The organism is Alkalibacterium psychrotolerans, assembly GCF_054784355.1.
This window is the reverse complement of sequence record NZ_BAAGPH010000035.1, coordinates 1-57,257: the sequence shown is the minus strand read 5'-3', so window position 1 is coordinate 57,257 and position 57,257 is coordinate 1. Positions and strand designations below refer to the sequence as shown.

The following is a 57,257-nucleotide window of genomic DNA, read 5'->3' as shown; positions in this document are numbered from 1 at the left end:
AGTGACATGACACTGCCGATAATAATCATATCCACATTATCCCCCAGACCTAAGCCAGTCAGTAAAACTGCAATCAGGCCGATAAAGAAAGAGGCAACCATCTCCGCGAAAAAGCTGACATTGGTCAGGAGGTTGACTTTTTGGAATAGGACATGACCCAATCCTCCAGCTATGAAGGCGGGAAGCATATCGTAATACGAGCCACCAAAGAGCAGTGGAAAGCCGCCACAGGCAACAGCAATGGCAAAATTGGCCTGCCATTCTGAAAAGTTGCGGGGAGTATTTCGTATGTTATTCAGCTTCTGTTTCACTTTTGCAGGAGGCAGGGCACGCTGAGCGAGCAGCCTGGATAGATCATTGACCATCGATACTTTTTCGAGATTCGTCTGACGGTCTGTCATGCGCAACAGTTCCGTATGGTCGAGACCATCTTCTCCTTGCACAGTCAAAATCAGAGCGGTCGGTACAACAAAGACATTAATGTAAATTAAATGATAGCTTTTGGCAATACGGTAGACTGTATCTTCCACCCGGTAAGTTTCTGCCCCGTTTTCCAGCATAACCTGACCGGCTTCAATGCAGACATCTAAAATATCTGCAACAGGGTATTTCTGCATCCAGGCACCTCCTTTTTAAGTTCATTAAGCTTAGTATAACGGCTTTTTGAGTATTATGCGAATAGATTTTACTTCATGCTAGGGAATGGTGTGCCATTTACTGTCATTTTTCCAATCGGTCGTCTCTATTATTGACTCATTTGGTGTGATAAACTGTATCAGACTAATTATATAATAGAAGCAAGTAGTAGGAGAGATAGAGTGAGTACGTTAACCAATACATTAACCCGTTACTACGGGTATAGCGCCTTCAGACCGGGGCAGGAAAAGATTATAGAAGCCATCATCAGCGGACGGGATGCACTGGGCATCATGCCGACCGGTGGAGGGAAATCTTTGTGTTACCAGATTCCTGCCCTGGAAATGGAGGGGGTCACACTAGTCATCAGTCCGCTGATTTCTTTGATGAAAGATCAGGTTGACGGCCTTTTGTCCATGGGCGTCACGGCCGGCTTTCTGACCAGTCAACTGTCTCTGGATGAGCAGAATCAGACCATTAGAGACGCCATTTCCGGGAAGCTGAACCTTCTGTATGTCTCACCTGAGCGCCTTGAAAATGACTATTTTTTGAGTCGGTTGAAACGAATGAATGTCAATTTAATCGCGGTCGATGAAGCGCACTGTATTTCTCAGTGGGGGCATGATTTCAGACCAAGTTATCAGGCGATACCCGCTGTCAGAAACCACTGTTCGACGTTTCCTCCATTTGCAGCGTTTACTGCGACCGCCACTCAAAAAGTTCAGGAAGATATCATAGCTAAGCTTCAGTTGGAAGAACCCTACCATTATACAGCCAGTTTTGATCGACCGAACTTGACTTTTTCCATCGTGCATCCTAAAAAGAAAAATGAAAAACTGACTGAACTGCTCAAAGACCAGGAATCGAGTATTATTTACTGCAATACGCGGCGCAATGTTGAACGGGTTCACACCCATTTAAATAAAAAAGGCTTTAAAGCAGCTTACTATCATGCTGGACTGACGGCAGAAGAACGGAATCAGAATCAGGAAGACTTTCTTTATGACAAGTCTCCAATCATAGTAGCCACCAATGCGTTCGGGATGGGGATCGACAAATCCAATGTGAGACGAGTCATACATTATAATATGCCTTTGGATATGGAAAGTTATTATCAGGAAGCCGGACGGGCAGGTCGGGATGGTGCACCTTCTGAAGCGATTCTGTTTTATTCCAGTCAGGATATCATTACCAATAATCTTCTGATTGAACAGGGTAATCGGCCGCATGCGAAAGACAATTTAAATACCATCATATCCTATTGTAAAACGGGACGCTGTTTGAGAAAAACAATCCTGGAATACTTTGATGAATACCCGTCTTATGAGTCCTGTGACAACTGCTCCAACTGTAATGGTGAAGCGGAACTGGTGGACGTGACGGAATCCTGTCAGAAAATTCTGCCCTGCATTTATCGCATGAACCAGCAGTACGGTATGGGGCTGGTCGCTGATGTCCTGAGAGGAAAAGAGACCGCCCGCATCAAGAGTCTGTCTTTTGATGATTTGTCGACTCACGGGATCATGAAAGAAGTATCTGAAACGGAAATCAAGGATATTATTGCCTTGATGGTCAGTGAGCAGTTTCTTCAAGTTGGAGGCGATCAGTACCCGATTTTAACCTTCACGGACAAATCAGTGGAACTCCTTCACGCGAAGCAAAAGCTGTATATGATTAAGCAGCAGAAAGAAACGGTAAAAGCCAAATCAACTTTCTCGGAAAATTATGATGAAGACTTGTTTGAAGAGTTGCGATCGCTACGTAAAGAAATCGCCTCAGATATCGGTAAACCGCCGTTTGTGGTCTTTACGGATAAAGCGCTGATGAGCATAGCTGCGCAAATGCCTCAGACACCGGAAGATTTTCTCACTGTTCATGGTGTGGGGGAAGCGAAACTGGAAAAATACGGCGACGCGTTTCTCGATTTAATTTCTTCTTATGTGAAAAAAGCAGACTAATTGTGAGTTAATTAGTATAATAAAGTCTATAAAAGAAAATTGATTTTGACCATATACTTTTTTCGAGAGGGGATGAGTTGAATGTATAAAGCTAAAACTAAGGAAACAGACAGAAGTGTCATTGCGTTCATCGAAAGTGTAGAAAAAGAGTCCAAGAAGCAGGATGCCTACAGACTGCTGGCACTTTTTAAAGAAGCCAGCGGTCTAGAAGCGAAGATGTGGGGCGACAGTATCATCGGTTTTGGGAAGTATCACTATAAATACGCCTCAGGTCATGAAGGTGACGCCATGCTGGTGGGCTTTTCGCCACGTAAAGCCAAAATCAGTCTGTACATGGCTACCGGCTTTCCTGAGCGCGAGCATTACTTGTCCCGAATCGGAAAGCACACATCGGGTAAAGGCTGTGTCTACATTAATAAAGTAGAGGACATTGATACAGAGGTTTTGAAAGAATTTATTCAGGCCTCGATTGTCTTTTTAAAGGAATTATACGGGGATTCCTGACTGAACACTTACTTTGTTAACAGAATGTTAAAAGGTTTCTTATCTTATGATGAGAAGCCTATTCTTATGCTTTAGTACGCCAAATTAGTATGCTACAATGTACGAGTTGAAATGACCACAAGACTTTGAATTAGTGAAAGGACGGCTTACATCATGACAGATAAATTAACTGAATTAATTGAAAAAACACCTCTTTTAAATGATATAAAAAACGGAAAAGAAGTATTCTGGGAAAATACCAGCTATCTTCCGACCGAACAGGCAACAAAAGAAACAAAGTATTCCCTGGCAGACATTGAAGATGCAGAAGCACGCCTGCAGCGCTTTTCTTCCTTTATCCAAGCAGCTTATCCCGAAACGTCAGTAACGGGCGGTATTATTGAATCGCCTTTATCGGAAATCAGCGCGATGCAGGGGCATTTAAATGAAACCCTGGGAACAAAAGTGGATGGCAAATTATGGCTAAAACGCGATGATTTACTGCCTATTTCTGGAACCATCAAAGCGCGCGGAGCGATTTACGAAGTGCTGAAGCATGCAGAAACTTTGGCCTTGAAAGAAGGCATGCTCAAGAGTATTGAAGAAGACTATGCAATTTTTGCCTCAGAAGAATTCCGCAATTTCTTTTCCGGCTATAACATTACCGTTGGGACAACTGGAAACCTGGGAATCAGCGTCGGAACCATGGGACGCAAACTTGGTTTCGATGTGACGGTTCATATGTCGGTTGAAGCGAAACTTTGGAAAAAAGAATACTTGAGAAATATCGGCGTTGAAGTCATCGAACATGATACCGACTTTTCTAGAGCGGTAGAAAACGGCCGTGCAGCATCAGACAGCGATCCGAAGAGCTACTTTGTAGATGACGAACACTCTGAAGAACTATTCTTCGGTTACACCGTCGGCGGTTTCCGTATGAAGAAACAGCTGGAAGAGCAAGGTATTACAGTTGATGCGGATCATCCATTGTTCGTCTACCTGCCTTGTGGAATCGGCGGATCACCAGGAGGCATTACTTTTGGTTTGAAGCAGGCATTCGGTGAAAATGTTCACTGTTTCTTCGCAGAGCCGACAAAAATGCCAAGCATGCTGGTCGGACTGATGACAGAGAAATTTGATGAAGTATCCGTCTTTGACTTCCAGCTTGGCGGCTTGACGATTGCAGACGGCCTGGCTGTACCGCGTACATCCGGTCTGGTTGCAAAACTGATGCGTACATTCTTCAGCGGCGGCTATTCCATTGATGACGATGTCTTCAAGGCACTTCAGACTACCATCTATGAAAAAGAAGCTATTTTCCTTGAGCCTGCAGCGGTTGCCGGCTTGATTGGACCGTATAATCTAATGGCGTCCCAAGAAGGTCAGGCGTATATGACTAATAAAGAGCTGACGGATAAAATTGCAAATGCCACGCATATTGCCTGGGGTACGGGCGGCTCAATGGTTCCTGAAAAGGACCGTGCCATCTTTCTGGAAGAAAGCAGCCACTTTACAATGTAAGAACTGAATAATATTAGGAAGGCCCTCATGCTGTGAGGGCCTTTTTTGGTTGAATCAGCAGTTTCCAGATGGCTGGCAGAAAATTCAAGGGCTTCAAGAGGGAACAGACACGTCTGAGACGTGTCTGAACAGCATTAGACAGATGAATTGTTTGAATTTTTGATTGAGGTTATCCTTTCGATATGTTGACCGGTTACTCGTCGGAAGTTTCCAGCTGAGAAGAGGGGGAAATACATTTTGCCCAGGAACTCAAACGATTATTGCAAGCGAGCAAGGGGTTAAAGAGAAGTTGCCCCGGAACCCAGTTGACATTGTCTCCTGAGTTCAGGCGCAAAGCCTTGTTGCCCCTGAACTGGCGTGACTGAAATCATTGGGCGAGGGGGCAAACGGTGTTTCCCCAAGAACTGAAAAGGAAAAGAGAGTTGGGTTCGGGGGGAACGTTTCGTTGACCAGTAACTCAAAGAAGACTCAGGCTCTGGGTCCCGGGGAACAATATTGAGATGAGAAAATATTCCGGAATTTACATTACTGTGATGCCGACAAATGAAAAAACGCTCAAATCAGTTGTAGCTGATTTGAGCGTAGATCTATATATTAAATAATTTGGAGCATTAAAGACTCATATCTAAGACCATGCGTCCGGTGAACTTGCCTTCCTGCATTTCCTCAAAAATATCATTAATATCTTCAATTGGTCGTTTTTCTACTTTAGGGACAACCAATCCTTCTGCAGCAAATTCAAAGGCTTCCCGCAAATCTTCACGCGTTCCGACTAATGAACCAACGACTTCGATGCCGTTAAGCACGAGACGAGGGATACTTAAATCCATCGATTCTGGAGGCAGTCCAACAGCTACCACTACACCGCCTGCTCGAACACAGTCTATTGCTGAATTAAAGGCAGACTTGGCTACGGCTGTGACGACTGCTGCGTGGGCACCGCCGACCTTATCCTGCATTATGTCTTCTGCATTCTCATTAAGAGGATTGATGACTAAGTCAGCACCCATTTCTTTTGCCAGCTCCAGTTGCGAATCATTGATGTCAACCGCAACGACTTTGGCATTAAAGACATTTTTCGCGTACTGTAAAGCCAGATTGCCTAATCCTCCTAGACCATAGATGGCAATCCACTGGCCGGGTTTGATCTTGGCTTCTTTAATAGCTTTGTAAGTTGTTACTCCGGCACAGCTCACACTACTGGCAGCAGCTGGATCCAGGCCTTCAGGCACTTTAACCGCATAATCAGCCGTAACGATGCATTCTTCCGCCATCGCTCCGTCCACAGTGTAGCCTGCATTTTTCACTTCACGGCAGAGTGTTTCACGGCCGTTTACACAGTATTCACAATGGCCGCAGCCTTCAAAAAACCAGGCAATACTTACGCGGTCGCCGATTTTTAAACTGGTTACATCTTCTGCCACTTCTCTGACCACTCCAATGCCTTCGTGGCCCAACGTTACTCCGGTTTTATCCCCGTAATCGGCATTTTTGACATGCAAATCGGTATGGCAGACACCACAGAATTCGACATCTACTAATGCTTCACCTGAACGGATAGGACGAATCTCTTTTTCACGGACTTCCACTTTCTGATCACTTGTTACAACTGCTGCTTTCATGTTTGACACCCTCTCTTAATAAAGTATACCCACATTATAAAGCGGTTACAATACTCAGTCAATCACATTTTACTTTTTTAACTTGTTTTGCTTTCTTGAGGGTATTTGACTGCAAATGAAAAAAATGTTATTTTCTCTCTAGTCATTTTTAGAGTAGTCAACAACTTCTGGATATTTTTTTAAATAAAACTGTTCTCTTAGTTGATGAACGGTATTGAAAAACGGTATGATGGTAATAAGCATTTTATCCAGTTAAGTTGGAGTGTTGTGAAAAACTTTTGAGGGAGACTACTATATATTATGAAAAAGTACAAGCGTATGCCTAAACATATCGGTGTGATTCCAGACGGTAACAGAAGATGGGCCGTTACGAAAGGATTGGGTAAGCAAGATGGGTACAATCACGGAATTGGTCCAGGATTGAAACTCTATGAAGCCTGCCTGGAACTTGGAGTGGAAGAGATGACATTCTACGGTTTTACAACGGATAATGTCAAACGTCCATCGCTTCAGACAAAAGCCTTTCAGAAAGCGACTGTTGATTCCGTAAATGAACTGAAAAATAGAGATGCTGATTTGCTGGTTATCGGAAACACAGACTCTAAATTGTTTCCAAAAGAACTGCTGCCGTATGCAAACAAGCGTACAAAATTTGGAAAAGGGACGATGAAAGTCAATTTCCTTGTCAATTATGGCTGGAACTGGGATTTGAATCACGCATTAGAGAACCAGGACGCGATAGATTCAAAGAACTTAATCGACCATATCGCCTCAAATGATATTTCCCGTATGGATCTGATTTTAAGATGGGGTGGAAGAAGACGTCTAAGCGGCTTCCTGCCTATACAGTCCGTTTACTCTGACATCTACGTTATTGAAGACTACTGGCCTGATTATAAGGACAGTCATCTGCATGAAGCACTGGAATGGTATCAGGAAACAGACGTAACTTTAGGCGGATAATACCGGTCACAGAGAATAAGCAGCAGCTGTTGCTTATTCTTTTTCTTTAAAAAAGGAGAAAGAGGGAAATCAGGTGAGCAATAAACGCATAATCGTTTTAGTGGGACCAAGCGGAAGCGGCAAGACAACAATTGGGGAAGAATTGACCAGAAGAGGCATTCCCAAGCTGATTACGACCACTACACGGAGTCCACGGTCAGGGGAAGAAGACGGAGTAGATTATTACTTCAGAAGTGCTGGGGATTTTAACCCTGACGACTTTGTTGAACAGACGCTGTATAACAATAAAGTTTACGGTTTAACGAAAAGTGAAGTCACCGAAGCCTTGAATAAAGCGGACTGCGTGCATGTTTCTCTAGACAAAAACGGTGCAAAAGCAGTGAAAGAGGCGTATCCAAACGAAGCGCTACTGGTTTTCGTGTATGTCCCTCTTGATGAAATGAAAAAGAGAATGCAGGCACGCGGGGACAGTGAACAGAAAATAGAGGAGCGCCTCCAGTTCAGCAAAGAAACGGATGAACTACAGCCAGTTGAAGGAGCGGACCTCATACTGGAAAACAGGTCTGTGTCCGAGACAGTCTCACGGATTATAGAAGAAGTATCAACTGACAATCCTGCACCCCAAACAAAAGAGGTGTAAAAGATGGATATCGATCCTAAAACTATTGTGACGTATCCGTTATTTACTTTGATTTTATATTTAGTGCTGAACCAATTGTTTGATTTACCGCTGTGGACACTTTTTATTGCACTCTTTTTATCTTTTTTATATATTATAGTCGTGATTATTATTGAGTTAAATAAATAAAAGACAGTGTCAGACTATGAGGTCTGATACTGTCTTCTTAAATTTGATAGGTTATGAAGTGAAATTGCTTGAAGCATAGCTGTCTGGGACATCAATACCGCTTGCGTTGTAGGTCTCACCATTCATGATTGAATTTTTTACAATGACATAATCGACTCTACGCAAGGCATCAATGTCATTACCACCGGCATAGGAAATGGAAGACTGCAGATCCTGCTTCATTTCCAGCAGTGTATCGGCAATATCGCCTTTATAGGCTGTCAGCATTTTCTTGCCTTCGACATTTTTGCGTTCGCCTTTTTGATGAGCAGACGCACTGCCGAAATATTCTTTATAAACTTTTCCATTAATCTCAACGCGTTTTCCTGGAGACTGATTGTGACCGGCAAATAATGAACCAATCATCACCATAGTCGCTCCAAATCGAATAGACTTGGCAATGTCACCATGTGTACGGATGCCGCCGTCAGCAATCAACGGTTTGCGGGCCGCTTTAGAGCAGTGGGACAATGCCGCCAGTTGCCAGCCGCCTGTACCAAAACCTGTTTTCAGTTTGGTTGTACATACTTTTCCGGGTCCGATGCCTACTTTCGTCGCATCCGCTCCAGCATTTTCCAATTCGCGAACAGCTTCAGGTGTGCCGACGTTTCCGGCAATCAGGAATGTTTCGGGCATGTGTATTTTGACGTGCTTAATCATGTCTATGACCAGGTCGGAATGGCCATGTGCAACGTCAATCGTAATAAAGTCTGGAGTTAAATCATTAGAGGCCAGCTCTTCTACAAAGCCGTATTCGTCATCCTTAACGCCTAAACTGATGGAAGAGAATAATCCACGGTTTTTCATATCTTCAACAAAGTCACGACGCGTTTCTTCTTCGAAACGGTGCATCACATAAAAATAGTTGTTTTCTGCAAGCCAGATAGACAGCTCTTCATCTACAACTGTCTGCATATTAGCCGGCACCACAGGCATGGCAAAGGTGTGCTTACCTAGGGTCACAGATGTTTCACATTCTGAACGGCTGCGGACAGTTGATTTGGCGGGAATTAACTGGATATCTTCATAATCAAAAACTTTCATTATATACTCCTCTTTTTAGGGATCTTCAGCAGATCGATTTTGGGGAGAATGCTTAAATGGTATCAAAGTTTCCCTTATCTACTTTACCGAAACCGTTCATAGATGTCAAAGCTATCTGAGCAGAAGTTATGGACACTTTTCGAACAAATGCTACAAGTTGAAATTAAGGTGAAAAGTATGTAAAATGGTCAATTGTTAACAATTAATCTGATTGAAAGGTTTTGAACATGGAAAACGTATTGGAATACATTGAAAATAAATTCAGCAAGCCTAAAAACCTTTTTGTTCTGGCAATGGTTCTGACCATCCCATTCCTGCTTCTGGTCTGGGCGAGTTTTTATGACTGGGGCCTGATTGGTGTGCTTGATGAAGTCATCGGCAGCGAGTTTCATGAAGAAAGAGGAGACGTCCTGACCTGGTTTTTCATTCTAATTACACGAATGGGAGATGCCTGGTTCGTAGCGCTGTTCACTACCCTGTTTTCTGCGTGGATATGGAAGTCAAGAAATAACAAGCGCTTAGCTATCTGGTATTTTCTTACTGTCAGTGTCGGAGCCGGAGGGGTGAATCAGCTGGTCAAGTTTTTCTTCAGACGTCCGAGACCCACTCATGTGGAGCACCTCATTACTCAAGGCGGCTATTCTTTTCCGAGTGGTCATGCAATGGGGTCGATTGTAACTTACGGCGCCTTGCTGTTTCTGATTATCCGGGCAACTCGGGCATGGCTGCCGGCTATAGTCAGTTCAATGGTGCTGCTTCCCCTGATTGCGCTCATTGGCATCAGCCGGATCTATCTGGGTGTTCACTATCCGTCTGACATTATTGGCGGCTATTCATTGGGTCTGGCCGTATTGTCTTTAAGTATCGGTCTGTACAGTGCCTCATTAAAAGATAAGGGCTATAAAAAAGGACAGCTCTAGTCAAATGACTAGGCTGTCTTTTCGTCTTTACAGTTATATTATTCCAATAATCATAGCAATGGCCCCAAAGGCAATTGCCGTCCAGTTCAAGCCTTTTTCAGGACTTGAAAGCCCGATGGCACCTAGTATAATAGCAGCGATTCCCAGCGGAATATTCCACAGGAAAAAACCAATCAGGGCTAACGCCATAGCTGTCCATCCAATTAACTTACCAATCTTATCTGATTTAATCATCTTATTCCTTGTCTCCCCATTAAGCTTATTGTAAAAGTATACATTAATTTATTCAGCTTAACAATTCTCACTGCTTTTCTTTTTTACATACTGCCAGATGGGGTAGTCCGCCTCGTTTAATGTGGACGCTTGTCCCATCACCCTTTCGGCCAGGCATTTACCGACTAAGGGTCCAGCAGTCAGGCCAGTTGATCCGAACCCGCTTGCAGCGAAAACGTGAGGGAGGTCAGGGACTTCGCCGAAGAAAGGCGCATAGTCCGATGTGTAAGCCCGTGTCCCGGAGCGGTACTGTACTATAGGCGCTGAACGCAGCTCATCGGCAAAGAAGGTCGTGCCTTTGGCAATCATATCGTCCAGCATCGGTTGATCGATGGAGAGATTGAAGCCTTTATCGTCTTCGTGTGTTGCTCCAATGATGACTCGGCCATCTGCAAATGGAATGATGTCCGATTCACCCTCCGGCATCATGACGGGCCAGTTATGCGTGTCAAAATCAGTTAACTGCACTTCAGCCAGTTGTCCTTTTTGTGGTCGGACGTCTACGTCGTAGTCCATTGGAGCCAATAAATCCGGCAGCCAGGCGGAAGCAGCCAGGATGACAGAGTCAAAGTGGTCAGTTGAGCGGTCGGTGGTTAAAACATATCGTCCGTTTTCGTCATCTCTACTTAACCTTGCTTCTTGTCGGATGACTTGAGCGCCGTTCTCCTGAGCCTTGGTGAGCAGAAGGTCCACTAGTTTTCCACCATCCACGCGCGCGCCTCCTGAGGCCCAGACCGCAGAGTTTTCACCGGTATACAGAGGGACTTTTTCTCTGATTTGGTCAGGGGATAAAATAGCCAATTCACCTATCTCAGGGGCATCAACTTTTCTCTTTTCCCCGATGGCGAACATTTCGTCGATATACGCTTCTTTCTTTTTGAAAAGGAGGGTACCTACTTGCTTGTAAACGGAAGAAGGAATAGCTGCACCATCCATCACATCAGACAAGAAGAGCGGGTAGTAAGCTGCGCCTTCCTTAACCATGTGATACCATTTTTTATTGCGGCGTCTGGATAGCCAGGGACTGATAATGCCGGCAGCGGCAGAGGTGCCTTGTCCCGTTCCTTCATCGTAGATAGTCAAGTCGATTGTATTTTCTTTACTTAATAGATAGGCTGCAGAAGCACCGACAACGCCTGCGCCTACAATGGCAACTTTTTTAGTCATGTGGAGTCAAACCTTTCCTAACATAGTCCTTGTCTAGTGTACCACGCAAAAGAGGGCCAGGGAACCGTCTCGTAAAAGAGACGTTAGCTAATGTCATTAGCTATAAAAATAGTCATTAAAAAGAAAGTGAAAAATAATCCTTGACGAACGAAAATCAGAGGTGTAATATGAGAATCACATTAAAAACAAGAAGGAGAGCTCAGCATGATTAAACGATTTGCACAAGTCAACCAACTGAATACTGCTTGGAACAGCTGGCGTATATCGTTGTATTGATGGAGACTTTCTCTCATGGATACAACGTTTAGGACAAACTAAACTTTGTATCTATGCCGGCTTGTTTTAACGAGACCATTTAAGTTGAGGCCACATAGATGATACTGACATCTATGTGGTTTTTGCTGTTATAAAGGCAACATCCACGAAAGTAATTTTTTGTGGACGTTGCCTTTTTGTTTACCCAGAGTGTTTAATCAAAGGGGATAAATAAGGCGAAGGCAACTTGAAAGGGACTGTGACTTACATAAAATAAAGGGAGTGATGACAGATGACATCTGACTGGGACTGGCAAATAGATCAACTGAAACACACACATTATTCAAAATCAGAGAGGAAAATTAACCATGAAAAGAAAAGGTATGTTCATCACAGTAGGCGCATTATTAATCGTTTTAATCGGAGTGTTCGTCTCATCACTAACGAGCGCAGACAATTCGGCATCGGATAATAATTTGGAAGAGACAGAAGAGGTTGGTGAAGAAGGCACACTCAAAGTAGGTATTTTACAGACGACCAGTCACCCGTCCCTTGACGAAATCACCGCCGGCTCGATTGAAGGCTTGGCGGAACACGGCTACGTTGACGGTGAAAACATCGAAGTCGTTTTCCAGAATGCCCAGGGCGATCAGAACTTGATGAATACGATGGCTCAATCCTTAGTGGACGAAGGTGCTGATTTGCTGATTGGAATTGGAACACCAGCGAGTCAGGCATTCGCCAACGCAACCAGTGACATTCCGATTATTATGGGCGCTGTTTCGGATCCCGTCGGTGCGGGTCTCGTTGAATCAGAAGACGTTCCCGGAACCAATGTAACGGGCGTCAAAAATCAGGCACCGGTAGAAGCGCAGCTGGAGTTGATGGCGGATATTTTACCAGACGCTCAGACAGTCGGCCTGCTGTACAGCTCGGGAGAAGATAATTCCAGAGCAGAAGGCGAGCGCGTTACCCAAGTGCTTGAGGAGATGGGACTTGAAGCTGTAACTTACACTGTTTCCAGTACAAACGAAATTCAGCAGATGGTCGCGACCTTGTCTCAGGAAGTCGATGTCATTTACCTTCCAACAGACAACACGATTGCCAGTGCCTTTGATACAGTAGTTAGTGAAGCTGACCGTTACGATACCCCACTTATCCCTACTGTGGATTTGATGATTTCTCAAGGCGGCCTGGCTACTGTCGGTATTAACCAGACTGAAATGGGAAAAGAAGCTGGACGGATGGCCGCTGAAGTTCTGGGTGGTCAAGACCCAAGTGACTTCCCAGTTTTCGTCTTAAGTGAAGGGGACGTCCTGGTCAACCAGGAAAAAGCGGATAGACTCGGAATCGCCATCCCACAATCTATTCTCGATGACGCTACAATTATAGAGGGTAATGAATAAGAAAGGAAAGTGAATCATGCTGGTATCCGCAATTGCACAAGGCTTTTTATGGGCTGTATTAGGTATAGGGATTTTTACCACTTACCGCATTTTAAAGTTTCCGGATTTAACTGCCGAAGGCTCCTTTCCCCTCGGCTCTGCAGTCGCAGTCACGGCGATTGTTAACGGCCTGCATCCACTGCTGGCAATGCTGCTCGCTTTCCTGGCCGGTATGGGGGCGGGACTGGTCACGGGTCTTCTGTACACGAAAGGAAAGGTGCCCGTTATTTTATCCGGCATCCTGGTTATGACTGGTCTGCATTCGGTCATGCTGTATGTAATGCAGCGGCCCAACTTGAGCCTACTGAATTTCCCGCGTGTGTATGATGTCTTTCATTTCCTGCCCAACTATTTTGATGCAGTTGTGGTTGGCCTGATTGTGCTGGCTGTCGTGATTGGCCTGCTGCTGTTCTTCTTTTATACCAGTTTAGGTCAGGCATATATTGCAACGGGAGACAACGAGCATATGGCTCGCTCGTTTGGTATACAGACGGACCGCATGAAAATCATCGGACTCGTTTTCTCCAACGGCATTATTGCATTGGGCGGGGCACTGATTGCGCAGAACAATGGGTATGCTGATGTCAACGGCGGTTCGGGAGTTATCGTCATTGGACTGGCATCTCTTATTATTGGAGAGGTGCTGTTCAAGGAAGTGACCCTAGGAGAACGTCTCATTTCCATAGTGGTCGGCAGTATTTTCTACCAGCTGCTGCTTCTTGGAGTGATACGCTTAGGCTTTGACACGACATACATTCGAATCTACAGCGCATCGATTCTAGCTCTGTGCTTGATGATTCCACAACTGAGAAAAGCATTGAACTTGGACACACTGATGGGAAGAGAGGCTTAAAATGAAAAAGTTACTGGAACTGAAACAGGCGACGAAAACCATTCAGAATGAATCCGATAGGGATAACACTATATTGGACCACGTGGATTTGACCATTCACCAAGGTGATTTTGTCACAGTCTTGGGAGGAAATGGTGCCGGAAAATCAACGTTATTCAACAGTGTGACAGGCTCTTCCCTTTTGACCAGCGGGGAAGTCAGCTTAGGCGGACAGGCGGTCACCACTATGCCGGAGGAGAAAAGAGCACGCTATATCTCCCGTGTGTTCCAGGATCCTAAAATGGGAACGGCTCCGCGTATGACGGTCGCTGAAAATTTACTGCTGGCACTCAAGCGAGGGAAGAAGCGGCTTTTTCTTCCCAGAAAATTAAAGGAACGGAAGGAAGAATTTCAAAAACTATGCGCATCGATAGGAAATGGGCTGGAAAATCATCTGGACACACCTGCCGGGCACCTATCTGGAGGTCAGAGGCAGTCTTTAAGCTTGCTGATGGCAACCTTGACGCAACCGGATCTGCTTCTTCTCGATGAGCATACAGCTGCACTGGATCCGAAAACCTCCAAAAAACTGATGGCACTGACCGACCAGATTATACATGAAAATAATTTGACCTGTCTGATGATTACGCACCGCATGGAAGACGCACTCATGTACGGCAATCGGCTCATTGTCTTGGAAAATGGAAAGATCAAGCTCGATCTGGATAAAGAAAAGAAAGCTCAACTGACTTTAGAAGATTTATATGTACTGTTTGAAGAAGAAAATGTAGAAGCGGCTGTTTAGGAAAGACAGCCGTAAAAGCAAAAGCAGCACACTCAGTTTACATTGAAATGTTTTCCCTGCACTTGTTTAGGAGAGCATTTCTTTTTGTGTATAATCAAGAGAGTAGAGTTAGTTAATATCATAAAGGGGGAGAAGCGTAATGGAATTTAACAGTCAGGAATACATCAATGGACAGATTGACAAGCAATACATACACCCAAAGGAGTCACGGTTCAAGACGCCTTTTGACTACAGCAGCTATCCGGTTGACGAAGATACTATGGAAAAAGTAATCGGGAGAAACTGCGATGAGCTGCGGAATATGGTCGGTGAAGGGGAACTGACCTATGCGGAAATCGTGAAGTGTTTCTGGAATCAGGCTATTAAAACGAAAGACTACAATGCTGTCATTTCCCTGAATGAGGAAGCCGTCAAGCAGGCTGAGGCACTGACCTATGATGCCTCTCATGATGTGCTTTATGGGATGCCGGTGCTGATTAAAGACAATATTAACGCGGTTGGGTTGCCGACAACTGCCGGTGCAGCTGTACTCAAAGATAATCAGGCGGATGAGGACGCTGAATTAGTCAGACTGTTGAAAGAAAAGGGCGCCATCATTTTAGGCAAAGCGAATTTATCCGAGTGGGCTAATTTCATGTCCACAGACAGTTCCAACGGCTATTCGACCATCGGAGGACAGACTAAAAATCTATTCGGGCAGTTTGACGTTGGCGGATCCAGTTCAGGGAGTGCAGCGGCTGTTGCCTTGAATATTACCCCGGTGGCGATTGGAACAGAAACCGCCGGCTCGATTATTTACCCTGCCAGTCAAAACGGCATTGTGGGACTGAAACCAACTCTCGGTCTGGTGTCTCAAGAAGGGATCATTCCTGTATCCAAAACGCATGATACGGCCGGGCCGATGGCAAATACGGTGAAGGATACCTATGACCTGTTTAAAGCAATCAGTCAGACCGATGCAGTGGCTGAGTGGGCAGTTGAAGCGGCTGATTTGAAGATAGGCATCATTGAAAATGATTCAGTCAAACGTGTTTACCGTGGCGAAGATGCCCAAGTGCTGGAGGTTCTGTCAAAGAGACTAAAGCAGGCCGGTGCTGCGTGTGAGGCGGTCACCCTTTTAGAAGATGCGTTTGAAGTGGATTATGTACCGATTTTAAAATTTGAATTTGATGAAGGTGTCCGCGACTTTTTCAAGGGAAGCGATAAAGGGCTCACATTATCAGATGTTATAGCCTTTAACGAAAGAGACCTGGAAAATACGGCGCCGTATAATCAGGAACTTCTGGTGCAGTCAGCTGAAACTGATGTGACGCGTCAGAGTATTGAAGAACATATCCAGTCAAATCAGAAGAAGACACGAGCAGCGCTGGAGACTGCCTTTGAAGAAGTGGATGTTCTGGTCACATTGAGTAATTATGCCACAGTTCTTTACGCCGCCTCAGGCTATCCGGCTGTTACACTCCCTGGTTTCAAACGAACCACGGGAGAACCGGTCGGAATCACACTTATTGGCAAAAGTGGTGAGGATGTCCACTTGCTTGAAATAGCTCATGCGCTGGAGAGTTTTGTTTATTAAAATAATGCCATGTTTTTTTAATCTAATTATAGTATTATCAGTTGTCTTCCGTTACAATAGTAGATACATTTAAGTTTAGGGGAGATACGATGGTAAAAACAATCATAAAAAATGGTCGCATCATTGATGGACTAGGTACTGAACCGATTGAAAAGGGCACAGTTGTCTATGACGGAAACAAGCTAGTGTTTGTTGGACAGGAAGAAGACTACGAAGCAACAGGTGATGAGCAGGCCATTGATGCTCAAGGTGGGACAATCCTGCCGGGATTCATAGATACTCATGTCCATGTGATGATGGAATATGATTCTGTTCAGAAACGTCTGGAGACACCTTTTTCTTATAAGTTTTATCAGGCGGCAGAGTACATGCGAAAAACATTGGATGCCGGCATTACATCTGTCCGGGATGCACTCGGCGCGGATTTGGGTGTGAAAAAAGCAGTGGAAGAGGGACTGGTTGCTGGTCCGCGTCTCCAGTTAAGCATTAATGCCCTCACCATCACTGGAGGGCATGGGGACGGCTACACTACTTCCGGGCAGACCGTTGAACTGCTGCAGGCTGACTACCCCGGCATGCCAGATGGTCGCGCAGACGGTGTAGAGGAAGTCCGCAAAAAAGTACGGGAGATGCTGCGGGCCGGTGCCGAAGTGATTAAAGTGCATGCAACCGGAGGCGTATTGAGCGCAACCGATCACCCGGAGTTCACACAGTTTTCGCTTGAAGAACTCAAAGTCATTGTTGAAGAAGCGGAATTCCGAAAAGGCATCAAGGTCATGGCCCATGCTCAAGGAGCTGAAGGCATTAAGCAGGCAGTCAGAGCCGGAATCCATTCCATCGAACATGGCATATTCCTTGATGACGAAGCCATTGATTTAATGAAAGAACATGGGACCTTTCTGGTGCCTACCCTGCTGGCACCTGTTTCCGTTCTGGAAATGGCAGAAGAATTGGGCATGCCTGACTCGGCCGTCCAGAAAGCAAAAGAGGCTGTTGATATCCATAGAAAAAGCGTGGCAAAAGCCCATAAAGCGGGTGTGAACATAGCAATGGGAACGGATGCGGGGGTGATGCCGCATGGACGTAACCTGCGGGAACTGGAACTGATGACGGAGGTTGGCTTATCGCCGATGGAAGCCATTGTAGCGACCACAAAAACAGCTGCCGAATGTTTAAGGTGGCAGGATAAAGTGGGGACCCTTGAAGCAGGCAAGCTAGCAGACATTGTTGTCGTCAAAGGAAACCCGCTGGAAAACATTGCGAGCCTCTCGAACACGGATACCATCCAGCTTGTAATTAAAGACGGAATAGTCGAAAAAGACTTACTAGGATAATTTATAAGGAAACCAGCCGAATCGCCGGCTGGTTTTTTCATATTTGAAAGGGGGATACTCGCTGATGGGCGAGTATCGTCACTATGAAGAAGAGTTTAGTCGGACGATACTCGTCAGCCGACGAGTATCACCATCATAAAGAGCGGGTTTGAGCTCTGCGAATGCAGCTTCGGTAGACTGAAGGGTGTCGCTTGAGGGAGTTAACCGAAGTGGGCTGGTGTTCGGCAAACTGGGAGAAGAAGCAGGGGGGAGTCTGCTGAAGACAGGTGTGGTTGGGTATAGTGGAAGCTTTAAAAATCTGGAGTTTGCCGAAGACTCCATAAGTTCAGCAAACTGAAATAGAAAATGGCTGGAGTTAACCGAAGAGGAGTGGACTTCGGTTAACTCATGTCAAAATACTGTTGGGTATGCCGAAGAGCCTATTCCTTCGGCGAACTGGTGAGCTCATAGGGGTTCAGTGTGCCAAAGATTACCGTCCTTCGGTAAACTCGGTAAAATTGACGTTTGAGTTAACCGAAGAGAGACGGTATTAACCAAAAACAATCAGAAATCCCCAGAAATTTAATAAAAAATAGTTACTTTTGAGTTAAAAAGACAATTTATATAGAAAGGAGGAGAAATAATGGAGGTATTAAAAGAAAGAGAGAAGTCGAAATTACTGAGAGGCTTGAATTTTTTAGATAGGCGATTGGAGTTGAACGAAAGCGATAAACGCTACCTGATTAATCTTCAGAAAGGATACAGTGGGGAGCAGTTTTTTGATGCCAGTGTAAGGAAAGTGATGGATAAGGAAGTTATTATACTGAATGATTTGTTTTTGCGAAATAAAGGAATTGCTTTTCAAATTGATTCTATGATTTTGACCGCGGACACTTTATTTCTATTTGAAATTAAGAACTATTCGGGAAAATATATTCGGCATGCTGACGGTTTCAGTACAGTGAAGGGGTATGAAGTCGCTAATCCTTTAATCCAGTTGAGTAGAATGGAGTCGTTTGTCCATCAGCTGCTGAATGAGTGGCATATCACCACCAAGATTGAAGCCAATATACTCTTTGTTGACCCATCATTCAGTCTGTATCATGCCAGAATCGAGGATCCGGTTATTCTTCCGAATCAGGTTGAGGAGTATTTGGAATCGATTAACCGAAAAAGCAAGGTGCTGTCTAAGGAGCAGTATTACCTGGCAAACAAATTCATCAAGCTTCATGAGACGGAGGTTTCGCACGATAGGCAGCTTCCATATTATTCTTATGAAGACTTGAAAAAAGGTCTGTCCTGCAAGGCGTGTGGCTCTTTTAACATGTTGATTACCCAAAGGTCATGTTACTGTAAATCCTGTTTTTCTAAAAGTTCAGTTGAGGAAGTCATTATGGGTAACATTGAAGAAATGCAGTTTCTGTTTCCTGACCTTAAAATCACAACAACTAATGTTTCCGAGTGGTGCGGCAATCCTGTTCACTTTAGAAAAGTACGCAGAATACTCAAAGACAACTATATTGCCGTGGGTTCGACGAGTGATCGGTTGTACGAATAAGAATAGCGGACTCAATGATATAGAAAAAGCCAGACCGCCTTTTAAAAAAAGAGTAGTCTGGCTTTCTTCATTTGTTATTTTTACTCATTCACATCAAAAGCAGGTTCCAAATGGCCATTTTCTGCCAGTTCTTCTAGGAAATCATAAACTTCCTGGCTGGTAAAAGCTTCGTGTAAAGCCTGAATGACGTCGGAGTCCTGATTGCCTTCACGAACGACTAGCTGCTGAGCGAAGGTAAATCCTTGATCGTCTTCTAAGAAGACGGCATCTTCAGGGGTCAGTCCAACTGATTCGATATAAGTTGGGTAGTTGAAGACGAGTTCAACGCCGTCCTCATAAGCGGCAGACAAGTTGAGCAAGTCAATGGTAGTGAAAGTGAAGTCGTACGGGTTTTCTTCCACATCATCAACGGTCGCATCAAAGCCGACACCGTCCGCCAGTGTAATCAACTCATAGTCAGCAAGAATCATCAAAGCTCGGGCTTCATTTGTAGGGTCACTTGGAATAGCAACTTCTGCACCTTCTTCGATATCATCGATGGAATCATAGACTGGGGAGTAGAAGCCGACAATGGCATTGTAAATTGGCTGGATAGCCACTAAATCGCCATCGCGTTCCGCATTAAACATTTCCATAAAAGGTTCATGCTGTGCAAAGCTGGCATCCACTTCATCGTTTAAAACAGCTTCATTGTATTGAATGTTATCAGACACTTCAACGAGTTCAACCGTGTAACCGTCTTGAATTACTTCTCCGGCAATTTCAACAACATCTGTCATCGGCGGCAAATGAGAAGCGACTTCGATGACAACATCTTCACCCGTGTCTTCAGTAGTATCTTCACCTGATTCTTCAGTTGTTTCTTCTTCATCGATACCTGTATTTTCTTCACCCGTATCGTCAGTCGCGGTATCGCCACAAGCTGCAAGCAGCAAAGCCGTACTTCCTAGCAGTAAACTTTTCTTTAACATAATCGTTCTCTCCTTTAAATGCTTATCGTTTATCCAGATTCTTGGCTAATTTGAGTCCAAGCCACTGGAATATTTCCACTAAAATAATGATTAGTACAATTGCAGTATACATAATATCTGTTTCATAACGCTGGTAACCGAAGCGGATGGCAAAGTCGCCAATTCCGCCTCCGCCAACCACGCCCATAATGGTTGAGTAAGACACAAAGCTGATGACGGCCGTCGTAAAGCCAATGACCAGACTGCTTCTAGCTTCAACATATAAAAATTTCCACACGAGCTGCCAATGCGTTGCGCCCATAGACTGTGCCGTTTCGATGATGCCTTTTGGTACATCCATCAGAGACTGTTCAACGAAACGCGCATAGAGTGCTATGGCTATGACAACCATCGGAAAGGAGGCAGCGACTGGGTCGCCTGTCGCCCGCCCGTAAACCTGCCGCACAAAAGGCTGCATGGCTACAACCAGCAGCAGAAAGGGGAAGGAACGGATAATATTGACCAGGATATTGATTAGTCGATTCACCCAGCGGTTTGCCATTGGCCGGCCATCCGCTGTCAGGTAAAGCAGGGTGCCTACAGGAATACCGAGTAGGATGGCCGCAACCATGGCGAAAAACAGCATAATCCCTGTTTCCCATAAACTTTCAAACAGCCGGGGTGAAAACTCGATGACTCGTTCAATATAAAGTGCCATAGATTCAGTCATGTGCCAGCACCTCGATTGCCCGTTCCAAATAAGGCTTTTGGGGGATCGGCTTATCTGACTGCTTGATATCAATAACATCCTTAATTTCGCCGGCTTCCATTAAAGCTGCCCGGTTGCATAAACTTTTAATGACAGGCAGTTCATGCGTGACGACTACGCTGGTCATTTTAAATTCATCATGCGCTTTTTTCAGGACTTCGACAATCTCTTCGGTCGTGTTCTGATCCAAGGCAGACGTTGGTTCGTCACACAGCAAGAGCTTAGGCCGTGTAATTAATGCACGCGCTATTCCGACACGCTGCTTCTGACCACCACTGAGCTGACTTGGGTAACTGAACTTCTTGTCTTTTAGTCCGACAAATTCAAGTACTTTATCCACACTCATACGGTCGGGATAGTCGTGCAGAGTCAGCGGCAGGCTTACATTCTCGGCAACTGTTTTGTTATTAAGCAGATTGAACTGCTGAAAGACCATCCCAATCTGTTTCTGCTGGAGTCGCAGCTTTTTTCGATTGAGTTCTGTCAGCCGAACGCCATCTACCATAACCATCCCGCTGTCCGGTTTTTCGAGTGCATTAATCATGCGAAGCAGTGTCGACTTTCCAGCCCCGCTCTCGCCGATGATGCCAAAGGCTTCTCCTTTGTCCACATTCAGGCTGATTTGATGTAATGCTACAAGATTTTTTTCTTTTTCATAAAATGTTTTTTCTATGTTTTGGAGTCGGATCATCCGTCTATAGACCTCCTATAACAACAAGCTGTTTAAACAACACAGCTAATTATATGTACTCTAGAGGAGCGAAGCAATAAAAAGGAAAATTTAAAGTGCTTGGACCAGATTATTGTAAAAGGACTAAGGGTGGGGATCAAGGATGAAAGAGCTTGGAAAGACTATGGTTGAAGGGGTTTGCGTGTTGGACAGTAGTGGAGCTATCATAGAATCGTTATGTAATAATAAAAACAATATTGTACTTTTAAGACGCTTATGATACAAAAAACCACCTGCAGACAACGCCGCAGGTGGCAAAAAAGGAGTGGTGACCTGACACTTGGAGGAGTGCAGGTAACCAAAAATAAGTTGGTTGTTGTGGGTATGATTAAAGTATACGGTTGAGATTTGAATTTAATATGAATTTTTAAAGATAAATTCATGATTTTATTTACTGGGCTTTCTTGAGACGGGCGACAAAAAACCACCTTTTCCTCTAGAAAAGGTGGTTAGGGGATAAGACGAATTGTCTTACTGTCATTTGAGAGTAGACCATTCAATTCGGGGAGAATGAATAACGGTCTCAAATAGTTTATCTTTTCAAAGAATAAGCAGATTTTTCGGGGGATCCACCTGCTATTCTTTTTGGGGAGAAAAGAAACGTGTACTTTATTTCCACATTGATAGTTTATCAAATTCGCTCGTGTAAATCCTTAAAGTTCGCTAAGCATTTATCATATAAAAATGAAAATTTACTCACCAAGTGCATCGAGCATGGCATGATTGAATGCCGGCAGGTCATCCGGGGTACGGCTTGAAATCAGACCGGACTCATCTATGACGACTTCCTTGTCATGGAAATTAGCACCCGCATTTTTCAAATCGATAGCGACTTGGGAAACGGAAGTGATGTCTTTTCCTTTCAGAACTTCAGCATTAATCAGCAGCTGAGGGCCATGGCAAATTGTAAAAATCGGCTTCTTGTTAGTTGAAAAGTAACGGGTAAAGTCCAGGAAGCGTTCATCCTTACGCAACTTGTCTGGAGAATAACCACCCGGAATGAGGAGAGCATCAAAATCTTCTGGTGAAACGTCTCCAATTCCCTTGTCAATCGTTACCTTTGTATCCTCTTTTTTACCTGTGACTGTTTCACCGGCTTCAAATCCAATCGTTGTCAACACATGTCCTGCTTTTTCGAGTTCTTCTTTAGGTGAAGTGAATTCGACATCTTCAAATAGGTCTGTCATTACTACAGCAATCTTCTTGCTCATTGTTTTAACTCCTCCTTATTTTCTCATCTAATTATAGTGTAACCATAAGAAAAAACAGGAGCAAGCGATACGTTTTGTAACCGTTTTCTTATTTGCAAACTTTTTGCTATATATTTATTTTTTTTATGTTATGATGAAAAAAATAACTCGAAACGGAGGGGTAAGGGAATGAACATTGCACTGATTGCACACGATAAAAAGAAAGATGATATCGTGAAAATTGCTCAGTCGTATACTGAAATTCTGGAAAAACACGATTTGTTTGCGACGGGCACAACGGGAAAGCGCATTGCTGAAGAAACAGGCTTAGATATACATCGCTTCAAATCGGGTCCGCTTGGAGGTGATCAGCAGATTGGTGCGTATATATCCGACAACAAGATGGATCTGGTTATTTTTATTCGGGATCCGCTGACTGCTCAGGCACATGAGCCGGATATTTCTGCACTGCTCAGGCTGTGTGATGTATACGAAATTCCACTGGCAACCAACATTGGCTCAGCAGAAGTTCTGCTTAGAGGGCTCGATGCCGGCTTTTACAGTTGGCGTGAGGTGTCAAGAGGTCAGGACAGAGACACGCTCCATTTTTAGAGAGGTGACAGAATGCTGCTGATTATTGGAATTGCAATGATACTTTACGGGTACATTACCTTCAAGTATTCGCATAAAAAAGGAACAGGGAAAGATCGAAATAACCAATCGGCTCAACTGCCTGAATGGTTTCCGCTGATGCATAAATTCGGCGGCCTGTTATTAATTATTATTGGTCTATTATTGAGTTTAACCTACTTTATTTTATAGAGAAATGAGGAGTTAACTATTATGATTATTGGCGTACCTAAAGAAATCAAGAACAACGAATTTCGTGTGGCACTTACTCCAAGCAATGCAGAACGACTCGTAAACAACGGCCACCGTGTGTTAATTGAGTCGCAGGCTGGTGAAGGCAGCGGATTTGAAGACGATGAATACAGCAGAGGCGGAGCTGAAATACTGAACTCAGCTGATGATGTGTGGGCTCAAGCCGAGATGATTATGAAAGTTAAAGAACCACTGGAAGAAGAGTACCGTCAGTTTAGAAAAGGACTGATTCTGTTTACCTATCTGCATCTTTCAGCAGTTCCAAAACTGGCGCAGGCATTAATTGACAGTGAAGTGACGGCCATCAGCTACGAAACAGTTGAGAAAAAGGGCAAGTTGCCGCTTCTCACACCTATGAGTGAAGTAGCGGGACGGATGTCCGTTCAAATTGGCGCGCACCATCTGGAGAAGAAATCAGGGGGATCCGGTGTCTTACTTGGAGGCGTACCGGGTGTAAGCAGTGGAACGGTAACCATTCTCGGCGGCGGTGTCGTTGGAGAAAATGCCGCTCGAATGGCTATCGGCATGCGGGCGAAAGTTAATATTATTGAACTGAGCACTGAGCGCATGCGTGAACTGATTCAAATGTTCGGCAATAATGTCCAGACACTGATGTCGACGCCTGCCAACATTGCGAAAGCTGTTGCAGAATCTGATTTGGTTATTGGTGGTGTCCTTATTCCCGGCCGCAAGGCGCCGAAGCTGGTCACCGAAGACATGGTGAAGTCTATGAGAAAAGGTTCTGTTGTCGTTGATATTGCCATTGACCAGGGTGGAAACTTCGAGACGCTGAATGAAGCGACCACACATGACGAACCAACGGTGGTCAAGCATGGTGTGCTCCACTATGGCGTGGCCAATATTCCAGGAGCTGTTCCGAAAACATCAACGATTGCCTTGACTAACGACACGATGCTGTATGCCCTGAAACTTGCTGATTTGGGAGTGGAAGAGGCTATGAAAAAAGACGAGGGACTGGCAGCAGGCATGAACGTCTATAAAGGAAAAGTGACAAACAGAGCGATAGCTATGGATCTTGGCTATGAGTATACGGAATTGTCCGACTTGTTCAGTCAGCCGGTTGAAGTATAAGCAACTAGCTGATCCTGTTTAAAGGCATAAAAAAAGCTTATCTCAATTGAACGGGCTACTCAGGAACTGAAGTCCAAGTAGCGGTTCAAAAGGGATAAGCTTTTCTATTGTCTAGCTAAACCAGTCTGACACCGTTCGAAAAAAGAGGTTTGGACAGCTGACGCATACTAAATGACTAAGCTGCTAAAGCAGCAAGTCTATTAGCAATTGCGCAGTATGCTCTTCTTACGCATACTGTTTCTCTACGCATTAAAATGCTAGAGCCTCAGCAATTCGGGGCCACAAACTCTATTTTTTTGAAGGTGTCAATGCGGACTTGTTTAGCTTTTCTAAGTTATCTGTCTCGTAATCGGCTGCCGCCTCTTGGGGTAAAGGAATAATACTTGAAGCACCAGAGCGCGCTCAATCCGATGAGGATATAGACAATACGGACGCCCCAGTCATCAGGACTGCCCAGAACGGTTTCGACAATATTGAATCCGAATAAACCGATGAGTAATAAATGTATGCCACCTATAATAAGTAAAGTAAGTGCTGCACGGTCTAAAATTTTCAAATGACTCCCTCCTTCTTAGTGATTATAGTCTAATGATACGAAATTTAAGTATAAATGTCGATTGTTTCTCATTAAAGTAGGAGAAAGTAAACAGATTTTTTATGAAAAGAAGAAAATGAATAGAATTTACTTTTGGGGGTAGGCAACTTTCAACTCTATGTTATACTGAAAAAGTAACAGCCAATCCGGTAATGTAAACACTTACATCGCCGGAACTGTCCAAATCTTGGACACTGCAAATCAAACAATCAGGAGGGGTACACATGGTAAAAAGCGATATTGAAATAGCACAGGCAACGAAGATGGTTCCAATTGAAGAGATTGCTCAGAAATTAGGCATTGACGGTGATTCTCTGGAGCATTATGGAAAATATAAAGCTAAAGTAGACTACAGTGCCTTACATAACCACCAAGGCAAAAACGGCAAACTGATTCTAGTTACTGCCATTAACCCGACTCCCGCCGGAGAAGGCAAGACGACGACATCTGTCGGACTGGGAGATGCCTTGCAGAAAATCGGCAAAAAAACAGCGATTGCTTTGCGTGAACCTTCTCTTGGCCCAGTATTTGGCGTTAAAGGGGGCGCAGCTGGAGGAGGCTATGCTCAAGTTGTACCGATGGAAGATATCAACCTGCATTTCACTGGTGATATTCATGCCATAGGCGCAGCGAACAACCTTGTTGCAGCAATGGTTGACAATCATATTTATCAGGGGAACGAACTGAATATCGATCCAAGACGGGTTACCTGGAGACGGGCTATTGACATGAACGACCGTCAACTGCGCGCAATTGTCAGTGGTATTGGTGCCCGTACTAATGGTATGCCTAGAGAAGACGGCTTCGATATCACCGTGGCTTCTGAAATTATGGCTGTACTGTGCTTGTCCAATAATATGGATGAAATGAAGACCAAGCTGAAAGATTGTCTCGTAGGCTATACGTATGACAATGAACCGGTCAGATTAGGGGAGTTAAAAGCTGAGGGAGCTGTATCTGCCCTGTTGAAAGATGCCCTGAAACCGAATCTTGTTCAAACGCTTGAAAAAACGCCTGTCTTCATTCACGGTGGCCCATTTGCTAATATTGCCCATGGCTGTAACAGCCTGCTTGCGACAAAAATGGCGCTGGCTCATGCTGATTATGTAGTGACAGAAGCCGGCTTTGGAGCGGATCTGGGTGCTGAGAAATTTATTGATATTAAGTGCCGTATAGGCGGACTCAACCCCGATGCTGTTGTGATTGTAGCGACCATTCGTGCTTTGAAAATGCATGGCGGTGTCAAGAAAACGGAACTGGCTGAAGAAAACACTGAAGCGCTGAGAAAAGGCCTGCCTAATTTGCTTAAGCATATTGAAAATGTACAGAATACTTTTTCACTTCCAGCAGTGGTAGCCATTAATGCCTTCCCTGGAGACACAGAGGAAGAACTGGCTGTACTCAAACGTGCGATAGAAGACACAGGTAGTAAGGTTGTTCAGTCAGATGTCTGGGCAAAAGGTGGAGAAGGCGGAGTGGAGCTCGCTGAAGAAGTGGTTAAATTGACTGAAGACGACTCCAGCTTGACCTACGCTTATGAGCTGAGTGATTCAATTGAAGAAAAAGTAGATAAAATTGTCCAAAACGTTTATGGTGGAAATGGAACAGAGTGGACTAAAAAAGCTAAAAATATGGCTAAGCGTCTGGAGAGACTGGGGTACGGAGATCTGCCTATCTGTATGGCGAAGACACAGTATTCGTTATCCGATAATGCAACTGCTCTTGGACGTCCGGAAGGCTTCAGCGTCAACATCAGAGATTTAACGGTTTCAGCCGGCGCAGGCTTTATCGTTGTCCTGACCGGAAATATCATGCGTATGCCAGGCTTGCCGAAAGTACCTTCCGCGGTCCAGGTTGATGTGAACAACGAAGGTAAAATCTCCGGCCTGTTCTAAGGAGGACAACAATGAACGAATTAACTATTGAAGGATACCTGACAGAATTGGGCAAGAAAGAAGGCACGCCCGGCGGAGGTAGTGCAACGGCCTATATCGGCTCCATGAGTGCCGCCTTGATTCGTATGGTAGCTGACATTCAAAAAGATAAGAAAAAGTACGCTGAATACAAAGAAACAATAGAAGAGGCGCTGGAGAAAGCCCATGCCCTCAGACAGACTTTTGAGCAGCTGGCCAAGGAAGATGCTGTAGCTTTTGAGCCTGTTCTAAAAGCCTATAAGCTGCCGAAGGATACGGAAGAAGAAAAGCGCGAACGAAATGAAGCTGTTGAGAAAGCAATAAAAGGGGCGGCCAAACCGCCGTTAATCATGCTCGAGAAAAGTCACGACCTGCTGGATCTGATTGAAGAACTGACAGAAATGAAGATGAAGGGAACCATCGTCAATGATTTGATGGTGGCTGTACTCTTCATGAGTACGGTTCTGGAAACGGCGGTATTGAATGTAACCATCAATACAAAACTGCTTTCTGATGAAAAGGCGCGCTTTGAACTGGAAGAACAAGCTCAAGAGCAGCTGCTGTCAGGCAAGGAGCGCATCAGCCGTTTATATGAGCAGATTCATTACTTTTTAATGACGAATGAATGGGCAGACTAATTCAGGTGAATGAGCGGGCAGTACGTGCTGATTGCCGTACTGCCCGTTTTGTTCGCTGACTGATTTGTAGTTGAGGAGGCACACTATGACAAAAGAATTAAAAGGCAGACCGGTAGCCAAAGCACTTTTGGAGCGGACGGAGAAAACCATCGAGGATCTGAAAAAAATTGACTGTCAACCGACGCTAGTGATTGTAAGGGTTGGAGAAGACCCGTCGTCTATCTCTTATGAAAACGCCGCTGTTAAAACAATGAACCGTGCAGGTGTTGCAGTGGAATCGGTGATGTTCGATAAAGAGGCGCAGGCGGAAGAGGTCCTTAAGGCTATTGAAGACTTGAACAGAAACGCTAATATTCACGGTATCCTTGTGATGCAGCCCCTTCCTGACTCGCTATCGCGCAATGATATTGCCCGCTGTCTCGATCCGTCTAAAGATATTGACGGCCTGACGCCGGAAAATCTGGGACGAGTAGTCGAAAACGATCAGACAAACCTTGCTCCGAGTACTCCCAAAGCGGTTATGGCATTGCTGGATTTCTATGATATTGATGTGGAAGGAAAAGATGTCTGTGTCATCGGAAGCAGTCCGGTGGTCGGCAAACCTCTGTCCATCATGCTTTTGAATGAAGAGGCCACAGTAGCGAATGTTCATGTGAAAACAAAAGACACGAAAATGTATACCCGACAGGCGGATATTGTCATTTCAGCTACCGGTGTAGTGGAGCTGGTGACCGCCGACCATATAAAAGAAGGAGCCGTTGTTATTGATGTCGGCTTCGGCTACAAAGATGGAAAAGCTGTCGGCGACGTCAAATACGATGAAGTGTTTGAAAAAGCAGCTGCAGTAACGCCGGTTCCCGGTGGCGTAGGGTCCATTACAACGGCTATACTGGCCGAACAGGTTGCACAGGCTGCCTGGAATCAGCGTACGTAATAGAGCGGGGAGGAAGCTTAATGAGTAAAGAAACAATGCGAAAGAGCATGATGCTTTCGCTGGATAAAATCGGACGATTGGAGCGTTCCCGTGTTGAAAAAAAGATGCATAATCACCTTTTTAACTCGCTGTTATGGCAGGAAGCGCAGTGCATTGCTTTGACGGTGTCCGGGGAAGGCGAATGGGATACCCGGCCTGTTATTAAAAAGGCATGGAGTGAAGGAAAAAGAGTGTGTGTACCTAAATCGATTCACAGTGACCGGGTTCTGCATTTTTACGACCTGACCTCTTTTGATCAGCTTGAAAAAGGCTATTTTGGCATTGAGGAACCGCGGACGGATAAAACGGTTCGCTGTGAGACAGAGACCATTGAGCTGCTGATTGTTCCTGGGCTTGTGTTTACAGCTGCGGGTTACCGTATTGGTTTCGGCGGCGGTTTTTTTGACCGATTCCTGAAAGATTTCAATAAGCCGACAGTCTCTCTGCTGCATTCGAACCAGATTGTGGAGTCTTTCCCGATTGAACCTCATGATGTTCCGGTCGATTTTCTCATCACAGAAGAGGGGATGCAGAAAGCAGAATTGAACAAAGAAATATTGTGAGGGTGGCTTGTGAACCTGAGGCAACTCACATATAATAAAGATGGAAAATAAGAGTAAGAGAAAAACGTTAAGTGCTGGATGGATGGGATGTTGCCTCCAGACGAAAAAACGGTGGTTTTGCGATTTTTCTCTGCATCCGCTTTAAAACATAGCTGTTTTTTAGCGAGGACTCTTTAATTTTACTGGGGCTACCGTACTCAGTTGAATGCCCTTTTCTGGTCTCACGACTTGGAAAAGAATTTAAAATTAAAGGAGATCTTCGATTATGACATCAACACCCTTTACTGACAGTCGTCAGAACAGATTTTTACATTATATTATTGTGGGTGTGCTGGCCCCAGTGTTTCTGTCCTTTGCAGTACCGTACCTCAGGACTCAAACCGGTACAACCGGCATGGCCTACTTTTTAGGTCAGTACGACAGCTGGCAGCTTGTTTTAGCCGACAGTCTGTTTTTGTTCCTGTTTACCGGTGTCCTGTTTTCATTAGGCGCTTTCGTGCTGAAAAAGCTGAGGGATGAAAGCACCCTAATCAGCCTGCTTCTGGGCTTACTGATTACTGGAGCTTCTTATATCCTGTTTTTACAGAATGAAATTCTTCAAGTTCAGGCCATTTACGAAGGAAACGGTGTGATTTATGCCATTTCTTTCCTCATGTATGCCTGGCTTCTGATTTACCGGGCCGTGAAACTGTCTGAATGGCAGCTCGGCAATCACACAAGAGGGATTGCTATTATCGGCCTCCTCATTGCAATGAATATTACACTGGGATATGTCGGTATTACTACCCCTATTGTACGGATTACCTTTGCGTTTCTGCCAACTGCTCTAATTGGGCTCCTTTTCGGTCCGTGGGTAGCCGGTGTGGCAGCTGTTTTAGCAGATGTTCTAGGCTTCATTGTGAGAGGCGGCGTGGGTGGTTTCTTCCCTGGCTTCACGCTTTCGGCCTTTCTGACAGGTTTAATTTATGGTCTGTTTCTCCATAAGCGAGAGGTCTCCACAAAACGCGTGATTATGGCTGAAGTTGTTATTGCCTTGTTTATCCACTTGACGTTAAATACATTGTGGCTCAGAATATTAACGCAGAATCCGATTGCGGTTTTACTTCCGCCAAGACTGATTCAGAATGCCGTGACGATAGTTGTCCGCGTATTTACGGTTCGATTTATTGCCAACAACAAACAGTTAAGAAGAGTCTATATGAAATATTCTACGGCCAGACACTAACAGGCTGAAAAAGTGAACACCCCGGACTAGAGTGAAGCGTGTATCTTCCTCTTTGTCCGGGGTGTTTTTGTATTTATATTAATGAAAGATTAGTCAGGAGAAGACTGGCGCTGGTATTTTGCATACCATTCGACAGACTGTATCCACTCCACGTGCCTGATATCTTCGAGCTTCAGTTTAGTGAGGGACTGGTTGCGGCGCTTCAAATAAATACAATCTTCTTTTACTCCTGCTATGATGCCTTCAATATCCGGCAGATACTGGCCGTCTTTTACTATATCCAGCTGAAGAGCGATTGGTTTTTTCAGGGTATAGCTTTTGTAAAGAAATGTGCTGACTTCCTCGTCAGACAGTTTTTCTTTTGGGAGAATAAGGGCAGTTTTTGTGCTGTTTTTCTGCTTTTTCAAGGCTTCGGCGTGATCCGACAGCATCATACCCATCCATTTCATCTTGCCCCGGTCTTTGTACCCCAGTGCATCTGGGGATAGTTTAATGACTTCCTGTGCCATCTCAACTCTCCTCCTTTATTAATAAATTATGTATACAGGTTTTGTCCAGTTCCCTATTTTTCTTTTCCGGAACGATGCCCGCCGAGCAGTTTAGACCGGTACAGTGCCATTCCTCCGTTTGCCAGGCTGCTGGCATGGAGAAGAGACGTATAGCCGAACTTGTGGCGTATGGAATCGATGGTCCGGTCAAGGTCTTCCTGATTAATAAGGGTCTCGGCCGATTCGAACAGAGAAAGCTGCAAGGCCGATTTCGGTTCTATTTTTCCAAAGGTGACATTGACTACACGAATCGGAACGGGTTTGTAGTGCCGGTTGAACAGAATAAGTAGGCCTTCGATAATCTTCTTGGAAGAATCTGTTGTTTCAATAGGCAACTGGTGGCTGAAGCCGCGTTCGTCAATATCTTTTGAAAAACCAATACTGAGTTTGACCAGACCGGTCGTCAGATAGTGCCGGCGAAGCCGTGTGGCATTCTCTTCAGCCATTTCACGGATAACAATTTCCACCTCGTGTTTTTGAGTGTAGTCCCGATTCAAAATCTGATTCTTGCTGAAAGAGGTTGCCTTAGGGACAAAGGTTTCAGACAGGCGGGTACGGTCTATACCGTGTGAATGAAAGAAGAGTTGCTCGCCGATGACGCCGAACCGTTTTTTCAGTTTTTTTATGTCCGTCTGCGAGAGGTCGTGAATGGAACGGATTCCCATATTCTGAAGGTGTTTTTCTGTCCGGGATCCGATTCCCCAGAAGTCTTTCATCGGAGCAATTTTCCAGACTGTGTCCTGCACATCTTCGTAGTGCCAGGCGGCTATGAAATTGTTCTGCTGATCATGTTTGGCTGCGTGATCGAGAGCCAGTTTGGCCAGAAGCGGATTGTCGCCAATGCCGACCGTGACGACCAGGTTCATCTCCTTCCAGACTAGGTACTGTATATGTCTGGCAATATCTTCGGTACTGCCAAACAAGCGGTGAGAGTGGGTGACATCGAGAAAGGACTCATCAATGCTGTAGACATGCAGGTCTTCCTCTGCCACGAAGCGCTTGAATATATTAACAATATCCAGATTTTTTTCTAAGTATAGGGCCATTCGGGGTTCCACTACGTCAATTTTAGCGTCTTTGGGTATTTCATACACACGGGTGCCTGTGCGCACGCCGTACAATTTTTTCACTAAAGGAGAGGCCGCAAGCACGAGCCCGCCGTTGTTATCCGGCTTACTGACAACTGCTACCTTCGCCTTCAGGGGATGCTCTTTTCTCTCGACAGCCTCAACTGAAGCGAAAAAAGATTTCACATCGATACACAAGATATCTCTGTAAGGTTCATTTGAGTAATCCATTATTTGCAGCATGATGTGTTCTCCTTAATGGGAATATATGTTTGTTTTAATTATAGGAACAAACATTCGTCTCGTCAAGGGGAACGCGCTCGGAAACAGAGTCCTTTTTGCTTGGTACTCAGAGTGTAAATTAGTGAGGAGCTTGCAAAACGCTTCAGCTAAAAGGTTTGGAAAGCGCATCTGTGTTAAAAAAGAAATTTGCAGGATAGTTGTGGCGGGTATTCGGTAAAGTGGAGGTGGGAATTGTTATGAGTCTGCTGAAGAGGCGAGCTATTCGGTAAAGTGATGAAGGATGGACGGTAGAGTCTGCCAAAGAAGCAGAGGGTTGAGTAAAGTGAAACAGAATTTAAGAGTGAGTTTACCGAAGATGACACATGTTCAGCAAACTGAATCATAAACGGCAAGTGAGTTTGACGAAGTGAGCCAAAGTTCAGCAGAGTCAGTAAAAAGTAGGCACTGAGTTTACCTAAAGAGAGGCGACTTCGGCATTCTCGAGTACAAAAACAAGCTGAGTATACTCAACCAGTAGTCACTTCGGCAAACTCACACGCTTGGGCACTTTGAGTTTGCCAAACCAGGCACACACCACATAAAAAAGCGGAAACCACCATCAGAATCAATGGGGTTTCCGCTTCTATTCAACTGAATGAACAGGAGGCCTGTTCATTACATTATTAGTATCTATTATTTGCCGTCTACATATGGGACAGCTTTAACGGTCGCTTCAATGTTGCCTTGAGTAGCTTTGGAATACGGGCAGAAAGCATGCGCTTTGTCTGCAAATTCCTGCGTTTTTTCTTCGGACATGTCTTTCATGCCGACTTCAATTTCCACGCTTAATTTAAAACCATTGTCTGACGGGTCTTTAAGCAGATGAACGGTCAAGGTAACCTGCGAGTCGTTTTCAATGCCGGCTTCTTTTTTGTAATGATCAAGAGCGGCATGGAAGCAGGCACTGTAGCCTAAAGCAAAAAGCTGCTCCGGATTTGTACCATTTCCACCTCCACCCATTTCTTTAGGCGTATCAATGTTCATTTCAACTGAACGGTCGGGTGAATGACTTTCTCCTTCACGGGCACCTGTATTGACTGCGGCAGTAGTATAAACAACTTTGTCTGGCATGCGTATCGCTCTCCTTTTATATAGTCTATTTTCAGTATAGCACTAAAAAAAAGAAAGGCTAAATGATAGCCTTTCTACAGAAAATATATCTTATTTAGTTAACAAAAAAGTCTACAGGGCAAACTTTTCAAGGGCTTTTGCCACACCGTCTTCAGCATTTGATGCGGTAATGTGGTCGGCCACGGCCTTGACTTTATCTGTCGCATTTTCCATGGCTACACCGATGCCGGCCCATTCAATCATGTCGATGTCGTTTCCACCGTCACCTAAAGTCATGACGGCTTCACGGGGGATGGAGAGCAGTTCAGACAGTTCCTTGACTGCAGTTCCCTTGCTGGCTTTCTTATTCAATAGTTCCAGGAAAAAAGGTTCGCTGCGTAAAATAGTGTAGCGGTCCCACAGTTCTTTAGGCAGACGGGCAATAGCCGCTTCCAGAACAGGTTCGTCGTCAATCATCATCATCTTGTTGTACTGGGTACTGATATTCATTTCGTCCGGACGACGGTAAAATAGCGGCAGTCCAATCAGGTAGGCTTCCCGTATGGAATAGGCACTGATGTCTCTATTTGGCGTGAAAATGCCTTCGTTATGAATCGCATGGAAGTGAGATCCAGCTTTTTCTGCGGCTTCCTGAAGAACAACATAATCCGAATGGTTCATCATATGCTGGACGACAATCTCGCCGTTTTTGACTTCTTGCACCAGGCCACCATTATAGGTGATGACATAATCATCATCGTCTTCCAGGCCAAGTTCTTCCAGGAAAGCTGTTGCACCGGGGAAGGGACGTCCTGTACAGATAACTATTTTAATTCCTTTTTCCTTCGCTTTATGCAAGGCATCTTTTACCGCAGGACTGATTTTGTGGTCCGGGTTCAAGAGTGTTCCATCTAAATCGATTGCAATTAATTCAACTGTCATGTTCAATCTCCTTCTATTAATCTTCAGGGTGAATGATGGCGCCGTTTAAAATGTACCGTTTAAAGGCATCGTACTCTTCCTGAAACATGTTGATGGCCTGGGCGTGTTCTTCAAGAAATTCTTTTGGAACAAACAGGCGATGATCACCATGCAGACTGCCGCTGAGCGTTTTGACTATCGGGCTTGCCGTGCTTAACTCAATCAAGGATCCATCGGAATGCATCAAGCGGATTGGTGTCTTGTTTTTCAGCTTATAGTCGTAAGGCAAATCGGAGCTGCTGTTTGTCATAGTGAACAATTCCTTATCATAATTGAGACTGCCTACAATGTCACGCAGTTTTTCAACAATTTCCTCATCCTGATCTTTTTTATAGGTAATAGATTTCAGGGGCTTACGGTTCAGAAACATTTTGGACAATTCGCTCAAATAGGCATCTTTACTTTCGGTCCAGAGGATAATAGCCGTTTGAAGCACGCCGTCATCCAGCTTCAAGTAGTCGTCCAGTTCGGCGTCTTCCTTAAAGAATGGCTCGAGAAGTTCAAAGGACGGGTAAAGGGTATCGTCTTTAAAGAGCTGTTTGGCCCGGAAAAGCAGACGGTCCAGCGTCACTTCCATTCCGCGGGAAGCCGGGTGGAAGTAGACCTGCATATACATCTGAAAGCGGCTGACAATGTAATCTTCCACGGCATGCATCCCCTGGTACTGAAAGGCAATGCCATCTTTATACGGACGAATCACCCGCAGGATTCTAGATAAATCAAAGGCACCGTACGTGGCTCCGGTAAAAAAGGCATCTCGTTGAAGGTAGTCCATGCGGTCGGCATCAATCTGACTCGAAATCAGCTGAACGACCTGCGGGTTCGGGTGCTCTTTTGTAATGACGCTGGCGACCTGATTAGGAAAGTCGTGAGAGACCCGTCTGAGCACGGCGTTTATTTCTGTTTCTTCGGAAAGAATGATATCCGTTGTGATTTTTTCGTGATCCGTTTCAAATATCTTCTCGAACGTATGGGAAAATGGACCGTGACCGACATCATGCAGAAGAGCCGCACACAAAGTGACCAGTCGCATGCTGCAGTCCCATTCATCCGGATAATTGCGCTCAAACATATCCACAATTCGACGCGTCAGTTCGTACACGCCCAGCGAATGAGAGAAACGGGAATGCTCCGCACCATGGAAAGTGAACTGGGATGTGCCGAGCTGTTTGATGCGTCGGAGCCGCTGAAATTCTTTTGTATCAATTAAATCCAGTATAAGCGTATGGCGTACGTGAATGTAATCATGGACCGGATCCTTGAATACTTTTTCAATCGGCAGGCGATCCAATTTTTCATAGGAATCAATACTCATCTTGACTGCTTTCTGCCTGACCTCCCTGATAAAAAGGAGGAGCTGATATCAAGGCAAAAAGCGCTCCTTTCATAGCCCATCAGCACAATGGGGAAGTGTAATTACGGTAAAAGTTTCTCGTTTCTTTTTTTCATCTTGTCCAGACCCTCTTCATAAAAAGACTGCATCGTCGATGTCAATTCACCAGTGAGAACAGAAACACCCGCTGTTTTCAGTACCTCAGCCAGTCTGCCTTTTACATCGTCAACAGAAAGGGGCATATTGAAGGCGTCTTCCAGGGTAGTCATAGAGTCAGGATTGACATCGGGAAAGGTCCACTGGGTTTCGGTATCCTTAAGGCCTTTTTGGTAAAAGGACCGAATCATTTCAGCCCGCTGCTGCTGATTGCCGTTCACACTTAAGTAAATCATAATGGCAATACCGCCGCGTATGCGTCTCTGTGCCGTTCCCGCAATTTTTTTGCCTTGGATGCTCAAGTCAAAGGCACCGGGACAGTAGGAATCGCTCACTTCGAAAGCATCGATGGGCTCTGTCCTATCCGAAAAGGCAGCCTGAATGAGTCGATGCATGCGCGAGTAAGCCTCATCGATTTCCAGACGACTGTCTTCTTCTGGAAAGATAATGGAAAAGTTGAGAATGCCCTCGTCTCCGACAACAGCCAGTCCGCCTGAATTGCGAACCAAGTAGCTGTAGGAAAAATCACTGAAGAGTGAAAGAGCATCCTTCAAGAAAGGCAGTTTAGTGTCCATCATGCCCAAAACGACCACGGGCTCAGTCTGCCAGAAGTGCAATATGGGGTGAGTGGTTTCACCGGCCTCTTTGATAAAGGCATCCGTCAGCGCAAAGGGGGCATAGGGATGGTCAGTGTATCTGTCGGGCAGGTTATCGTAAAGATAATAAGGCTGTTTATAGTGCGTTAAAAAATCCAGAGAAGCTGTCATTCGTGTCCGTCCTTTATATCATCTAATTAGTATGGTGTTAAGTATACCAAAAATCAGTAGAATTAGGGGTAGGAAAAAAGATTGAAAGAGACGAACCGCTGGATTTATGATAAACTGAACGGGAGAGTAAACAGAAAGATAAGTAAAGGAAGGAGCAGCAAGTATGCCTTCGAAGGAACTGAAGAACGGCTTGCCGGCTGAAGTGAAAATGGAGACGTCTTATGTCCAGAATGGTGAAACGCACCATCACTCATTTGAAGAAAACGGCCGAATTGTCTATATCAACAACAGCTACTATATTCGATTTGAGGAAACGCATCAAGAAGGAACGGTACCTGTAACGGTGAAGATTAACCCGGATGGTGTGGTTCAGCTGATACGAAAGGGCGATCAGACGATGCGACTGGTTTTTGACAGCGAGGAAGTTACCCTTGCGAACTATAAAACACCTGCAGGAATCATGCCACTGGAAGTCACAACGGAGGACTTGCGCGTGAGTTATTATGATCGGCCCTTCGCAGGACGGGTAAAGGTAAACTATGCCCTCCATGTCAATCAGCAGAAATTAGGGGATTATCAGATACGGTTGCGTTTTACAACGTAATCATGTAGTATAAATTGGTTAAGTAAAGAAAAAGTGAACGCTATGATGGAAAGGACGTAAATGTCGTGGAATTAAATCAGTTTAAAGGACAGGAAAAAAATGAGCTGGCTATGGTGGATGTGGCTCAAGCAATTCTTGAAACAACCGGACAAGTAATGGAGTTTAATGATTTACTGGCAGAAGTAGCGGATTATCTTGAATTGGAAGATGACGTACTGGAACAGGAAATGATTCAGTTCTATACTGACTTGAACGTCAACGGGCGCTTCATTTCTCTAGGAGACAACCGATGGGGACTACGTGCCTGGTACCCGATTGACTCTATTGATGAGGAAATTACGCATGACAACGACGAAGAAGACGAAAGACCACGTCGTAAGAAACACAAAGGTTTCGATGCGTATGAAGATGAAGAAGCTGACGAAGAAGAGCTTGAAGAAGATGAGGAAGAAGAAGTAGTCACTTACGGAGACCGCGTCGAAGTCGATGAGCACGGGGTCATGGTAGACGATGATGACGAAGAAGATTTAGGCGAATATAAAGACGACCTAGAGGATTTGGGCGACGAAGAAGAAGACAGCGAAGAGCTGAAAGGCCTGAACATTGTGGACGATGAAGAAGTGCTTGAGGAAGACGAAGAGGAAGAAGAGTAATCCTTTAGTGATTAAATAGATGAAAGAAGCGTCCTGGACGCTTCTTTTTTTAGTTAAATCGTTAAAGTGGTCCACACACGAGGTGAATCGTGTGTGTTCCCTCTTGAAAAGCTTTTAGAGGGGTATTAAGTTAGGAATGTGGTCAGTCTCATCAGTTATTTAGTTTATTACTGTACTCCTGCTCCAGCTGGATACCACTGATTGACCTGAAAACGAATGAGTTGTATTAAATAATAGGTTTTTGCTACAAGTAAAATTATCCTTTCAATCGAGTTGTATTTAGAAAGCGCTGCAGGATAAAACCCGCCAATTCAAAAAAGCCCCAGTTGTATACAGACAGGAGTTCAGAATACAACTGACCAAATTTTTGAATCATGAGTTGTATCTAGAAAACCATTCTAAATACAAGTGAACGGTAGTTGTCGAACGGGTTGTATCTAATGTGCTCGATTTCATACAACTCACTTAAAATGATCCAACGACTCCTACTTAATATCAGAAAGGCTAGGTCAATTAACGAATGCTGGCATGGTTTTAGTTTAGGTAGCCAATCAGCCTATAAAAGTGAATCCTTCAAGAGCGGGAAGTTGAAACAGGAATTAAAACAATTGTTTTTTTCAGTGATTTTTTCTTGACTAGCGAGATGGGAATCTTTAAACTATTCATTGGGCACCCTACGTCGATTTTTATCAGGCGAGAGGGTCAGAAGCAGAGTAAACAACCAATACGCTCCCTATTCTATTGATTTAGAATAGGGAGTTTTCTGTTTTATGAGCAGACTGTTTTCCCATAATAAAAAGTGGAGGGACATAAAATGACAAAGTATATATTTGTAACAGGTGGCGTTGTATCATCAATCGGAAAAGGGATTGCTGCCGCTTCGCTTGGACGACTGCTGAAGAACAGAGGTTTGAAAGTAACGATCCAGAAGTTTGATCCGTATATTAACGTGGACCCGGGAACAATGAGTCCGTATCAGCACGGAGAAGTATTTGTGACGGACGACGGGGCAGAAACAGACTTGGACTTAGGCCACTACGAGCGTTTCATTGATATTAACTTGAATCAGTTTTCCAACGTCACGACCGGAAAAGTCTACTCGGAAGTCATCAACAAAGAACGCCGCGGGGATTATTTAGGTGCAACCGTTCAAGTCATCCCGCACATTACAGACGAAATCAAGAAAAAAATCAGACGGGCCGCTCAGACAACAGATTCGGATGTCGTCATTACAGAAGTCGGCGGAACAGTTGGGGATATTGAATCTCTGCCGTTTCTAGAAGCCCTGCGCCAAATGAAGAGTGACGTTGGTGCGGATAACGTGATGTATCTGCATACAACGTTGATTCCTTATCTGAAAGCAGCCGGCGAAATGAAAACCAAACCGACTCAACACAGCGTTAAGGAACTCCGCAGTTTGGGGATTCAGCCGAATGTCCTGATTGTCCGCTCAGAATACCCGGTTGACCAGCATACAAAAGACAAGCTGGCGCTCTTTACAGATGTGGATTCCAAAGCGGTCATTGAATCGCTGGATGTGGAAACCCTCTATACCATTCCTTTGAACCTGCAAAAACAAGGACTGGATCAGATTGTAGTCGATCACTTGAAACTGGACGTACCGGAAGCAGACATGACAGAATGGAAGCAACTGGAAGAAAGAGTACTCAACTTGAAGAAAGATGTGCGTATTGCGATTGTCGGCAAATACGTTGAACTGCCGGATGCCTACCTGTCCGTTGTAGAAGCGCTGAAACATGCCGGTTATGCAGCTGATGCTGATGTAGCCATCAAATGGGTCAATGCTGAAACCCTTTCTCCAGAAGAAGTGGTCAGAGAACTGCAGGACGTTGATGGCGTTCTGGTGCCGGGAGGCTTTGGCGAACGCGGTCTGGAAGGCAAGATGCTGGCGATTCAGTATGCCAGAGAAAATAAGGTGCCGTTCTTCGGAATCTGCCTGGGCATGCAGCTGGCGGCTGTAGAATTTGCCAGAAACGTCGCCAAACTTGAGGATGCGGGTTCAGCTGAAGTGAACCCGGATGTAACGCATAATATCATTGACTTGATGCCGGACCAGAAAAATGTCACCGACATGGGCGGTACGTTGAGACTGGGGCTGTACCCGTGCCAGTTGCAGGAAGGCACAGTGACTGCCGCAGCCTACGACAATCAGGAAGTGGTCCAGGAACGACACCGCCACCGCTATGAATTTAACAATGAGTACCGTGAGCAGCTGGAGGAAAAAGGACTAATCTTTTCAGGTGTGTCACCGGACAACCGTTTAGTGGAAATCATTGAAGTGAAAGATCACCCTTACTTTGTCGGCTGTCAGTTCCATCCGGAATTCATTTCGCGTCCGAACCGTCCGCAGCCTTTGTTTAAAGCCTTTATAGAGAAGTCGCTTGAAAACAAAAGCAGCTAACTGGGCGGATGAATGAAAAGTTTATGAAAATAAACACAAATTCCGTCAGAAGATGATGAATATGACTAGTTTTATGGTGACGTTTTGTATATAATTGTAGATGAGACCGAGTGCGTATATCGGTTTAAAAAGTGCGCAAAATTTTGAGGAGGCTATATTTATGAGTCGTTTAGTAAGTATGACAGATATGTTGAACAAAGCTTTGGCTGAAAAATATGCAGTTGGGCAATTCAACATCAACAACCTGGAATGGACACAAGCCATTTTACAGGCAGCACAGGAAGAAAAATCTCCAGTTATCTTAGGTGTTTCTGAAGGAGCAGCTAAATACATGGGTGGATTCACTGTTGTTTCCGCAATGGTAAATGCATTACTGGAAGAAATGGACATTACTGTTCCTGTTGCATTGCACCTGGACCACGGTTCTTCTTTCGACAAATGTAAAGAAGCAATTGATGCTGGATTCTCTTCAGTTATGATTGACCACTCACACGACCCGATTGAAGATAACATTTCCTTCACTAAAAAAGTTGTTGAGTACGCTCACGCTAATGGTGCTTCAGTTGAAGCGGAAATCGGAACTGTCGGCGGAGAAGAAGACGGTGTTGTTGGTGGTGTTATGTACGCAGACAAAGAAGAGTGTAAGCGTATGGTAGACGAAGCTGGAATCGATGCATTAGCAGCGGCTTTAGGTTCTGTTCACGGCGACTACGATGGCGAGCCTAAACTTGGCTTCGACGAAATGAAAGAAATTTCTGACTTGACTGGTGCTCCATTAGTACTGCACGGTGGGTCAGGAATTCCAACTCACCAAATCGAAAAAGCAATCGAATACGGTCATACTAAAATTAACGTTAACACTGAGTTACAGCAAGTATGGACTCGACGCACACGTGAAGTCATTGCCAACAACGACAAAGTTTACGATCCACGTAAAATCATCGGACCTGGTAAAGAAAACATCACTGAAACAACTAAAGCTAAAATGAGAGAATTCGGTTCTTCAAACAAAGCTTAAGTTTAATATAAGTCATTAACATGGCACCTCTTTTGAGCGATTTATCGTTCTGAAGAGGTGTTTTTTTGCATTCAGATAATACTAATAATAGAACTAAGACTATTTCGTGACTTTCAGGATGATTTGACAATATAACTAATAGAAGAAAATAGGACTGAAGGAGCATGAAAGATGCAGATTGTTAAGTTACGGGAAGAACCACTACAGGTGCTGATTTTTAAAGCTATGGAAAAACGACTGCCCTTGTCATTTGAACAAAAACAGTCAAAGGCAAATAGAATAAAAGGTTTTGAAGGTGAAAAGAAGTTTGATGAAATGATTGAGAAGACTCTTCAAGGAGAAGGGGACGTATTGCATGATCTGCAGCTTATTGTAAAGGGAAACAAATTTCAGGTTGATTCTCTGATTATAACAGCAGACAAAGTGTATATGTATGAGGTCAAGAGTTACGCCGGTGATTATGTCATGAAGGGCGGCAATATTTATACATTAGCAGGTCAGGAAATTTCCAATCCCCTTACTCAGCTGAAGAGGAGCTCATCGCTGTTGCGCCAGTTGTTTCAGATTTGGGGTATGCATATGACTGTTGAAGCGAATATTATACTAGTGGATTCAACTTGCACAATTTACTGTGCCCAGCCGGAAGACCCGATTATTTTTCCGGGTCAAATCAGCAGTCACTTTAATCGTCTCAGTTCGCTGCATTCCAACGCTTCACAACTTTCCCAAAAAACTAATCAGCTTTCAGTCAAATTACTGGAAGTGCACGAAAGAGAAGCCGCCATTAACAGGAGAGTCTCTACATATAAATACGGAGATATGGCGAAAGGGCTCTTTTATGGGGAATGTGGTTCGGATGAAATGAAAATAACTCAGCGAAGTTCTTCGTGCAAAAGGTGTCATCACAGTATGTCAGTTACTGAGCTTGCATTAAAACAAATCGAAGAGTTTAAACTTCTTTTTCCTGAGAGCAAAGTAACAGTTGCCAAGATGTATGACTGGTGTGGCGAAAACATAAGAAGGAAGAGAATTCGGAGAATTCTCGTAGAGCACTATAAGAAGACCTCATCGTCAGTAGGAACGCATTATATTTAACCTCTTTAAACAGAAAACACCTAATTCTCTGATGCTACGTACAACTCAAACAGAAATCATGGTTGAGTTGGGTAGTCTGAGACGAGGCTACCCAACTGACGAGGTAGTTTCTCCGTGAGATGACCACCCTGAGGCCAGGCTACCCAACTGACGAGGTAGTTTCTCCGTGAGATGACCACCCTGAGGCCAGGCTACCCAACTGACGAGGTAGTTTCTCCGTGAGTCGACCATCCTGAGGCCAGGCTACCCAACTGACGAGCTGGCTTCTCCATGAGTCGACCATCCTGAGGCCAGGCTGCCTAACTGGTTGATGTCATGCCAGCTGAGTTGGCCCTCTTCGAGTTTAGTCAGCGCCAAACAAAGAATAAATCAAAAAGGAAGCGACGCTCGGGCGTCGCTTTTCCACTTTTCAATGCTTTAATGATAAAATTATGAAAATGCAACGAATTCGAAACAAAAGACTAACTTTTTGTTAGTGTCTAGTGTATACTGGGTAATTGAGTAAGGTTATCAGGCGCAGATAGGTAAACAGCAAACTTGTTCTCTATCTGTACTGGAGTAAGTAGAACCAGCCAACCCAAAAACTAGTATAAGGAAGAGTGAGTAGATGACTTTTAAAGACTACAGAATAGACCCAAGTAACGGACTGGAATTTGGCTTGTACACATTGGGGGATCACTTAGCAAATCCGCACACAGACAAGCGTATCCCGGCTCACCAGCGTCTGGAAGAAATTGTTGAGATGGCTAAACTGGCAGAAGAAGCAGGCATTGACTTAATCAGTGTGGGCGAAAGTCACCAGGAGTATTTCACGACGCAGGCCCATTCGGTGGTTTTATCGGCCATTGCTCAGGCAACCAAAAAAATGAAGGTCAGCAGCTCATCAACTATTTTAAGCACCTCGGATCCGGTCAGGGTGTTTGAAGACTTTGCAACGATTGACTTGCTGTCTAAAGGCCGGGCTGAAATAGTCGCCGGACGGGCATCACGAGTCGGGCTTTTTGAACTGCTCGGCTATGACTTAAGAGACTATGAAGAACTCTTTGAAGAAAAATTTGAACTGCTGCTTAAAATTAACCAGCAGGAAATAGTCAACTGGGAAGGCGAGTTCAGAAAACCTTTAGTAGATGCGCAGATTCTGCCCCGTCCTTATTCCGGCAAACTGCCAATCTGGCGTGCAGTCGGTGGAACGCCGGCCAGTGCCATAAAAGCAGCTTATCAGGGCGTTCCTATGTATCAGGCGATGCTGGGTGGTCCCGTGTCTGCATTCAAGCGTCCCATTGATGCCTACAGAGAAACGCTTGACAGTCTGGGACATAATTCTGAAGAATTTCCCGTTGCGACAGCCGGCTTTTTCTATGCGGCAGACACCAGTCAGCAGGCATTCAGAGAATACTACCCTCATATCAATGAAGGAATGAAACGGACAAATGGAAGAGGCTTCCCTAAGCAAGCATTTGCCCAAGGAAAGCATAAGGAAAACGTCATGAATGTCGGTAGTCCTGAAGAAATCATTGAAAAAATTCTCTATCAGCATGAACAGTTCAAGCATCAGCGCTATATTGCTCAGATGGATTTTGGCGGGGTGCCATTTGATAAAATCATGAAGAATATTGACCTCATCGGCGAAAAAATACTACCCGCAGTTAAAAAGCACACAGCTAAGAAATAGGAAGGTGACTCTATGTCTACAGTACTCATATCCGGTTCGACAGTCGGCTCCAAAACACGGACGGCCATGGAAGCGGTCAGAAAAACAATTGAAAAGAATTACCCTGAGGAAAAGATCACCCTGCTGGACTTGAGTGAATTTGATCTGGTCTTCAGTGATGGAAGAGATTACCGGGAGTATAAAGGGGATACGAAACAGGTAACGGAAACAATTATAGCCGCCGACACCCTTATTATTGGCACACCGATTTTCCAGGCGTCCATTCCCGGCTCACTGAAAAATGTCTTTGATTTGCTGCCGCAGGATGGTTTGAGAGATAAAGTAGCCAGTATTGTTGTGACAGCCGGGTCCGTCAAGCACTTTCTGATAGCTGAAACACAGCTGAAGCCCATTTTGTCTTACATGAAAGCACAGATTGTTCAGGATTATCTATTTATAGAAGAAAAAGATTTCTTCAGAAAAGAAATCATCAATGAGGATGTCCATTTCAGAATTGAGCGTCTAATTGAGAATACCTATCTGCTGTCAGAGACTTATCAAAAAATGGCACAGGAAAAAGAAGATGCCTACGACTTTTAAAAGTGAATAAATATATGCAGGAAATTCCTGATTTAGGGGTTTCCTGCATTTTTAATTACTAGTAAAATAGATTATGTATAATCATGAGATGTGATAAAAGTGTGTCAATTGCACTGTGCTCATAAAAACACACATTTGTTTATCCGAATTAGGATTGTATTGGATTAATGATTTGATTATACTGAAACTAGTTTGACAAATTATAGTTAATTAACTTAATGATAGAAGGTTTTATAGTATGAAGAGACTCTCTTCAAATGATTTGACTCAAGTTGCATTATCTGCAGCACTACTCGCTGCTTCATCATTAATCGTTATACCGGTTGGTGTGATTCCTATTACTCTGCAAGTGTTTTTCTTCTTTTTCCTTCCTGCGCTACTCGGTCCCTTTAAAGGAATAATGGTTGTTGCCCTTTATCTGTTTATGGGCTTAGTCGGCTTGCCGGTGTTTGCCGGTGGGACAGGTGGGCTGATGAGTGTACTGTCGCCGTCCTTTGGTTACCTGCTTGGTGCATTGGCTGTGGCCTGGATAGTAGGAAAAGCCTATCTGCAGAAGAGGAACTATCTTTATAAATCGGCAGCTATGGTGCTGTCACTTATTCTGCTGTATGCAGTGGGAATGACGTACCAGTATATGATGATGAATTATGTGATGAACACGCCATTTTCTCTGAGCAGTATTTTAACCATGAATTTAACCGTATTTCTACCCATCGACTTAGTAAAACTGGTTTTTGCCTTCAGCTTGTACGAAAGACTCAAAAAGTTGCCTTTCGCTCGCCGAATCGATAAACTAGTAACGTAAATGACTCTAATGAAATTAACCGACAAAGACATCAAAAGTGAGGATATAAAAATGACACAGAAATTAATTGTAAATGGTGGACATGATCTATCAGGTGAAGTGACGATTTCAGGTGCCAAGAACAGTACGGTTGCATTGATACCGGCGTCTATTCTGGCAGACAGCCCAGTTACTCTGGAAGGCGTGCCGAACATAGCAGACGTCCACTCCTTAATTGAAATACTTAATGACATGAACGTGAAGACAACATTCGAAGGCACTACGTTGACCATTGACCCGACAGAGATGGTATCTATACCTATGCCGACCGGGAAAATTAAAAGCTTGAGAGCCTCCTATTATTTCATGGGGGCACTGCTTACTAAGTTTGGTCAGGGAGTTGTTGGCTTGCCAGGGGGCTGTTTCCTTGGACCGCGTCCGATTGATCAGCACTTGAAAGGCTTCAGAGCGTTAGGTGCTTCTGTAGAGAATGAATTAGGCGCTATGTATCTGAAAACAGATGAAGACGGTCTTCAAGCTTCCCGTATCTACTTTGATGTAGTCTCTATTGGAGCGACTATTAATGTGATGCTTGCAGCAGTTAAAGCAAAAGGCCGAACTATTATCGAGAATGCGGCTCGTGAACCGGAAATCATTGATGTAGCGACATTATTGAATAACATGGGTGCTAAAGTAAGAGGCGCTGGAACAGATGTCATTCGTATTGACGGTGTAGAAGAGATGCACGGCTGCCGCCATACGGTTATCCCAGACCGTATCGAAGCGGGAACTTATTTAATTATGGCTGCGGCTAAAGGAAAAGATGTCATAATCCGCAATGTCATCGTTGAACACCTTGAAAGTATGATTGCGAAAATGGAAGAAATGGGCGTACCTATGGAGATAGGAGAAGACTATGTCCGTATTACCAAACCCGAAGCTCCTCTTAAAGGGGTGTCCATCAAGACGCTTCCTTACCCAGGCTTCGCGACCGACCTTCAGCAGCCTTTCACGCCACTGTTGATGATGGCAGAAGGTGAGTCAATGATAGTGGACACCATTTATCCTAAGCGCATCAAGCATATTCCGGAATTAAACCGTATGGGAGCAAAGGCGAGAGTTGAAAGTGATGTAATCTTAATAGAAGGCGGTACGCATTTGGAAGGCGCTGAAGTAAAAGCAAGCGACTTGAGAGCCGGAGCCTGCCTGGTTGTGGCCGGGCTGATTGCCGACGGACAGACTGAAATTGACGGTGTAGACAATATCTTAAGAGGATATGACCACATTGTAGAAAAACTGACTGCTCTTGGAGCGGATTTATACATGGAAGAGAGAGATGAACAGGGATAGGGGATTAGACGAGTGGCTAAATTTTTAACATTTAATGAGCTGAAAGATCTGACACTAAAAGAAATATATGAACACGCTAAACGCTTGAAGATTCCGTATTACAGTCAGATGAATAAAAAAGAGTTATCTCTGGCAGTTATTCGTGCTCAAGAAGAGAAGCAGGGCTATTTTCAAGTAAGTGGTGTTCTGGACAAAATCAGCACCCAGGATTTTGGTTTTCTGCGCCCGATAAATTATTCGCACAGTAATGAAGATATTTACATTTCCGCTTCTCAAATGACACGTTTTGGTTTGAGAAATGGAGATAAGATTACCGGAACAGCCCGTCCGCCTAAAGCGGGGGAACGCTATTACGGTTTGATGAATGTCCAGCTGGTGAACGGAAAAGATCCTGAAGAGGCAAGAGAACGCCCGCATTTCCCGGCGCTGACTCCTCTCTATCCGGATCGCAAAATCAATCTGGAGTCCAATGAGAATGCCTTGTCGGCTCGCATGATTGATTTGATTGCACCGATTGGCTTCGGACAGAGAGGATTGATTGTTGCGCCGCCGAAAGTCGGAAAGACAACCTTGCTGAAAGAAATCGCCAATGGGATTAAGGCCAATCATCCTGAAGTTGAACTGATTGTTCTGCTGATTGATGAGCGTCCGGAAGAAGTGACGGACCTGGAACGTAGTATTGACGGAGAAGTGGTTCATTCAACATTTGACCAGCAGCCGCAAAACCACGTAAAAGTAAGTGAACTGGTTCTTGAACGCGCACGGCGTTTAGTGGAAGACAAGCAGGATGTAGTTATCCTGATGGACAGCATCACCCGACTTGCACGAGCCTACAATTTAGTGGAGCAGCCGAGTGGGCGCACATTAAGCGGCGGGATTGATCCAGCTGCATTGTACAGACCTAAACGTTTCTTCGGTTCGGCTCGTAACGTTGAAGAAGGCGGAAGCATGACCATTGTCGCGACGGCACTCGTAGATACAGGAAGCCGCATGGATGATGTCATTTATGAAGAGTTTAAAGGGACCGGTAATATGGAGGTTCACCTGTCGAGAGAACTGGCAGAAAGACGTATTTATCCAGCTATCGATATTAAACGTTCAAGTACGCGTAAAGAAGAGATGCTGTTGACTAAGAAAGAACACGAGGCAGTTTACAAGCTGCGTCGCGGGATGCGCAATGATTCGCTTGAGTATACGGATCAGTTCATTAAAACACTGAGACGATATGGCAAAAATGAAGCATTTGTCGAAAAAGTGCTCAAACAGTAACACACGGCGGATAGAGTAAATTAACTGTTGCATCCGGAAAAAATCCATGCTATTATATGTAATGTTGCATATATAAAGAATTGGACAAGAAGAAGGCACTCAGTGTCAACAGACTGTCTATAATTGAAGGTTAAGAGAACTATGGAATCGCAAAGATTTCATGGCATGAAGGAGTGAAAAAGATATGAAACAAGGAATTCATCCAGAATATCGTCAAGTGGTGTTTATGGACACAACGACAGGATTTAAATTCATGTCAGGGTCTACTAAAACAGCCAGCGAAACAGTAGAATGGGAAGACGGAAACGAGTACCCACTTATCCGTATGGAAATCTCTTCAGATTCTCACCCGTTTTATACAGGTCGTCAGAAGTTTGCTCAAGCAGACGGACGTATCGATCGTTTCAACAAGAAATACAACTTGGGAGAATAATCGATTTAAAGCTCTGGTCTCCAGGGCTTTTTTTGATGCGCTTTTTTCGCCAGGCATAATAGAATAATAGTGTAGATTAATCAAAGTATGTTAAAATAGAATTGTATTTTGCATCACGCTTGTCTATAAAAATGGTTGGGTTAACTTAGGAGGAAACAGATGAAACTTTACTTAATTTACGGTGGAAAAAGTGCGGAGCATGAAGTCTCCATTAAATCAGCACATTCTATTTTGAACATAATTTATTATGAGCACTACACTGTTATACCTGTTTACATTACGAGAGAAGGCAAATGGTTCAGAGGGGAAGACATCAACCAGCTGGATGAAGTGGTCAGCTTTGATGAAATGAACGATGTAAAAGCCAAGACACCCTTTAACTTTATTGAAATGATGGAAGGAGAGTCTGTTGCATTTCCTGTACTTCATGGTCCAAATGGAGAAGACGGAACCGTTCAGGGCTTGTTTGAAGTCTTTGATATTCCTTACGTTGGCGCCGGTGTATTGGCCAGTGCAGTAGGCATGGACAAAATTATCAGCAAGAGTGTGTTCAAGGAAGCGGGACTGCCGATTCTTCCCTATAAAGAAGTCAGACTGACAGACTGGAGAGTGGATGCTGCGAAAGTGGTTGATGAACTCGCAGCTGAATTTGACTATCCGATGTATGTTAAGCCGGCAAATTTAGGTTCAAGTGTGGGTATTACCCGCGTACTGGACAAAGATAAACTGAAAGAAGCTGTTGATCTAGCTTTCGAATATGATCACCGAGTGGTCGTTGAAAAAAGCGTAAAAGCCCGAGAAATCGAAGTGGCCGTTTTAGGTAACGAAGATATTCACACATCCGTTCCGGGAGAGCTGGTGAAGAACAAACCATTCTATGCCTATGAAGATAAGTACTTGAATGAAGAAGTCTTCCGCCAGGTACCTTCTGATATTTCACCGGAATTAACGAAGAGATTAAGAGAACTCGCGGCGCAGGCGTTTCATGCAATCGATGGCAGTGGGGTATCACGCGCAGACTTTTTCCTGACGGAAGAGGGCGATGTTTACCTCAATGAAGTCAATACATTTCCTGGTTTCACAAAGACCAGTATGTACCCGAGAGTATGGGCAAAAACGGGCCTGCCTTACCAGGATTTAATTGAAGAAGTTATTCAGCTGGGAATCAGACGCCATAAAGACCGCCATGAAATCAGCACGCGACGCAATAAATAACCGTACAGTCAAGAAATGGAAATGGAGAGTATTATGCCAAGTTGGACATTAAAAGAAATTACAGAGGCCGTTAACGGCAAACTGCTGGCCGGAAAAGGCGACGAGACAATTAGAGGGGTATCATTCGACACACGTCTGCTGGAAGAAGGGGACTTGTTTATCCCTTTGACCGCTGAAAGAAATGGCCATGAATTTATTCAGGCTGCTATAGACAAGGGAGCTGCAGCCAGTCTGTGGAGCGACGAACTGACACATGCTCCAGGTGATTTTCCGCTGATTCAAGTAAGTGATACAGAGAAAGCCTTCCAGGATTTTGCTCGTTATTACTTGAAAAAAGTCGGGCCGAAAATTGTCGGTGTAACCGGAAGTAATGGAAAAACCACGACAAAAGATATGGTGGCGGCTGTTGCATCTGCTCGTTACCGTACCCATAAAACAGAAGGAAACTTCAATAATCACTTAGGTATGCCGCATACTATTTTAAGAATGCCGGCCGATACCGAAGTGCTTGTTCTCGAAATGGGTATGAGTGAGAGTGGCGAAATCAACCTGCTGTCGAACATGGCAGAACCGGATATCGCCATCATTACGATGATTGGTGAATCCCACATCGAATTTTTAGGCTCACGTGACGCCATATCTCAAGCGAAACTGGAAATAGTAGACGGGATGAAAAACGGAACGCTGATTTATCCGATTGACGAGCCCCTTTTACACGATAAAGTGACAGCTGGCTATGCAAAAGATACAGTTGGCCGCTTTCTAACTTTTGGTAAAACCGAAGAAGCAGACAAGTATGCTGTCGAAGCAAATTCAGAAGTCAGACATACCGTCTTCGCCACCAATAGTCAGCCTGATTTAGAATGCCGATTACCTATACCGGGAATTTATAATGTTCAGAATGCTCTGTCTGCGATTCTGGCTGGAGAAGTACTGGGCATTTCTCAGGAAGAAGCCTTTAACCAATTGGAAAACTTTCAGCTCACCAAAAATCGTCTGGAATGGGTAGATGGCATAAACGAAACGACTATTTTAAATGACGCCTACAATGCTAGCCCTTCTTCCATGAAGGCTGTTCTGAACTACTTTCAGAACATCGATTTGCCAGGGCGACGCGTTGTGGTACTGGGAGACGTTCTTGAATTAGGTGATCAGACTAAGGAGATGCACGAAAGTCTCAGTGAAGCCATTTCGCCTGAGAAAATTGATTTGCTTGTCTTATATGGAAAAGAAATGCAGGCGCTGGATGAAAAGCTGACGCCCAATATGTCTGAATCTCAACGGGTCCATTTTTCCGGTGACAAAACTGAGCTGACTGATTTTCTAAAAGCTAATCTTAAAGCAGAGGATACTGTACTGGTCAAGTCAAGCTTAAGTACAGGTCTGCTGGAAGTTGTGTCGGAGTTAAGTCACAGAGAAAACAGATAAAACGTATTCATTAAGTTATTCATGAAAACGAGTTGAAAACAAGCCGAGTACGTGATAAGATGACTTTTGGAATAAGCGATCCGTTCGTTTAGTGGATAATGTTTTTTATCCGTAGCTAATAATATAAAATTAAATACTGAGTCAAGTTAACTAATAACCCTGGTGTACCGGCATCGAATTCAAGTGACGTACGCTAGGGTCTTTGTATGAAAGAACAGAAACTGTTTTTTCATTTAGTTCTGTAGTTCTTCTGTTATGGAGTAACTCCCCCTTGGCTCGCAAACGAATTGACGCTAAGGAAAATAATAGGAGGAAACACTTTTTGAAATTTAGCGAATTAGATTTACTACCAGAACTACTCAAATCTGTACAGAACATGGGATTTGAAGAAACAACACCCATCCAGGAGCAGACTATCCCTCTAGCATTAGCAGGTAAAGATGTTATCGGGCAAGCTCAGACAGGAACAGGGAAAACAGCCGCATTCGGCTTACCAATGCTTCAGAAAATCGATGTCAAAAACCATAACGTTCAAGGTCTGGTTATTGCACCGACACGTGAATTGGCTATTCAAGTACAGGAAGAAATATTCCGTTTAAGCAAAGACAAGCGTGTTAAAGTAACATGTGTCTATGGTGGTGCGGATATCAGCCGTCAGATTAAGCAAATTAAAGGTGGCGCTCAGATTGTTGTTGGGACACCGGGTCGTATGCTAGACCATATTCGTCGTAAAACACTTAAGCTGAACCAAGTAGAAACACTTGTTTTAGATGAAGCAGACGAAATGCTTAACATGGGCTTCATTGATGATATCGAAACAATTATCAAAGAAGTACCTGCAGAACGTCAGACATTGCTGTTTTCAGCGACCATGCCTGGACCGATTAAGCGTATTGCCGAGCGATTCATGCACAGCCCTGAAACTGTACGCATCAAGACTAAAATGCTGACTGCTTCAACAATTGAACAGTTCTATACTAAAGCGAGAGATAATGAGAAGTTTGATATCATGACACGTCTGATTGACGTTCAGAATCCGAAATCAGCTATCATTTTCGGCCGTACAAAAAAACGTGTAGACGAACTGGCAAAAGGTCTGGAAATGCGCGGATACACTGCTGAAGGAATCCATGGAGACCTTTCACAGAGCAAGCGTATGAGTGTTCTGAAAGACTTCAAAAAAGGAAGCATCGACATTCTCGTTGCAACTGACGTAGCAGCTCGTGGTCTTGATGTTACAGGCCTGTCGCATGTGTATAACTACGATATCCCTCAAGATCCTGAAAGCTATGTGCACCGTATCGGCCGTACAGGCCGAGCAGGCGAAGAAGGCGTATCGGTAACCTTTGTGACACCGCATGAAATGGGTTACTTGCGTACCATTGAAAAACTGACTAACCAGCCGATGACGTCTCTTCGTCCACCAACAAGTGACGAAGCGCTTGAAAGCCAGCTGCAGACTGCTATGGAGGACATCCAGTCATTGATAGATAAAAACGGTCTGGACAAATATGAAGCTGCTGCTGAGAAATTACTCAGCTCTTATTCAGCTGAAGATTTAGCTGCTGCACTGGTCAAGTCGATTGTAAAAGATCCGACAGATGTACCTGTTAAAATTACCCCTCAACGTCCACTGCCAAACAAGGACAAGCGCCGTGGTGGCGGAGGTAAAGGCGGAAACCGTAACTATAAAGGTAAAGGTGGAAACCGCGGGAACTACAAAGGAAAAGGTCGTTCAAACGATAACAGAGGGAAAGGCCGCTCAGGAAGCCGTCGCCCTAGTAGCAAGTAAGCACAACTAAAAAGGTTAAACAGCCGTCACTCTCATCTTAAAAGGGTCTCCCTTTAAGAGAGGAGTGGCGGCTTTTTCCTGTTATTATGCGATATTAAATGACATTCAGTGGTGAATCTGGTAACATTATACAGTAGCTGACTGATTACACTTAAAAAGAGGAATTGAGGAAGAGAAATGATTGTTGGCGTCGGACTAGACGTTGTGGAAATTGAACGGATCAACAAAGCCTACATAAGAAAGCCGACTTTCTCGCAACGTGTGTTGACTGAGAAAGAACTGGAGATTTTTAACGCCTTAAAAGGAAGCAGACAAATCGAGTTTCTTGCGGGTCGTTTTTCAGCAAAAGAAGCCTTTTCTAAAGCACTCGGAACGGGCATAGGGAAGACGACGTTCTTGGACATAGAGATACTTCCAGATTCACGAGGAAAACCTGTTATTACGGTGGGTCCGTTCAGTGGTAACGCATGGGTTTCAATTTCTCATACTGACACACTTGCTATTGCTCAGGTTATTTTAGAAAAATAGTAACATAATCAGTGCTATTCTGATTTTTCGAGTCAAAGAATTGTCACAAAGTTGGGTATGATTCACAGTTTTTTCATGATAAACTAACAGAACAGGAATAAGAAGATACGTTTTCTTATGGCTAGGGTATTCATTGCAGCTTCTGACTCTGTTGGTATGGAAGCTGATTATTAGCTTTTACTGGTAATAATCTTTTGGAGGGCATATTCATGGAAGAGCAGCACAACAGGAAAATGGTAATCGAATTGGATCAGTCAGTTTACGAAGAGATAGAAGAGTATTGTTATGAGGAAAATATTAAGGAATCTGAATTATTATCTGAAATTTTTCAATGCTTTGTTCGTGACACAGTGAATAAAATGGACGCCATGAGGAAAGGATACACAGAAATGGGACGCATCAATCTGGAGATTTGCTCCGAATTTGATGACTGCGAGAGCGAAGCGCATACTCATATCTGAAAATAATTTTTATGTCGATTATGTCGAGATAATTATCTAATCCAAAAGGCTCCTTCGAGGAGGAAAGCCTATGGTTAAACGTGGAGATATATTCTATGCAGATTTATCCCCGGTTGTGGGATCAGAACAGGGGGGCATGCGCCCGGTATTAATTGTTCAAAATAATGTCGGGAATAAGTATAGCCCAACTGTTATTGTTGCCGCAATAACTACAAAGATCGAAAAAGGAAAAATGCCGACTCATGTCGAAGTAAGTGCCAAGCAAGGACTGGAAAAGAATTCTGTTATTCTGCTTGAGCAAATCAGAACTATTGATAAACAGCGTTTAAGAGACCAAGTTACCCAGCTTAACTCTGAAACAATGAACTTAGTTGATGAGGCGTTGGCAATAAGTGTTGGACTGTCCAACAAATACAAACATATTTAAAGTTTAATACTTAGTCAGAAGCAGACCTGTGCACTCCAAACGCAGGCCTGCTTTTTTATATTGAAAACAAATGAAAGAAATGGTACACTTACTCTCGTTGTTTTAATAGACCGTGGTTCGAAAGTGCCAACCCACGATATAAAAACTAGGAGGAAATGACAATGAAAACAAAACAATGGGTTTTGAATGCGATTATCGGGTCGCTTTACTTTGCGATTACAATGCTGATTGCGCCATTTGGATTTGGAGCAATCCAATTCCGACTGTCGGAAATGCTTAATCATCTGGCGGTCTTCAATAAAAAGTATGCTGTAGGAGTGACTGCCGGTGTAGTACTGACCAATCTGGTCTTTTCACCTTTCGGCTTATACGACTGGGTACTGGGAGTCGGACATACGATTGTATCCTTTGCAGTATTTTTCCTGCTTAGCAAATACGTTCAGTCACCTGTTAAAAAGATGCTGATTAATACTGTAGTCTTTTCAGTCTTCAGTTTTATGATTGCATTAATGCTGCTACTTATTGGAGCAGAGGAAGTCTTCTGGTTTACTTACCTGACAGTATTCTTAGGACAATTCCTGACGATGGGGATTGGTATCCCAATTGTTCAAGCGCTGGATAAAAAACTCGATTTCAATAAACGAATGGAAGCATAAGTAAATAAAAAATGCAGCATTCACTGTGTCTCTCACTTTAGGAGACGGTGAATGCTGCTTTTTTTGTAAGAGTATTAATCGTTGTGAAGGTCTTCAACTTGAACAACTTTGTAGCCTTTTTTGTCGAGTAATCGTGAAATTTCATCGACGGTTTTACGTGTCACACCCGGTTCCAGAGTCATAATCAAACGACGCAGCATGTTTTCTCTCTGAACATCTAAGGTGATACAGCTCATAATTGAACAGTGTCGGTTAATCAGTTTGGATATATTAGCCAAGTCACCTTTTTCACCAGGTGAAGCAATCGTCAGAACAAAACTTCCCTGATCAAGACTCCAGGACTGCTGAAGCAAATCAATCAGTGTGCTGTGAGTCAGGATACCGTAAAAATGATTGTTGTCATCCAGTACAGTGATGTAAGGCAAATCCTTAATCATGAAAAAGATTTTGAAGAAAGAAGAACTTAAGTGAACATACTTAGTCGCGTTCTTAAGTAGGTGAGTAACTGGAAGATTCATATCTCCTCCGTTAGCCTTATGACGGTAAATGTGCATCTTATATATGTTACCGCGGAAAATCTTACCACTTTTATCCAAAACGGGAACGCATCGGAAACCTGTTTCTTCTAATAGTTGAATGGCTTTTTCCAGCGTTGTTTCTTCTGAAATAGTGGTAACGCTGCTTTTTGGTACAGATAATTGTTTAATTAACATTTTAGTGTAGCTCCTTCTCATCTGAAATTTCGTGTTTTCACATTTTCATTATAACAGATTCGGCCTTGGTTAAGTAGAATATTCAGTGTAAAATATAGGAAATAATGGAAACGAGGAGAAAGTATGCATAAGTTAAATGAGATGATGGATCGGCCAGTTATCCACGAACGGGTAAGAGATTATTTAAGAAGCAATCAGAAACAACTGACGGGTCAGTTGCGAGAAATTGAAAAATGGGCAAATGACAACAGAGTGCCCGTCATTCCTCACGAAACAGTTGTGTTTTTCAAGTGGTTCCTGCCGATACTGCAGCCTGAACACGTACTGGAAGTCGGGACGGCAATTGGTTTTTCAGCGGCTTTAATAAGTGAAACTATAGGGGCTAAGGGACACGTTTCTACTATAGAGCGCAACCCGGACATGGTTGAGAAAGCAAAAGCCAATTTCAAGTCGCTTGGACTTGAAGACAAAGTAACATTGATGGAGGGCCAGGCGAATGAATGGCTTGAAAAAATTGAGACAGAATCCATGGACTTTATTTTTATGGACAGTGCTAAAGCGAAATACTACGATTTTTTCCCGGATTGCTACAGAATCCTGAAAAAAGGTGGGGTGCTGGCAGTGGATGATGTGCTGCAAGGGGGCACGATTCTGGATGACGAAAAAGATGTACCTAAAAGAAGACGAAAAATTCATAAGAAATTAAATGCTTTTTTAGATGTGATTCTTGATCATCCTGAGATTGATGCAACGATTCTTCCGATAGGAGACGGGCTGTTACTAGTCACTAAAAATGGAGAAGCGGACTTTGAGTTTATGCGCCCGGAAAAAGAGTCATAGAAAAAACCCGGCACAAAGGGATTTGTAATTTTTTTTAAATAAATGTTATAAAACTAGTTGACGTTTGAAGGGAAACTTGGTATATTTATATCCGTTGTTGATTAACAACACCGACGTTTTCTTTCAAAACAACTCGTTAAAAAATATAAAAAATATTTTAAAAACTTGTTGACATACAATTGAAAACAATGTAATATAGTAAGAGTTGACACAACACGTCAACAACAAACGAACGAGATAGATCTTTGAAAACTGAACAAAGTAGAAACAACCAAATGTGCAGGTGTCTTCGGTTCAATCTGATTGAATCAAGACAACACAACGAGTTAACACAGTTAACTCACAATTTTTAAATGAGCTTTTCAAACTTAAAACGAGAGTTTGATCCTGGCTCAG

General features: G+C 44.0%; 57 protein-coding genes and 1 riboswitch (1 of these 58 running past the window's edge). Of the genes, 40 read left to right on the top strand and 17 right to left on the bottom strand.

Annotated elements, in window-relative coordinates:
* Positions 1 to 617, bottom strand: the 5' portion of a protein-coding gene (locus tag ACYVLS_RS06765) for a threonine/serine exporter family protein (protein WP_460322780.1). 142 nt of this gene lie to the left of the window's left edge; only the first 617 of its 759 coding nucleotides appear in the window; it begins with the start codon at positions 615 to 617; its stop codon lies off the left edge, out of view.
* Between the two features lie 201 nt (positions 618 to 818).
* Between ACYVLS_RS06765 and recQ the strand changes: the two genes are divergently transcribed.
* The 3 genes from recQ (at position 819) to ACYVLS_RS06750 (ending at position 4,598) form a co-directional block, all read left to right on the top strand.
* Positions 819 to 2,594: a DNA helicase RecQ gene (recQ, locus tag ACYVLS_RS06760; protein WP_460322777.1), complete on the top strand. Its 1,776-nt coding sequence runs from the start codon at positions 819 to 821 to the stop codon at positions 2,592 to 2,594.
* Between the two features lie 81 nt (positions 2,595 to 2,675).
* Positions 2,676 to 3,098, top strand: coding sequence for a DUF1801 domain-containing protein (locus ACYVLS_RS06755; RefSeq protein WP_460322774.1), 423 nt, complete (start codon positions 2,676 to 2,678; stop codon positions 3,096 to 3,098).
* Between the two features lie 153 nt (positions 3,099 to 3,251).
* Positions 3,252 to 4,598, top strand: coding sequence for a D-serine ammonia-lyase (locus tag ACYVLS_RS06750; protein WP_460322771.1), 1,347 nt, complete (start codon positions 3,252 to 3,254; stop codon positions 4,596 to 4,598).
* A gap of 611 nt (positions 4,599 to 5,209) precedes the next feature.
* On the opposite strand, the gene adhP is transcribed toward ACYVLS_RS06750, so the two are convergent.
* On the bottom strand, positions 5,210 to 6,220 hold the full coding sequence (gene adhP, locus ACYVLS_RS06745; RefSeq protein ID WP_460322768.1) for an alcohol dehydrogenase AdhP: 1,011 nt from the start codon (positions 6,218 to 6,220) through the stop codon (positions 5,210 to 5,212).
* A gap of 300 nt (positions 6,221 to 6,520) precedes the next feature.
* Here adhP and uppS point away from each other — a divergent pair, with 300 nt between their 5' ends.
* Together uppS and ACYVLS_RS06735 are read left to right on the top strand one after the other, a co-directional pair.
* A complete protein-coding gene (uppS, locus tag ACYVLS_RS06740) occupies positions 6,521 to 7,183 on the top strand; it encodes a polyprenyl diphosphate synthase (RefSeq protein ID WP_460322765.1) in 663 nt (220 codons plus the stop codon).
* 73 nt (positions 7,184 to 7,256) lie between these two features.
* Positions 7,257 to 7,823 (top strand): guanylate kinase, encoded by a 567-nt coding sequence (locus ACYVLS_RS06735; RefSeq protein ID WP_460322762.1) that lies wholly within the window; start codon positions 7,257 to 7,259, stop codon positions 7,821 to 7,823.
* 219 nt (positions 7,824 to 8,042) lie between these two features.
* Here ACYVLS_RS06735 and guaC read toward each other — a convergent pair whose 3' ends face one another.
* Positions 8,043 to 9,074 carry a GMP reductase gene (gene guaC, locus ACYVLS_RS06730; RefSeq protein ID WP_460322759.1) on the bottom strand — a complete coding sequence of 344 codons (1,032 nt, stop codon included), beginning with the start codon at positions 9,072 to 9,074 and terminating at the stop codon, positions 8,043 to 8,045.
* A 227-nt stretch (positions 9,075 to 9,301) separates the two neighbouring features.
* Between guaC and ACYVLS_RS06725 the strand changes: the two genes are divergently transcribed.
* Positions 9,302 to 9,994 (top strand): phosphatase PAP2 family protein, encoded by a 693-nt coding sequence (locus ACYVLS_RS06725; protein WP_460322756.1) that lies wholly within the window; start codon positions 9,302 to 9,304, stop codon positions 9,992 to 9,994.
* 33 nt (positions 9,995 to 10,027) lie between these two features.
* Here ACYVLS_RS06725 and ACYVLS_RS06720 read toward each other — a convergent pair whose 3' ends face one another.
* Together ACYVLS_RS06720 and ACYVLS_RS06715 are read right to left on the bottom strand one after the other, a co-directional pair.
* On the bottom strand, positions 10,028 to 10,228 hold the full coding sequence (locus ACYVLS_RS06720; protein WP_460322754.1) for a C4-dicarboxylate ABC transporter: 201 nt from the start codon (positions 10,226 to 10,228) through the stop codon (positions 10,028 to 10,030).
* A 57-nt stretch (positions 10,229 to 10,285) separates the two neighbouring features.
* Positions 10,286 to 11,434, bottom strand: coding sequence for an NAD(P)/FAD-dependent oxidoreductase (locus ACYVLS_RS06715; protein ID WP_460322752.1), 1,149 nt, complete (start codon positions 11,432 to 11,434; stop codon positions 10,286 to 10,288).
* 623 nt (positions 11,435 to 12,057) lie between these two features.
* On the opposite strand from ACYVLS_RS06715, the gene trpX reads away from it, so the two are divergent.
* From trpX to ACYVLS_RS06680, 7 genes are all read left to right on the top strand, one after another.
* Positions 12,058 to 13,095 (top strand): tryptophan ABC transporter substrate-binding protein, encoded by a 1,038-nt coding sequence (trpX, locus tag ACYVLS_RS06710; RefSeq protein ID WP_460322749.1) that lies wholly within the window; start codon positions 12,058 to 12,060, stop codon positions 13,093 to 13,095.
* A 16-nt stretch (positions 13,096 to 13,111) separates the two neighbouring features.
* A complete protein-coding gene (locus ACYVLS_RS06705) occupies positions 13,112 to 13,987 on the top strand; it encodes an ABC transporter permease (RefSeq protein WP_460322747.1) in 876 nt (291 codons plus the stop codon).
* Between the two features lies 1 nt (position 13,988).
* Entirely contained in the window at positions 13,989 to 14,771 is a 783-nt protein-coding gene (locus ACYVLS_RS06700; RefSeq protein WP_460322745.1) for an ABC transporter ATP-binding protein, read from the top strand.
* A gap of 139 nt (positions 14,772 to 14,910) precedes the next feature.
* The gene (locus tag ACYVLS_RS06695; RefSeq protein WP_460322742.1) at positions 14,911 to 16,347 is read left to right on the top strand and encodes an amidase family protein; all 1,437 of its coding nucleotides are present in this window, start codon (positions 14,911 to 14,913) and stop codon (positions 16,345 to 16,347) included.
* 89 nt (positions 16,348 to 16,436) lie between these two features.
* Positions 16,437 to 17,681 carry a metal-dependent hydrolase family protein gene (locus ACYVLS_RS06690; protein ID WP_460322740.1) on the top strand — a complete coding sequence of 415 codons (1,245 nt, stop codon included), beginning with the start codon at positions 16,437 to 16,439 and terminating at the stop codon, positions 17,679 to 17,681.
* A gap of 184 nt (positions 17,682 to 17,865) precedes the next feature.
* The gene (locus ACYVLS_RS06685; RefSeq protein ID WP_460322738.1) at positions 17,866 to 18,018 is read left to right on the top strand and encodes a hypothetical protein; all 153 of its coding nucleotides are present in this window, start codon (positions 17,866 to 17,868) and stop codon (positions 18,016 to 18,018) included.
* Positions 18,019 to 18,303: 285 nt separating this feature from the next.
* Positions 18,304 to 19,218 carry a nuclease-related domain-containing protein gene (locus ACYVLS_RS06680; RefSeq protein ID WP_460322736.1) on the top strand — a complete coding sequence of 305 codons (915 nt, stop codon included), beginning with the start codon at positions 18,304 to 18,306 and terminating at the stop codon, positions 19,216 to 19,218.
* 80 nt (positions 19,219 to 19,298) lie between these two features.
* On the opposite strand, the gene ACYVLS_RS06675 is transcribed toward ACYVLS_RS06680, so the two are convergent.
* From ACYVLS_RS06675 to ACYVLS_RS06660, 4 genes are all read right to left on the bottom strand, one after another.
* Positions 19,299 to 20,189 (bottom strand): MetQ/NlpA family ABC transporter substrate-binding protein, encoded by an 891-nt coding sequence (locus tag ACYVLS_RS06675; RefSeq protein ID WP_460322734.1) that lies wholly within the window; start codon positions 20,187 to 20,189, stop codon positions 19,299 to 19,301.
* Between the two features lie 22 nt (positions 20,190 to 20,211).
* The gene (locus tag ACYVLS_RS06670) at positions 20,212 to 20,898 is read right to left on the bottom strand and encodes a methionine ABC transporter permease (RefSeq protein ID WP_460322732.1); all 687 of its coding nucleotides are present in this window, start codon (positions 20,896 to 20,898) and stop codon (positions 20,212 to 20,214) included.
* On the bottom strand, positions 20,891 to 21,628 hold the full coding sequence (locus ACYVLS_RS06665; RefSeq protein WP_460322730.1) for a methionine ABC transporter ATP-binding protein: 738 nt from the start codon (positions 21,626 to 21,628) through the stop codon (positions 20,891 to 20,893). Before ACYVLS_RS06665 ends, ACYVLS_RS06670 begins: the two co-directional genes overlap by 8 nt.
* 731 nt (positions 21,629 to 22,359) lie before the next feature.
* Complete coding sequence (locus ACYVLS_RS06660; RefSeq protein ID WP_460322727.1) at positions 22,360 to 22,878, bottom strand: type 1 glutamine amidotransferase domain-containing protein; 519 nt, start codon at positions 22,876 to 22,878, stop codon at positions 22,360 to 22,362.
* A 168-nt stretch (positions 22,879 to 23,046) separates the two neighbouring features.
* On the opposite strand from ACYVLS_RS06660, the gene mgsA reads away from it, so the two are divergent.
* From mgsA to ald, 3 genes are read left to right on the top strand one after another with little or no spacing between them, the layout of a single operon-like run.
* Positions 23,047 to 23,469, top strand: coding sequence for a methylglyoxal synthase (gene mgsA, locus ACYVLS_RS06655; RefSeq protein WP_460322724.1), 423 nt, complete (start codon positions 23,047 to 23,049; stop codon positions 23,467 to 23,469).
* Positions 23,470 to 23,481: 12 nt separating this feature from the next.
* Positions 23,482 to 23,679 (top strand): hypothetical protein, encoded by a 198-nt coding sequence (locus tag ACYVLS_RS06650; RefSeq protein WP_460322721.1) that lies wholly within the window; start codon positions 23,482 to 23,484, stop codon positions 23,677 to 23,679.
* A gap of 21 nt (positions 23,680 to 23,700) precedes the next feature.
* Positions 23,701 to 24,831 carry an alanine dehydrogenase gene (gene ald, locus ACYVLS_RS06645; RefSeq protein WP_460322718.1) on the top strand — a complete coding sequence of 377 codons (1,131 nt, stop codon included), beginning with the start codon at positions 23,701 to 23,703 and terminating at the stop codon, positions 24,829 to 24,831.
* 334 nt (positions 24,832 to 25,165) lie between these two features.
* Here the strand turns inward: ald and ACYVLS_RS06640 are convergent, their stop codons facing one another.
* Positions 25,166 to 25,387, bottom strand: a complete 222-nt coding sequence (locus ACYVLS_RS06640; RefSeq protein ID WP_460322716.1) for a DUF378 domain-containing protein — start codon at positions 25,385 to 25,387, stop codon at positions 25,166 to 25,168.
* A gap of 263 nt (positions 25,388 to 25,650) precedes the next feature.
* Between ACYVLS_RS06640 and ACYVLS_RS06635 the strand changes: the two genes are divergently transcribed.
* From ACYVLS_RS06635 to ACYVLS_RS06615, 5 genes are all read left to right on the top strand, one after another.
* Positions 25,651 to 27,321: a formate--tetrahydrofolate ligase gene (locus ACYVLS_RS06635; RefSeq protein WP_460322714.1), complete on the top strand. Its 1,671-nt coding sequence runs from the start codon at positions 25,651 to 25,653 to the stop codon at positions 27,319 to 27,321.
* A gap of 11 nt (positions 27,322 to 27,332) precedes the next feature.
* Positions 27,333 to 27,977 (top strand): cyclodeaminase/cyclohydrolase family protein, encoded by a 645-nt coding sequence (locus ACYVLS_RS06630; RefSeq protein ID WP_460322712.1) that lies wholly within the window; start codon positions 27,333 to 27,335, stop codon positions 27,975 to 27,977.
* Positions 27,978 to 28,062: 85 nt separating this feature from the next.
* Complete coding sequence (locus ACYVLS_RS06625; RefSeq protein ID WP_460322710.1) at positions 28,063 to 28,911, top strand: bifunctional 5,10-methylenetetrahydrofolate dehydrogenase/5,10-methenyltetrahydrofolate cyclohydrolase; 849 nt, start codon at positions 28,063 to 28,065, stop codon at positions 28,909 to 28,911.
* 20 nt (positions 28,912 to 28,931) lie between these two features.
* Positions 28,932 to 29,513, top strand: a complete 582-nt coding sequence (locus tag ACYVLS_RS06620) for a 5-formyltetrahydrofolate cyclo-ligase (RefSeq protein ID WP_460322708.1) — start codon at positions 28,932 to 28,934, stop codon at positions 29,511 to 29,513.
* A 47-nt stretch (positions 29,514 to 29,560) separates the two neighbouring features.
* Positions 29,561 to 29,657: riboswitch (THF riboswitch) on the top strand.
* 121 nt (positions 29,658 to 29,778) lie between these two features.
* Complete coding sequence (locus ACYVLS_RS06615; protein WP_460322705.1) at positions 29,779 to 30,738, top strand: folate family ECF transporter S component; 960 nt, start codon at positions 29,779 to 29,781, stop codon at positions 30,736 to 30,738.
* Positions 30,739 to 30,827: 89 nt separating this feature from the next.
* On the opposite strand, the gene ACYVLS_RS06610 is transcribed toward ACYVLS_RS06615, so the two are convergent.
* The 6 genes from ACYVLS_RS06610 to ACYVLS_RS06585 form a co-directional block, all read right to left on the bottom strand.
* Positions 30,828 to 31,247, bottom strand: a complete 420-nt coding sequence (locus ACYVLS_RS06610) for a hypothetical protein (protein ID WP_460322702.1) — start codon at positions 31,245 to 31,247, stop codon at positions 30,828 to 30,830.
* 53 nt (positions 31,248 to 31,300) lie between these two features.
* Complete coding sequence (locus ACYVLS_RS06605) at positions 31,301 to 32,596, bottom strand: Y-family DNA polymerase (protein ID WP_460322699.1); 1,296 nt, start codon at positions 32,594 to 32,596, stop codon at positions 31,301 to 31,303.
* A gap of 672 nt (positions 32,597 to 33,268) precedes the next feature.
* Positions 33,269 to 33,706, bottom strand: a complete 438-nt coding sequence (locus ACYVLS_RS06600; RefSeq protein ID WP_460322696.1) for an organic hydroperoxide resistance protein — start codon at positions 33,704 to 33,706, stop codon at positions 33,269 to 33,271.
* 111 nt (positions 33,707 to 33,817) lie between these two features.
* Positions 33,818 to 34,627, bottom strand: a complete 810-nt coding sequence (gene yidA, locus ACYVLS_RS06595; protein WP_460322694.1) for a sugar-phosphatase — start codon at positions 34,625 to 34,627, stop codon at positions 33,818 to 33,820.
* 16 nt (positions 34,628 to 34,643) lie between these two features.
* Positions 34,644 to 35,981 carry an HD domain-containing protein gene (locus tag ACYVLS_RS06590; protein ID WP_460322691.1) on the bottom strand — a complete coding sequence of 446 codons (1,338 nt, stop codon included), beginning with the start codon at positions 35,979 to 35,981 and terminating at the stop codon, positions 34,644 to 34,646.
* A gap of 101 nt (positions 35,982 to 36,082) precedes the next feature.
* Positions 36,083 to 36,922 carry a lipoate--protein ligase family protein gene (locus tag ACYVLS_RS06585; protein WP_460322688.1) on the bottom strand — a complete coding sequence of 280 codons (840 nt, stop codon included), beginning with the start codon at positions 36,920 to 36,922 and terminating at the stop codon, positions 36,083 to 36,085.
* 163 nt (positions 36,923 to 37,085) lie between these two features.
* Between ACYVLS_RS06585 and ACYVLS_RS06580 the strand changes: the two genes are divergently transcribed.
* The 18 genes from ACYVLS_RS06580 to ACYVLS_RS06495 all read left to right on the top strand — a co-directional run bounded on the left by ACYVLS_RS06580 (position 37,086) and on the right by ACYVLS_RS06495 (position 55,308).
* The gene (locus tag ACYVLS_RS06580) at positions 37,086 to 37,526 is read left to right on the top strand and encodes a YwiB family protein (RefSeq protein WP_460322685.1); all 441 of its coding nucleotides are present in this window, start codon (positions 37,086 to 37,088) and stop codon (positions 37,524 to 37,526) included.
* A 65-nt stretch (positions 37,527 to 37,591) separates the two neighbouring features.
* Complete coding sequence (rpoE, locus tag ACYVLS_RS06575; RefSeq protein ID WP_460322683.1) at positions 37,592 to 38,179, top strand: DNA-directed RNA polymerase subunit delta; 588 nt, start codon at positions 37,592 to 37,594, stop codon at positions 38,177 to 38,179.
* Positions 38,180 to 38,993: 814 nt separating this feature from the next.
* The gene (locus ACYVLS_RS06570; RefSeq protein WP_460322681.1) at positions 38,994 to 40,601 is read left to right on the top strand and encodes a CTP synthase; all 1,608 of its coding nucleotides are present in this window, start codon (positions 38,994 to 38,996) and stop codon (positions 40,599 to 40,601) included.
* Positions 40,602 to 40,761: 160 nt separating this feature from the next.
* Positions 40,762 to 41,619 carry a class II fructose-1,6-bisphosphate aldolase gene (gene fba / locus ACYVLS_RS06565; RefSeq protein ID WP_460322678.1) on the top strand — a complete coding sequence of 286 codons (858 nt, stop codon included), beginning with the start codon at positions 40,762 to 40,764 and terminating at the stop codon, positions 41,617 to 41,619.
* 171 nt (positions 41,620 to 41,790) lie between these two features.
* Complete coding sequence (locus tag ACYVLS_RS06560; protein ID WP_460322676.1) at positions 41,791 to 42,714, top strand: nuclease-related domain-containing protein; 924 nt, start codon at positions 41,791 to 41,793, stop codon at positions 42,712 to 42,714.
* Between the two features lie 607 nt (positions 42,715 to 43,321).
* Entirely contained in the window at positions 43,322 to 44,386 is a 1,065-nt protein-coding gene (locus ACYVLS_RS06555) for an LLM class flavin-dependent oxidoreductase (RefSeq protein WP_460322673.1), read from the top strand.
* A gap of 12 nt (positions 44,387 to 44,398) precedes the next feature.
* Positions 44,399 to 44,965, top strand: a complete 567-nt coding sequence (locus ACYVLS_RS06550) for an NADPH-dependent FMN reductase (protein WP_460322670.1) — start codon at positions 44,399 to 44,401, stop codon at positions 44,963 to 44,965.
* 238 nt (positions 44,966 to 45,203) lie between these two features.
* Complete coding sequence (locus ACYVLS_RS06545; RefSeq protein WP_460322668.1) at positions 45,204 to 45,770, top strand: biotin transporter BioY; 567 nt, start codon at positions 45,204 to 45,206, stop codon at positions 45,768 to 45,770.
* Between the two features lie 51 nt (positions 45,771 to 45,821).
* On the top strand, positions 45,822 to 47,099 hold the full coding sequence (locus ACYVLS_RS06540) for a UDP-N-acetylglucosamine 1-carboxyvinyltransferase (protein ID WP_460322664.1): 1,278 nt from the start codon (positions 45,822 to 45,824) through the stop codon (positions 47,097 to 47,099).
* A 12-nt stretch (positions 47,100 to 47,111) separates the two neighbouring features.
* Positions 47,112 to 48,368 (top strand): transcription termination factor Rho, encoded by a 1,257-nt coding sequence (gene rho / locus ACYVLS_RS06535; protein ID WP_460322662.1) that lies wholly within the window; start codon positions 47,112 to 47,114, stop codon positions 48,366 to 48,368.
* A gap of 184 nt (positions 48,369 to 48,552) precedes the next feature.
* The gene (locus ACYVLS_RS06530) at positions 48,553 to 48,801 is read left to right on the top strand and encodes a type B 50S ribosomal protein L31 (RefSeq protein ID WP_460322659.1); all 249 of its coding nucleotides are present in this window, start codon (positions 48,553 to 48,555) and stop codon (positions 48,799 to 48,801) included.
* A 159-nt stretch (positions 48,802 to 48,960) separates the two neighbouring features.
* Positions 48,961 to 50,016, top strand: coding sequence for a D-alanine--D-alanine ligase family protein (locus tag ACYVLS_RS06525; RefSeq protein WP_460322656.1), 1,056 nt, complete (start codon positions 48,961 to 48,963; stop codon positions 50,014 to 50,016).
* A gap of 33 nt (positions 50,017 to 50,049) precedes the next feature.
* Entirely contained in the window at positions 50,050 to 51,444 is a 1,395-nt protein-coding gene (locus ACYVLS_RS06520) for a UDP-N-acetylmuramoyl-tripeptide--D-alanyl-D-alanine ligase (protein ID WP_460322654.1), read from the top strand.
* Between the two features lie 322 nt (positions 51,445 to 51,766).
* Positions 51,767 to 53,236 (top strand): DEAD/DEAH box helicase, encoded by a 1,470-nt coding sequence (locus ACYVLS_RS06515; protein WP_460322652.1) that lies wholly within the window; start codon positions 51,767 to 51,769, stop codon positions 53,234 to 53,236.
* Between the two features lie 177 nt (positions 53,237 to 53,413).
* On the top strand, positions 53,414 to 53,764 hold the full coding sequence (gene acpS / locus ACYVLS_RS06510) for a holo-ACP synthase (RefSeq protein ID WP_460322650.1): 351 nt from the start codon (positions 53,414 to 53,416) through the stop codon (positions 53,762 to 53,764).
* Between the two features lie 209 nt (positions 53,765 to 53,973).
* Positions 53,974 to 54,225 (top strand): hypothetical protein, encoded by a 252-nt coding sequence (locus tag ACYVLS_RS06505; protein WP_460322648.1) that lies wholly within the window; start codon positions 53,974 to 53,976, stop codon positions 54,223 to 54,225.
* A gap of 70 nt (positions 54,226 to 54,295) precedes the next feature.
* Complete coding sequence (locus ACYVLS_RS06500; protein WP_228588290.1) at positions 54,296 to 54,652, top strand: type II toxin-antitoxin system PemK/MazF family toxin; 357 nt, start codon at positions 54,296 to 54,298, stop codon at positions 54,650 to 54,652.
* A 161-nt stretch (positions 54,653 to 54,813) separates the two neighbouring features.
* Entirely contained in the window at positions 54,814 to 55,308 is a 495-nt protein-coding gene (locus ACYVLS_RS06495; protein ID WP_460322645.1) for a QueT transporter family protein, read from the top strand.
* A gap of 74 nt (positions 55,309 to 55,382) precedes the next feature.
* On the opposite strand, the gene cbpA is transcribed toward ACYVLS_RS06495, so the two are convergent.
* Positions 55,383 to 56,021 (bottom strand): cyclic di-AMP binding protein CbpA, encoded by a 639-nt coding sequence (gene cbpA, locus ACYVLS_RS06490; RefSeq protein ID WP_460322642.1) that lies wholly within the window; start codon positions 56,019 to 56,021, stop codon positions 55,383 to 55,385.
* Between the two features lie 123 nt (positions 56,022 to 56,144).
* On the opposite strand from cbpA, the gene ACYVLS_RS06485 reads away from it, so the two are divergent.
* Positions 56,145 to 56,861 (top strand): O-methyltransferase, encoded by a 717-nt coding sequence (locus tag ACYVLS_RS06485; protein WP_460322640.1) that lies wholly within the window; start codon positions 56,145 to 56,147, stop codon positions 56,859 to 56,861.
* The last annotated feature ends 396 nt before the right edge of the window (positions 56,862 to 57,257 follow it).

What these genes read in the sequence shown, in the direction of transcription:
- ACYVLS_RS06755 (WP_460322774.1), top strand. Translation starts at nt 2,676, where the DNA reads ATGTATAAAGCTAAAACTAAGGAAACAGACAGAAGTGTCATTGCGTTC.
- ACYVLS_RS06750 (WP_460322771.1), top strand. Translation starts at nt 3,252, where the DNA reads ATGACAGATAAATTAACTGAATTAATTGAAAAAACACCTCTTTTAAAT.
- adhP (WP_460322768.1), bottom strand. Translation starts at nt 6,220, where the DNA reads ATGAAAGCAGCAGTTGTAACAAGTGATCAGAAAGTGGAAGTCCGTGAA.
- uppS (WP_460322765.1), top strand. Translation starts at nt 6,521, where the DNA reads ATGAAAAAGTACAAGCGTATGCCTAAACATATCGGTGTGATTCCAGAC.
- guaC (WP_460322759.1), bottom strand. Translation starts at nt 9,074, where the DNA reads ATGAAAGTTTTTGATTATGAAGATATCCAGTTAATTCCCGCCAAATCA.
- ACYVLS_RS06725 (WP_460322756.1), top strand. Translation starts at nt 9,302, where the DNA reads ATGGAAAACGTATTGGAATACATTGAAAATAAATTCAGCAAGCCTAAA.
- ACYVLS_RS06720 (WP_460322754.1), bottom strand. Translation starts at nt 10,228, where the DNA reads ATGATTAAATCAGATAAGATTGGTAAGTTAATTGGATGGACAGCTATG.
- ACYVLS_RS06715 (WP_460322752.1), bottom strand. Translation starts at nt 11,434, where the DNA reads ATGACTAAAAAAGTTGCCATTGTAGGCGCAGGCGTTGTCGGTGCTTCT.
- trpX (WP_460322749.1), top strand. Translation starts at nt 12,058, where the DNA reads ATGAAAAGAAAAGGTATGTTCATCACAGTAGGCGCATTATTAATCGTT.
- ACYVLS_RS06705 (WP_460322747.1), top strand. Translation starts at nt 13,112, where the DNA reads ATGCTGGTATCCGCAATTGCACAAGGCTTTTTATGGGCTGTATTAGGT.
- ACYVLS_RS06700 (WP_460322745.1), top strand. Translation starts at nt 13,989, where the DNA reads ATGAAAAAGTTACTGGAACTGAAACAGGCGACGAAAACCATTCAGAAT.
- ACYVLS_RS06695 (WP_460322742.1), top strand. Translation starts at nt 14,911, where the DNA reads ATGGAATTTAACAGTCAGGAATACATCAATGGACAGATTGACAAGCAA.
- ACYVLS_RS06690 (WP_460322740.1), top strand. Translation starts at nt 16,437, where the DNA reads ATGGTAAAAACAATCATAAAAAATGGTCGCATCATTGATGGACTAGGT.
- ACYVLS_RS06680 (WP_460322736.1), top strand. Translation starts at nt 18,304, where the DNA reads ATGGAGGTATTAAAAGAAAGAGAGAAGTCGAAATTACTGAGAGGCTTG.
- ACYVLS_RS06675 (WP_460322734.1), bottom strand. Translation starts at nt 20,189, where the DNA reads ATGTTAAAGAAAAGTTTACTGCTAGGAAGTACGGCTTTGCTGCTTGCA.
- ACYVLS_RS06670 (WP_460322732.1), bottom strand. Translation starts at nt 20,898, where the DNA reads ATGACTGAATCTATGGCACTTTATATTGAACGAGTCATCGAGTTTTCA.
- ACYVLS_RS06665 (WP_460322730.1), bottom strand. Translation starts at nt 21,628, where the DNA reads ATGATCCGACTCCAAAACATAGAAAAAACATTTTATGAAAAAGAAAAA.
- ACYVLS_RS06660 (WP_460322727.1), bottom strand. Translation starts at nt 22,878, where the DNA reads ATGAGCAAGAAGATTGCTGTAGTAATGACAGACCTATTTGAAGATGTC.
- mgsA (WP_460322724.1), top strand. Translation starts at nt 23,047, where the DNA reads ATGAACATTGCACTGATTGCACACGATAAAAAGAAAGATGATATCGTG.
- ACYVLS_RS06650 (WP_460322721.1), top strand. Translation starts at nt 23,482, where the DNA reads ATGCTGCTGATTATTGGAATTGCAATGATACTTTACGGGTACATTACC.
- ald (WP_460322718.1), top strand. Translation starts at nt 23,701, where the DNA reads ATGATTATTGGCGTACCTAAAGAAATCAAGAACAACGAATTTCGTGTG.
- ACYVLS_RS06635 (WP_460322714.1), top strand. Translation starts at nt 25,651, where the DNA reads ATGGTAAAAAGCGATATTGAAATAGCACAGGCAACGAAGATGGTTCCA.
- ACYVLS_RS06630 (WP_460322712.1), top strand. Translation starts at nt 27,333, where the DNA reads ATGAACGAATTAACTATTGAAGGATACCTGACAGAATTGGGCAAGAAA.
- ACYVLS_RS06625 (WP_460322710.1), top strand. Translation starts at nt 28,063, where the DNA reads ATGACAAAAGAATTAAAAGGCAGACCGGTAGCCAAAGCACTTTTGGAG.
- ACYVLS_RS06620 (WP_460322708.1), top strand. Translation starts at nt 28,932, where the DNA reads ATGAGTAAAGAAACAATGCGAAAGAGCATGATGCTTTCGCTGGATAAA.
- ACYVLS_RS06615 (WP_460322705.1), top strand. Translation starts at nt 29,779, where the DNA reads ATGACATCAACACCCTTTACTGACAGTCGTCAGAACAGATTTTTACAT.
- ACYVLS_RS06610 (WP_460322702.1), bottom strand. Translation starts at nt 31,247, where the DNA reads ATGGCACAGGAAGTCATTAAACTATCCCCAGATGCACTGGGGTACAAA.
- ACYVLS_RS06605 (WP_460322699.1), bottom strand. Translation starts at nt 32,596, where the DNA reads ATGCTGCAAATAATGGATTACTCAAATGAACCTTACAGAGATATCTTG.
- ACYVLS_RS06600 (WP_460322696.1), bottom strand. Translation starts at nt 33,706, where the DNA reads ATGCCAGACAAAGTTGTTTATACTACTGCCGCAGTCAATACAGGTGCC.
- yidA (WP_460322694.1), bottom strand. Translation starts at nt 34,627, where the DNA reads ATGACAGTTGAATTAATTGCAATCGATTTAGATGGAACACTCTTGAAC.
- ACYVLS_RS06590 (WP_460322691.1), bottom strand. Translation starts at nt 35,981, where the DNA reads ATGAGTATTGATTCCTATGAAAAATTGGATCGCCTGCCGATTGAAAAA.
- ACYVLS_RS06585 (WP_460322688.1), bottom strand. Translation starts at nt 36,922, where the DNA reads ATGACAGCTTCTCTGGATTTTTTAACGCACTATAAACAGCCTTATTAT.
- ACYVLS_RS06580 (WP_460322685.1), top strand. Translation starts at nt 37,086, where the DNA reads ATGCCTTCGAAGGAACTGAAGAACGGCTTGCCGGCTGAAGTGAAAATG.
- ACYVLS_RS06570 (WP_460322681.1), top strand. Translation starts at nt 38,994, where the DNA reads ATGACAAAGTATATATTTGTAACAGGTGGCGTTGTATCATCAATCGGA.
- fba (WP_460322678.1), top strand. Translation starts at nt 40,762, where the DNA reads ATGAGTCGTTTAGTAAGTATGACAGATATGTTGAACAAAGCTTTGGCT.
- ACYVLS_RS06560 (WP_460322676.1), top strand. Translation starts at nt 41,791, where the DNA reads ATGCAGATTGTTAAGTTACGGGAAGAACCACTACAGGTGCTGATTTTT.
- ACYVLS_RS06555 (WP_460322673.1), top strand. Translation starts at nt 43,322, where the DNA reads ATGACTTTTAAAGACTACAGAATAGACCCAAGTAACGGACTGGAATTT.
- ACYVLS_RS06550 (WP_460322670.1), top strand. Translation starts at nt 44,399, where the DNA reads ATGTCTACAGTACTCATATCCGGTTCGACAGTCGGCTCCAAAACACGG.
- ACYVLS_RS06545 (WP_460322668.1), top strand. Translation starts at nt 45,204, where the DNA reads ATGAAGAGACTCTCTTCAAATGATTTGACTCAAGTTGCATTATCTGCA.
- ACYVLS_RS06540 (WP_460322664.1), top strand. Translation starts at nt 45,822, where the DNA reads ATGACACAGAAATTAATTGTAAATGGTGGACATGATCTATCAGGTGAA.
- ACYVLS_RS06530 (WP_460322659.1), top strand. Translation starts at nt 48,553, where the DNA reads ATGAAACAAGGAATTCATCCAGAATATCGTCAAGTGGTGTTTATGGAC.
- ACYVLS_RS06525 (WP_460322656.1), top strand. Translation starts at nt 48,961, where the DNA reads ATGAAACTTTACTTAATTTACGGTGGAAAAAGTGCGGAGCATGAAGTC.
- ACYVLS_RS06520 (WP_460322654.1), top strand. Translation starts at nt 50,050, where the DNA reads ATGCCAAGTTGGACATTAAAAGAAATTACAGAGGCCGTTAACGGCAAA.
- acpS (WP_460322650.1), top strand. Translation starts at nt 53,414, where the DNA reads ATGATTGTTGGCGTCGGACTAGACGTTGTGGAAATTGAACGGATCAAC.
- ACYVLS_RS06505 (WP_460322648.1), top strand. Translation starts at nt 53,974, where the DNA reads ATGGAAGAGCAGCACAACAGGAAAATGGTAATCGAATTGGATCAGTCA.
- ACYVLS_RS06500 (WP_228588290.1), top strand. Translation starts at nt 54,296, where the DNA reads ATGGTTAAACGTGGAGATATATTCTATGCAGATTTATCCCCGGTTGTG.
- ACYVLS_RS06495 (WP_460322645.1), top strand. Translation starts at nt 54,814, where the DNA reads ATGAAAACAAAACAATGGGTTTTGAATGCGATTATCGGGTCGCTTTAC.
- cbpA (WP_460322642.1), bottom strand. Translation starts at nt 56,021, where the DNA reads ATGTTAATTAAACAATTATCTGTACCAAAAAGCAGCGTTACCACTATT.
- ACYVLS_RS06485 (WP_460322640.1), top strand. Translation starts at nt 56,145, where the DNA reads ATGCATAAGTTAAATGAGATGATGGATCGGCCAGTTATCCACGAACGG.